Origin of the sequence: Bradyrhizobium sp. JYMT SZCCT0180, assembly GCF_018130165.1 — a bacterium.
Taxonomy (GTDB): Bacteria; Pseudomonadota; Alphaproteobacteria; order Rhizobiales; family Xanthobacteraceae; genus Bradyrhizobium.
In genome coordinates this window covers 1-56,849 of record NZ_JAFCLZ010000026.1, presented here as the reverse complement: position 1 = coordinate 56,849, position 56,849 = coordinate 1, and the positions used below count along the sequence as shown (strand labels likewise).

At 63.2% G+C, this 56,849-nt stretch carries 54 protein-coding genes (1 of these 54 running past the window's edge); 36 read left to right on the top strand and 18 right to left on the bottom strand.

From position 1 onward, the window contains the following. Positions 1–434, top strand: the 3' portion of a protein-coding gene (locus tag JQ641_RS31240) for a L,D-transpeptidase (protein ID WP_211999740.1). 328 nt of this gene lie to the left of the window's left edge; only the last 434 of its 762 coding nucleotides appear in the window; its start codon lies off the left edge, out of view; the stop codon is at positions 432–434. Positions 435–453: 19 nt separating this feature from the next. Continuing rightward, positions 454–1,092, top strand: a complete 639-nt coding sequence (locus JQ641_RS31235) for a DUF2865 domain-containing protein (RefSeq protein ID WP_211999738.1) — start codon at positions 454–456, stop codon at positions 1,090–1,092. A 137-nt stretch (positions 1,093–1,229) separates the two neighbouring features. Here JQ641_RS31235 and JQ641_RS31230 read toward each other — a convergent pair whose 3' ends face one another. After that, a complete protein-coding gene (locus JQ641_RS31230; protein WP_211999736.1) occupies positions 1,230–3,323 on the bottom strand; it encodes a methyl-accepting chemotaxis protein in 2,094 nt (697 codons plus the stop codon). Positions 3,324–3,515: 192 nt separating this feature from the next. On the opposite strand from JQ641_RS31230, the gene JQ641_RS31225 reads away from it, so the two are divergent. Beyond that, entirely contained in the window at positions 3,516–3,671 is a 156-nt protein-coding gene (locus JQ641_RS31225) for a Thivi_2564 family membrane protein (RefSeq protein ID WP_211999735.1), read from the top strand. 53 nt (positions 3,672–3,724) lie between these two features. Here the strand turns inward: JQ641_RS31225 and JQ641_RS31220 are convergent, their stop codons facing one another. Next, a complete protein-coding gene (locus JQ641_RS31220) occupies positions 3,725–3,925 on the bottom strand; it encodes a CsbD family protein (protein WP_211999734.1) in 201 nt (66 codons plus the stop codon). Between the two features lie 263 nt (positions 3,926–4,188). On the opposite strand from JQ641_RS31220, the gene JQ641_RS31215 reads away from it, so the two are divergent. Further along, complete coding sequence (locus JQ641_RS31215) at positions 4,189–5,877, top strand: methyl-accepting chemotaxis protein (RefSeq protein ID WP_211999733.1); 1,689 nt, start codon at positions 4,189–4,191, stop codon at positions 5,875–5,877. Positions 5,878–5,904: 27 nt separating this feature from the next. On the opposite strand, the gene JQ641_RS31210 is transcribed toward JQ641_RS31215, so the two are convergent. The 3 genes from JQ641_RS31210 to cysD all read right to left on the bottom strand — a co-directional run bounded on the left by JQ641_RS31210 (position 5,905) and on the right by cysD (position 10,938). After that, positions 5,905–8,067 (bottom strand): malate synthase G, encoded by a 2,163-nt coding sequence (locus JQ641_RS31210; RefSeq protein WP_211999732.1) that lies wholly within the window; start codon positions 8,065–8,067, stop codon positions 5,905–5,907. A 135-nt stretch (positions 8,068–8,202) separates the two neighbouring features. Further along, positions 8,203–10,119: an adenylyl-sulfate kinase gene (gene cysC, locus JQ641_RS31205; protein WP_211999730.1), complete on the bottom strand. Its 1,917-nt coding sequence runs from the start codon at positions 10,117–10,119 to the stop codon at positions 8,203–8,205. Positions 10,120–10,143: 24 nt separating this feature from the next. After that, a complete protein-coding gene (gene cysD, locus JQ641_RS31200; RefSeq protein WP_211999863.1) occupies positions 10,144–10,938 on the bottom strand; it encodes a sulfate adenylyltransferase subunit CysD in 795 nt (264 codons plus the stop codon). Between the two features lie 254 nt (positions 10,939–11,192). Between cysD and cysG the strand changes: the two genes are divergently transcribed. From cysG to JQ641_RS31140, 12 genes are all read left to right on the top strand, one after another. Further along, entirely contained in the window at positions 11,193–12,629 is a 1,437-nt protein-coding gene (gene cysG / locus JQ641_RS31195) for a siroheme synthase CysG (protein WP_211999728.1), read from the top strand. Then, on the top strand, positions 12,626–12,943 hold the full coding sequence (locus JQ641_RS31190) for a DUF2849 domain-containing protein (RefSeq protein WP_192737192.1): 318 nt from the start codon (positions 12,626–12,628) through the stop codon (positions 12,941–12,943). The genes cysG and JQ641_RS31190 overlap by 4 nt, the downstream gene beginning before the upstream one ends. 12 nt (positions 12,944–12,955) lie before the next feature. Then, positions 12,956–14,611, top strand: a complete 1,656-nt coding sequence (locus tag JQ641_RS31185; RefSeq protein ID WP_211999726.1) for a nitrite/sulfite reductase — start codon at positions 12,956–12,958, stop codon at positions 14,609–14,611. Beyond that, on the top strand, positions 14,598–15,113 hold the full coding sequence (locus JQ641_RS31180) for a DUF934 domain-containing protein (RefSeq protein ID WP_211999725.1): 516 nt from the start codon (positions 14,598–14,600) through the stop codon (positions 15,111–15,113). Before JQ641_RS31185 ends, JQ641_RS31180 begins: the two co-directional genes overlap by 14 nt. Next, positions 15,110–15,841, top strand: coding sequence for a phosphoadenylyl-sulfate reductase (locus JQ641_RS31175; protein WP_211999723.1), 732 nt, complete (start codon positions 15,110–15,112; stop codon positions 15,839–15,841). The genes JQ641_RS31180 and JQ641_RS31175 overlap by 4 nt, the downstream gene beginning before the upstream one ends. A gap of 110 nt (positions 15,842–15,951) precedes the next feature. Beyond that, complete coding sequence (locus JQ641_RS31170; protein ID WP_502755015.1) at positions 15,952–16,953, top strand: sulfate ABC transporter substrate-binding protein; 1,002 nt, start codon at positions 15,952–15,954, stop codon at positions 16,951–16,953. A 76-nt stretch (positions 16,954–17,029) separates the two neighbouring features. Next, a complete protein-coding gene (gene cysT / locus JQ641_RS31165; protein ID WP_283815237.1) occupies positions 17,030–17,836 on the top strand; it encodes a sulfate ABC transporter permease subunit CysT in 807 nt (268 codons plus the stop codon). A 7-nt stretch (positions 17,837–17,843) separates the two neighbouring features. After that, the gene (gene cysW / locus JQ641_RS31160; protein WP_211999718.1) at positions 17,844–18,806 is read left to right on the top strand and encodes a sulfate ABC transporter permease subunit CysW; all 963 of its coding nucleotides are present in this window, start codon (positions 17,844–17,846) and stop codon (positions 18,804–18,806) included. Further along, a complete protein-coding gene (locus tag JQ641_RS31155) occupies positions 18,796–19,845 on the top strand; it encodes a sulfate/molybdate ABC transporter ATP-binding protein (protein WP_211999717.1) in 1,050 nt (349 codons plus the stop codon). Before cysW ends, JQ641_RS31155 begins: the two co-directional genes overlap by 11 nt. A 182-nt stretch (positions 19,846–20,027) precedes the next feature. After that, complete coding sequence (locus tag JQ641_RS31150) at positions 20,028–20,525, top strand: CAP domain-containing protein (protein WP_192736918.1); 498 nt, start codon at positions 20,028–20,030, stop codon at positions 20,523–20,525. Positions 20,526–20,645: 120 nt separating this feature from the next. Further along, on the top strand, positions 20,646–21,824 hold the full coding sequence (locus JQ641_RS31145) for a DUF3734 domain-containing protein (protein ID WP_211999716.1): 1,179 nt from the start codon (positions 20,646–20,648) through the stop codon (positions 21,822–21,824). A gap of 5 nt (positions 21,825–21,829) precedes the next feature. After that, complete coding sequence (locus JQ641_RS31140; RefSeq protein WP_192736915.1) at positions 21,830–22,618, top strand: 3-hydroxybutyrate dehydrogenase; 789 nt, start codon at positions 21,830–21,832, stop codon at positions 22,616–22,618. Positions 22,619–22,948: 330 nt separating this feature from the next. Here JQ641_RS31140 and JQ641_RS31135 read toward each other — a convergent pair whose 3' ends face one another. Together JQ641_RS31135 and JQ641_RS31130 are read right to left on the bottom strand one after the other, a co-directional pair. Beyond that, positions 22,949–24,325, bottom strand: coding sequence for a flippase (locus JQ641_RS31135; protein WP_211999855.1), 1,377 nt, complete (start codon positions 24,323–24,325; stop codon positions 22,949–22,951). A gap of 241 nt (positions 24,326–24,566) precedes the next feature. Continuing rightward, on the bottom strand, positions 24,567–25,406 hold the full coding sequence (locus tag JQ641_RS31130; protein ID WP_211999715.1) for a protein-disulfide reductase DsbD domain-containing protein: 840 nt from the start codon (positions 25,404–25,406) through the stop codon (positions 24,567–24,569). 135 nt (positions 25,407–25,541) lie between these two features. On the opposite strand from JQ641_RS31130, the gene JQ641_RS31125 reads away from it, so the two are divergent. From JQ641_RS31125 to JQ641_RS31115, 3 genes are all read left to right on the top strand, one after another. Next, positions 25,542–26,204, top strand: coding sequence for a YqgE/AlgH family protein (locus JQ641_RS31125; protein WP_211999714.1), 663 nt, complete (start codon positions 25,542–25,544; stop codon positions 26,202–26,204). Positions 26,205–26,553: 349 nt separating this feature from the next. Further along, complete coding sequence (locus JQ641_RS31120; RefSeq protein WP_211999712.1) at positions 26,554–28,044, top strand: amidohydrolase family protein; 1,491 nt, start codon at positions 26,554–26,556, stop codon at positions 28,042–28,044. Positions 28,045–28,046: 2 nt separating this feature from the next. After that, complete coding sequence (locus tag JQ641_RS31115; protein ID WP_211999711.1) at positions 28,047–28,997, top strand: CobW family GTP-binding protein; 951 nt, start codon at positions 28,047–28,049, stop codon at positions 28,995–28,997. A gap of 89 nt (positions 28,998–29,086) precedes the next feature. Here JQ641_RS31115 and JQ641_RS31110 read toward each other — a convergent pair whose 3' ends face one another. Together JQ641_RS31110 and JQ641_RS31105 are read right to left on the bottom strand one after the other, a co-directional pair. Continuing rightward, complete coding sequence (locus tag JQ641_RS31110; protein WP_211999709.1) at positions 29,087–29,977, bottom strand: TauD/TfdA dioxygenase family protein; 891 nt, start codon at positions 29,975–29,977, stop codon at positions 29,087–29,089. 97 nt (positions 29,978–30,074) lie between these two features. Beyond that, on the bottom strand, positions 30,075–30,854 hold the full coding sequence (locus tag JQ641_RS31105; RefSeq protein ID WP_211999707.1) for an SDR family NAD(P)-dependent oxidoreductase: 780 nt from the start codon (positions 30,852–30,854) through the stop codon (positions 30,075–30,077). A gap of 156 nt (positions 30,855–31,010) precedes the next feature. On the opposite strand from JQ641_RS31105, the gene JQ641_RS31100 reads away from it, so the two are divergent. From JQ641_RS31100 to JQ641_RS31090, 3 genes are all read left to right on the top strand, one after another. Then, positions 31,011–31,529 carry a GNAT family N-acetyltransferase gene (locus JQ641_RS31100; RefSeq protein ID WP_349628649.1) on the top strand — a complete coding sequence of 173 codons (519 nt, stop codon included), beginning with the start codon at positions 31,011–31,013 and terminating at the stop codon, positions 31,527–31,529. A gap of 26 nt (positions 31,530–31,555) precedes the next feature. After that, positions 31,556–32,290, top strand: coding sequence for an SDR family NAD(P)-dependent oxidoreductase (locus JQ641_RS31095; protein ID WP_211999705.1), 735 nt, complete (start codon positions 31,556–31,558; stop codon positions 32,288–32,290). Between the two features lie 128 nt (positions 32,291–32,418). Further along, a complete protein-coding gene (locus tag JQ641_RS31090) occupies positions 32,419–32,817 on the top strand; it encodes a CsbD family protein (RefSeq protein WP_211999703.1) in 399 nt (132 codons plus the stop codon). Between the two features lie 183 nt (positions 32,818–33,000). Here the strand turns inward: JQ641_RS31090 and JQ641_RS31085 are convergent, their stop codons facing one another. Both JQ641_RS31085 and JQ641_RS31080 read right to left on the bottom strand, forming a co-directional pair. Next, complete coding sequence (locus JQ641_RS31085; RefSeq protein ID WP_211999701.1) at positions 33,001–34,692, bottom strand: SGNH/GDSL hydrolase family protein; 1,692 nt, start codon at positions 34,690–34,692, stop codon at positions 33,001–33,003. 157 nt (positions 34,693–34,849) lie between these two features. Next, positions 34,850–36,274 carry a lytic murein transglycosylase gene (locus tag JQ641_RS31080; protein WP_211999700.1) on the bottom strand — a complete coding sequence of 475 codons (1,425 nt, stop codon included), beginning with the start codon at positions 36,272–36,274 and terminating at the stop codon, positions 34,850–34,852. A gap of 226 nt (positions 36,275–36,500) precedes the next feature. On the opposite strand from JQ641_RS31080, the gene JQ641_RS31075 reads away from it, so the two are divergent. Next, complete coding sequence (locus tag JQ641_RS31075; RefSeq protein ID WP_211999698.1) at positions 36,501–37,379, top strand: UTP--glucose-1-phosphate uridylyltransferase; 879 nt, start codon at positions 36,501–36,503, stop codon at positions 37,377–37,379. Positions 37,380–37,513: 134 nt separating this feature from the next. Here the strand turns inward: JQ641_RS31075 and JQ641_RS31070 are convergent, their stop codons facing one another. Then, positions 37,514–39,022, bottom strand: a complete 1,509-nt coding sequence (locus JQ641_RS31070; protein ID WP_211999696.1) for a sensor domain-containing diguanylate cyclase — start codon at positions 39,020–39,022, stop codon at positions 37,514–37,516. Positions 39,023–39,209: 187 nt separating this feature from the next. On the opposite strand from JQ641_RS31070, the gene JQ641_RS31065 reads away from it, so the two are divergent. From JQ641_RS31065 to JQ641_RS31020, 10 genes are all read left to right on the top strand, one after another. Further along, the gene (locus JQ641_RS31065) at positions 39,210–39,548 is read left to right on the top strand and encodes a type II toxin-antitoxin system RelE/ParE family toxin (protein WP_211999695.1); all 339 of its coding nucleotides are present in this window, start codon (positions 39,210–39,212) and stop codon (positions 39,546–39,548) included. Then, positions 39,545–39,847 (top strand): helix-turn-helix domain-containing protein, encoded by a 303-nt coding sequence (locus tag JQ641_RS31060; RefSeq protein WP_211999694.1) that lies wholly within the window; start codon positions 39,545–39,547, stop codon positions 39,845–39,847. Before JQ641_RS31065 ends, JQ641_RS31060 begins: the two co-directional genes overlap by 4 nt. A 20-nt stretch (positions 39,848–39,867) precedes the next feature. Beyond that, positions 39,868–40,125 (top strand): DUF7662 domain-containing protein, encoded by a 258-nt coding sequence (locus JQ641_RS31055; RefSeq protein ID WP_192736901.1) that lies wholly within the window; start codon positions 39,868–39,870, stop codon positions 40,123–40,125. 1 nt (position 40,126) lies between these two features. Further along, a complete protein-coding gene (locus JQ641_RS31050; RefSeq protein ID WP_211999693.1) occupies positions 40,127–40,993 on the top strand; it encodes a helix-turn-helix domain-containing protein in 867 nt (288 codons plus the stop codon). A gap of 79 nt (positions 40,994–41,072) precedes the next feature. Further along, entirely contained in the window at positions 41,073–41,885 is an 813-nt protein-coding gene (locus JQ641_RS31045; RefSeq protein WP_211999692.1) for an amidohydrolase family protein, read from the top strand. Between the two features lie 12 nt (positions 41,886–41,897). Continuing rightward, on the top strand, positions 41,898–42,695 hold the full coding sequence (locus JQ641_RS31040; RefSeq protein ID WP_211999691.1) for an enoyl-CoA hydratase/isomerase family protein: 798 nt from the start codon (positions 41,898–41,900) through the stop codon (positions 42,693–42,695). 316 nt (positions 42,696–43,011) lie between these two features. Then, complete coding sequence (locus JQ641_RS31035) at positions 43,012–43,506, top strand: copper chaperone PCu(A)C (RefSeq protein ID WP_211999689.1); 495 nt, start codon at positions 43,012–43,014, stop codon at positions 43,504–43,506. A 113-nt stretch (positions 43,507–43,619) separates the two neighbouring features. Continuing rightward, positions 43,620–45,380 carry a PQQ-dependent dehydrogenase, methanol/ethanol family gene (locus tag JQ641_RS31030; protein WP_211999688.1) on the top strand — a complete coding sequence of 587 codons (1,761 nt, stop codon included), beginning with the start codon at positions 43,620–43,622 and terminating at the stop codon, positions 45,378–45,380. 93 nt (positions 45,381–45,473) lie between these two features. Next, positions 45,474–45,992, top strand: a complete 519-nt coding sequence (locus JQ641_RS31025; protein ID WP_211999851.1) for a c-type cytochrome — start codon at positions 45,474–45,476, stop codon at positions 45,990–45,992. After that, positions 45,992–46,639, top strand: coding sequence for a hypothetical protein (locus tag JQ641_RS31020; protein ID WP_249150871.1), 648 nt, complete (start codon positions 45,992–45,994; stop codon positions 46,637–46,639). Before JQ641_RS31025 ends, JQ641_RS31020 begins: the two co-directional genes overlap by 1 nt. A 46-nt stretch (positions 46,640–46,685) precedes the next feature. On the opposite strand, the gene JQ641_RS31015 is transcribed toward JQ641_RS31020, so the two are convergent. From JQ641_RS31015 to JQ641_RS31000, 4 genes are all read right to left on the bottom strand, one after another. Further along, positions 46,686–48,191 (bottom strand): L,D-transpeptidase family protein, encoded by a 1,506-nt coding sequence (locus JQ641_RS31015; protein WP_283815236.1) that lies wholly within the window; start codon positions 48,189–48,191, stop codon positions 46,686–46,688. Beyond that, positions 48,188–48,844 carry a L,D-transpeptidase gene (locus JQ641_RS31010; protein WP_211999686.1) on the bottom strand — a complete coding sequence of 219 codons (657 nt, stop codon included), beginning with the start codon at positions 48,842–48,844 and terminating at the stop codon, positions 48,188–48,190. Before JQ641_RS31010 ends, JQ641_RS31015 begins: the two co-directional genes overlap by 4 nt. Positions 48,845–49,078: 234 nt before the next feature. After that, positions 49,079–50,920: a tetratricopeptide repeat protein gene (locus JQ641_RS31005; protein WP_249150869.1), complete on the bottom strand. Its 1,842-nt coding sequence runs from the start codon at positions 50,918–50,920 to the stop codon at positions 49,079–49,081. A 1,289-nt stretch (positions 50,921–52,209) separates the two neighbouring features. Then, entirely contained in the window at positions 52,210–52,446 is a 237-nt protein-coding gene (locus tag JQ641_RS31000; protein WP_211999685.1) for a hypothetical protein, read from the bottom strand. Between the two features lie 230 nt (positions 52,447–52,676). On the opposite strand from JQ641_RS31000, the gene JQ641_RS30995 reads away from it, so the two are divergent. From JQ641_RS30995 to JQ641_RS30985, 3 genes are all read left to right on the top strand, one after another. Beyond that, positions 52,677–52,898, top strand: coding sequence for a hypothetical protein (locus JQ641_RS30995; protein ID WP_211999684.1), 222 nt, complete (start codon positions 52,677–52,679; stop codon positions 52,896–52,898). Between the two features lie 41 nt (positions 52,899–52,939). Next, positions 52,940–53,116, top strand: coding sequence for a hypothetical protein (locus JQ641_RS30990; RefSeq protein WP_211999683.1), 177 nt, complete (start codon positions 52,940–52,942; stop codon positions 53,114–53,116). Between the two features lie 306 nt (positions 53,117–53,422). Next, positions 53,423–53,851, top strand: a complete 429-nt coding sequence (locus JQ641_RS30985) for a universal stress protein (protein WP_211999682.1) — start codon at positions 53,423–53,425, stop codon at positions 53,849–53,851. Positions 53,852–53,885: 34 nt separating this feature from the next. Here the strand turns inward: JQ641_RS30985 and JQ641_RS30980 are convergent, their stop codons facing one another. Together JQ641_RS30980 and aspT are read right to left on the bottom strand one after the other, a co-directional pair. Further along, the gene (locus tag JQ641_RS30980; protein ID WP_211999681.1) at positions 53,886–54,569 is read right to left on the bottom strand and encodes a MarC family protein; all 684 of its coding nucleotides are present in this window, start codon (positions 54,567–54,569) and stop codon (positions 53,886–53,888) included. Positions 54,570–54,607: 38 nt separating this feature from the next. Continuing rightward, a complete protein-coding gene (gene aspT / locus JQ641_RS30975; RefSeq protein ID WP_211999679.1) occupies positions 54,608–56,302 on the bottom strand; it encodes an aspartate-alanine antiporter in 1,695 nt (564 codons plus the stop codon). Positions 56,303–56,849 lie beyond the last annotated feature (547 nt).

Genomic DNA, 56,849 nt, shown 5'->3' with positions numbered 1-56,849 from the left:
GTGTCGGCCGCGAAGGCTTTACCTGGTCCGGCGTACAGACCATCAGCCGCAAGGCGGAGTGGCCGGATTGGCATCCGCCGGCCGAGATGATCGCGCGCCAGCCCTATCTGCCGCGCTTCATGGCCGGAGGCCCCGGCAATCCGCTCGGCGCGCGGGCGATGTATCTCGGCTCCAGCCAGTACCGCATCCACGGCACCAACGATCCCTCGACGATCGGCAAGTTCGTTTCCTCAGGCTGCATCCGCCTGACCAATGAGGACGTCAGCGATCTCTTTGGCCGAGTCGATATCGGTACCAAGGTCGTGGTGTTGCCGAAGAGCGCGCCGCACATGGAGACGCGCACCACCATCAGCGTGCGGCCGGCGCGTCCGGCGCTGACGCCGCCGCCCTCGGGGCGGCAGGCAATGAATTTGACGGCGTCGCAGCTCAACTGAGCCGACGACCTGACGGGAGATGCGAATGCACGTGCGTAGAATGGCAATCCTGGGCGCGGCGGCCTTGGCGGGCGTTTCCGCGCTGGCGCCAACGGCGCAAGCCCAGGACTTCTTCTCGGCCCTGTTCGGCGGCATGGGCCGGGCGAGGGCTCCTTATATTCCGTTGCCGTTTGCGAATGACGACGGGTCGGTGCCGGTCCAGCGCGGCGAGACGCGTCGCTACGGCGGCGGCCAGGCGTTTTGCGTGCGTACCTGCGACGGGCGCTATTTCCCCGTGACGGCCTCCGACAATGCCAGCCGTGCGGCGTCCTGCGACAGCTTCTGCCCGGCCAGCGAGACCAAAGTGTTTTATGGCAGCAGCATCGACAACGCCGCCGCCGACAACGGAAAGCCCTATTCGGAACTGCCGAACGCGTTCCGCTATCGCAATGAACTCGTGGCCGGGTGCACCTGCAACGGCAAGGATCAGATCGGCCTCGCGCCGATCAAGATCGAGGCCGATCCGACCTTGCGCAAGGGCGACATCGTCGCCGGTGAAAACGGTTTGCTGGTGGCCGGCCGCAGCGCCGACAAACGCGGCGCCGAACTGAACTTCTCACCCGCCTCGGACAAGGTGCGCGCCAAGTATGAACGCGTGCCGGTGGTGGCGCGGGAGTGATTGACGGCGGTCAGGGACGCGGCTCTCACCTTCCGTTATGGCCGGGCTTGACCCGGCCATCCACGCTTTGGTGGCGAAGGAAGAGTAAGTCGTGGATGCCCGGGTCAAGCCCGGGCATGACGAGGTCGTGGAGGCGACTACGCCGCGCGGATCTTGCCGAGGAACTGAGTGACCTGAGTACCTAATTGCTTGCTCTGCGTTTCCAGCGTCTCGGAGGCGTGCTTGACGTCGTCGGCGGCGGCAGCTGCCGCATCGGCGTCGGTCTTCACGCCCGAGATGTTGTCGGAGACGTTCTTGGTGCCCTGGGCGGCGAATTGCGTGCTGCGCGTGATCTCCTGCGTCGCGGCGCCCTGTTCCTGCACGGCGGCCGCAATCGCGGTCGCGACCTCGTTGACCTCGCCGATGATGCCGCCGATGCCCTTGATGGCCTCGATGGCCTCATTCGCGACCTTCTGAATGTCGGAGATCTGCTCCGAGATTTCCTCGGTCGCCTTCGCGGTCTGGCTTGCCAGCGATTTGACTTCGGACGCCACCACCGCAAAGCCGCGGCCGGCTTCACCGGCGCGGGCGGCCTCGATGGTCGCATTCAGCGCCAACAGGTTGGTCTGCGCGGCGATCGAGTTGATCAGGCCTACGACTTCGCCGATCCGGCCTGCGGATGCGGCAAGGCCCTGCACGGTACCGTCGGTCTCACGCGCCTGGCTCACCGCGCGGCTGGCAATGCCGGCGGCGTGCGCGGCCTGCTGGCTGATGTCGTTGATCGAGGCGCTCAGTTCTTCCGACGCGGCCGCGACCGTCTCGACGCTCATCGAGGCTTCGCTGGAGGCCTTTTCGGCCACCTCAACCCGCGCGTTGGTCTGGCGGGAAACCGCTGATAGCCCGTCCGAGGTGGTCCGCATCTGGCCGGACGCGTCGCCCAGCTGGTTGAGCGATTGGCGCACCAGGCTCTCGAATTCGCCGACATAGCTTTCGATCGCCTGCTGCCGCGCGGTGGCGCCGGCATTGCGTTCGCGCTCCTGCGCCTCGATCCGGACCTTGTCTTCGGCCTGCTGCTTGAACGTCTCCAGCGCGCCGGCGAGCGCGCCGATTTCGTCCTTGCGCACCGCATAGCCGGTGTCGACCGTCAGGTCGCCGGCGGCGACCTTCAGCATGGCGTCGCGCATATTGTGCAGCGGCTTGATGACGCGGCGGGTGACCAGAATCAGCGCGCCGAACGTCAGCGCCAGCGCGCCGACCAGCAGCACCAGTTGCACCACCAGCGCACGCCGCGCCGAGGAATACTGCATCACGGTGTGGTCCCGGGCAGCGTCGAGCGCCGTTTCGGCGACCTTGACCGCGCTGCCGAGGCGCCCGACCGTAATCGGCGTCCACTGGTTTGCGGTCAATTCGGGCTTTTCGCCGGCGACCAGCGTCGTCATCAGGCGATCGCGCAAAGCGATGTAGTCCGGTTCGAAATAGGCGGTCTTGGTCGCGGCTATCGCGGCGGCAAGCGCCGGCGGCAACTGCATTCCCGAGGCGGACAATTCCAGCGCGTTCCAGGCGGCCTCGATGCCGCCGGAGTATTTCAGATATTTCAGGTGTGCTTCCGGCGCCGCTTTTCCCGCGGAGAGCCCGACGGAAACCAGCAGCGACGCCTCACCCGCGGTATTGCGGAGCAGCCAGGCGGTCTGTTTGATCGCCAGCAATTGGTCGATCATCGGGTCCTGATGGTTGACCACGGTGGAAAGCGCTGCGGACAATTTGTCCAGCGTCTCCAGCAGCGCGGTCGCGGTCTCCATGTATTCCTTGCCTTGCGTCGGACGGCGAGAGGCCTTCGGCTTGCTCACCTCGTCCCAGAACTCCCTCTGTTGCGTGCTCAGCTTCTTGAACAGGCGATCGAGCTCGGGGACCAGAGTGGAGGCTTGTGCGAATTCAATCGACGGGAGCAACGTCAGCGCGTTGTTCAAGGCGGGCATTTGCGTATCGCGGATGTTGCGCAGATACTTTTCGATATCGCTGTCCATCGGCGCATCGGCATTCAATAGCCGGTTGGTCGTGGATCGGTCGGTGCGCAGATTATGCATCGCCTTGAACATGTTGGCGGATGCGTCGGTGACCACCGAGATGCGGTTTGCCACCTGCAGGCGGCCCCAGGCATCCCAGGCGTTGAGCGAGAAACCCACCACGATGCAGAAGGCGGTCGCCAGGATAACGGTCTTCAGCAGCGCGGATACGGTCAGACGGTTCAACATGATGCTCCCCAAAGCCGCGGTCATTTGGGGGTAAAAGGGTAAATACTTTAGGCAGCGCCGGCGTCGTAGAACTACGGGGCATTGAAATGGTTGTAGTTTTTCTGTTTGCACGCGGGTTCCCTGTCCGGAACCCAATGTGACCTGACACGTTAACAAAATACCAACAGCGCTATTTCAGCCGAGGGGGCCCGCATGCTTGTCAGCGTACTCGTCACGTTTCTCGTCGTTATCCTCGTTCTCTATCTCATCAACCTGCTGCCGCTTGATGGCCGCGCCAAACAGATTGCGCGCGTCGTCGTGATCATCCTCGGCGTGATCTCGCTCTTGAAATACATCGCGGTGATCTAGCGCCGCCCAAACAAAAGCCCCGGCACTGCCGGGGCTTTTCATTTTGGAGGATTCTATTTCAGTGTCCCGAACCAGTCGTCCACGTCCTTGCGGATCTGGTCCTTGGCGAAGCCGTAGCGCTGCTGCAGCTTGCCTTCGAGTTGCTCGCGACGGCCTTCGATCACATTGAGATCGTCGTCGGTGAGCTTGCCCCATTTCTCCTTGGCGGCGCCCTTGAACTGTTTCCAGTTTCCTTCAACCCGGTTCCAATCCATCGTCATTCTCCCTGTGAGTTGAGATGAATTCTCAACGAGCGCACGATCCAAACGTTCCTGCGTGCGGCAAAGCGGCATCAGCCCTGCGACAGATCGCGCGCGCCGATCTCACGGATCCTTCGACGCCCAGTAAATTTTCCGGATCGGAGTACCGAAGACAAACTGAACGTTAACGCGAGTGGTGAACAGTCTTCGCGTTTCAAGCGAATTTAAGTTCGGCTCGCCAAGAGCGGAACCGAATCGATTTTGAGGAAACGTTGGCAATGAAGCTTCGTTTGACGATCACGCGCGCAATAGTCCTGTTCGGCCTTGTCACGGCCATCGGTCTCGGGGCCGTGGTGTTCACCGGTCTCTTCGCGCTCAGCGAGGTCAAGGTCGGCGGCCCCCTCTACAACAAGCTCAAGCTCGGCAACGATCTGATCGCCGACATCCTGCCGCCGCCGGAATATGTGATCGAATCCTATCTCGAAGCCACCCTTGCGCTGAATAACCCGGCTGAACTCGCCAACCGTCGCGATCGGCTGAAGCAATTGAAAAAAGAGTATGACGAGCGCCACGAGTTCTGGGTGAAGTCGGACCTCGAGCCTGTGGTCAAGGCGAAGTTCGTCGTGGATTCGCATCGCGAGGTGCAGCGCTTCTGGAACGCCATCGAGCAGGCGTTCCTGCCGGCCTTGGCCAAGGCAGATACCGCCGCCGCGGCCAAGGCGTATTCGGAGATCTCGGCCGCCTATCTGGCGCACCGCGCCCTGATCGACGAAATCGTCAAGAAGACCACGGACGACAACGCGGCCATTGAGAGTGCCGCGACCCAGCGTGTCGGCACGTTCAACGCTATCCTGTGGGGCATCTCGGGCCTGGTCTTCCTGATCATCGGCGGCGGCCTTGTCGGCGTCGGCCTCGGTGTGATCCGGCCGATGACCCGCATGACCGGCGTGATGGCACGGCTCGCCGGCGGCGGATTGGATATTGAAATACCGTCCCTCAAACGAACCGATGAGGTCGGTGCCATTGCCCGCGCCGTCCAGGTGTTCAGGGAAAACGCACTGCGCGTTCAGGCCATGGAATCCGAACAGGCCGATCTCAAGCTCAAGGCGGAGGAGGAACGCAAGCTGGCGATGAGCCAGGTCGCCGACGGCTTCGAGCAGGCGATCGGCAAGATCATCGAGGCCGTCTCATCGGCGTCTTCCGAGATCGAACTCGCCGCCGGCAGCCTGACCAGGACGGCCGAAACCAGCCACAAGCATACGGCAGAGGCGGCATCCGCTTCCGACCGTTCATCGGCCAATGCGCAATCGGCGGCCGCCGCTTCGGAGCAGATGGCTTCCTCGGTGACCGAAATCAGCCGCCAGGTGAAGCAATCGGAAGACATCACCCATGCGGCCGTGCGTCAGGCCGAGCAGACCAATGAGCGGATCGCGGAATTGTCGCAGGCGGCCGGCCGCATCGGCGAAGTCGTCAAGCTGATCGCGGCGGTGGCCGAGCAAACCAATCTGCTGGCGCTCAATGCGACCATCGAGGCGGCGCGCGCCGGCGAGGCGGGCCGCGGCTTTGCGGTGGTGGCTTCCGAGGTCAAGGCGCTTGCCGCGCAAACCGCCAAGGCGACCGAGGAAATCAGCGCCCAGATCACCCAGATGCAGTCGGCAACGGAGCAGTCGGTGTCCGCGATCAAGGCGATCGGCGGCACGATCGGGCAGATCTCAGAAATTTCAACGGCGATCGCCGCGGCTGTCGAACAGCAGGGCACCGCGACGCAGGAGATTGCGCGCAACGTCCAGCAAGCGGCCGAGGGTGCCATCGAGGTCGGCGGCTGCCTCGCCGATGTCAGCCGTGGTTCGGCCGACACCCAGGCGGCGGCCGAACAGGTTCATGGTTCCGCCCGTTCGCTCTCGCAGGAAGGCCATTCCCTCAAGCTCGAGGTCGGAAAATTCCTGCAGACGATACGCGCGGCCTGATATCCGAACGGAATTCAGGCCGGCCGGTCAGCCGGCCGCCTTGGCTTCGCGGCGGCGGGCGGTGAGGATGTATTCGGTGTACCCGTTCGGCTGCTCGCGGCCCTTGAACACCAGGTCGCACGCCGCCTTGAAGGCGATGCCGTCGAAGCCGGGCGCCATCGGCTTGTAGAGCGCATCGCCCTTGTTCTGGCCGTCGACGACGACCGCCATGCGCTTCAGGGATTCCATCACCTGGTCCTTGGTGATGACGCCTTGATGCAACCAGTTGGCCAGATGTTGCGCCGAGATGCGCAAGGTGGCGCGGTCTTCCATCAGGCCGACGCCGTGGATGTCAGGCACCTTCGAGCAGCCGACGCCCTGGTCGATCCAGCGCACGACATAGCCCAGAATGCCCTGGCAGTTGTTGTCGATCTCCTGCTTCACGTCGTCGGGCGCCCAGTTCGACTGCGACACCGGAATGGTGAGGATGTCGGAGAGCTTTGCGCGCTGGCCGCCTGTGGTGAGCTCCTGCTGGCGCGCCTGCACGTTGATCTGGTGATAATGCAGCGCGTGCAGCGTGGCGGCGGTCGGTGACGGCACCCAGGCGGTGGTGGCGCCGGCCGAGGGGTGGCCGATCTTCTGCGTCAGCATGTCGGCCATCTTGTCGGGGGCTGCCCACATGCCCTTGCCGATCTGGGCATGCCCGGGCAGGCCGTCGATCAGGCCCATGTCGACGTTCCAGTCTTCATAGGCCTTAATCCAGGGCTGCGCCTTCATGTCGTTCTTGCGGATCATCGGACCCGCTTCCATCGAGGTGTGGATCTCATCGCCGGTGCGGTCGAGGAAGCCGGTGTTGATGAAGCAGATCCGCTTCGAGGCGTTCTGGATGCAGGCCTTGAGGTTGACCGTGGTGCGGCGCTCCTCGTCCATGATGCCGACCTTCATGGTGTTCTCCGGCAGCGACAGCAGCTTCTCGACCTCGCCGAACAGCTCACAGGTCAGCGCGACCTCGTCGGGGCCGTGCATCTTCGGCTTGACGATGTAGACCGAACCGGTGCGGCTGTTCTTGGTCTTTGAGCCGCCCTTGAGATCGTGGATCGCCAGCAGGCCGGCGACCGCGGCGTCGAGCAGGCCTTCCGGAATTTCCTCGCCCTTGGAGTCCAGCACGGCGTCGGTGAACATGTGATGGCCGACATTGCGCATCAATAGCAGGCTGCGGCCGTGCAGCGTCAGGTCCTTGCCGTCCGGCGTCTTGTAAACGCGGTCGGGGTTGAGCGAACGCTTGAGCGTCTTGCCGCCCTTGTCGAAATCCGCCGACAGCGTGCCGTCCATCAGGCCGAGCGTGTTGCGATAGACCAGCACCTTGTCCTCGGCGTCGACGGCGGCGACGCTGTCTTCCATGTCGAGGATGGTCGAGACCGCCGATTCCAGGATCATGTCGGCGACCCCTGCCGGATCGTCCTTGCCGATGGTGCTGCTGCGATCGATTTTGATTTCGACATGCATGCCGTTGTTGACCAGCAGGATCGCGGTCGGCGCGTCAGGGGCGCCCAAATAGCCGGCGAACTGTTCGGGTGACTTGAGCGCGGTGGCGTTGCCGCTCTTCAGTTTGACCGCGAGCTGGCCCGCGATCACGCTGTAGGAGGTTACGTCGGTGTGGCTGCCGGTCGCGAGCGGCGCGGCGGCGTCGAGGAACGCCTTGGCCTTGGCGATCACCTTGTCGCCGCGCGCCTTGTTGTAGCCGCGGCCAGCCTCGCTCGGATCGTGCGGGATCGCATCGGTGCCGTAGAAGGCGTCATACAGGCTGCCCCAGCGGGCATTCGCCGCGTTGAGCGCATAGCGGGCGTTGGTCAGGGGGACGACGAGCTGCGGCCCGCAGATCTCGCCGATTTCCTCGTCGACATTTGCGGTCTCGACCTTGTGGGTCGCGGGCTCCGGCAAGAGATAGCCGATCTCCTTGAGGAAAGCGGTATAGGCGTTCATGTCGAACGCCTTTCCCTTGTTGGCGCGGTGCCAGCCGTCGATCTTGGCCTGCAGCGCGTCGCGGACGGCGAGCAGCTCGCGGTTTTTCGGTCCCAGTTTGGCGATGATGGCGGCAAGCCCGGCCCAGAATGCGTCGGGGGAAATCCCGGTCTTGGGGGTCGCCTCCTTGGCGATGAAATCGAACAGTTCAGGGGCGATCTTCAATCCGTGGGCATCGACACGATTCATGATGGGCTTTCTCGGGGTAGAAACGGCGAACAGGAAGGCGTTTTCAGTATGAAAACAGCAAAAAGCGCGCCAAAAGGGGCGGCGTCGGCCGCCCTTTTAGCCCTAAAGCCGGGTCGATGAGAAGGCCCCAAAAGCCTAGATATTGGCCGCCAGATCGACCAGTTCGTCGAACAAAACGCCGGTCTCAGCCAGCATCCGTTCGATCGCGTCGGTGGCGTCGGCCACTGTCCGGGTTGAGGTGTCGAGCCTCAACTCGCATTCGAGCGGGGCCTGATAGTCGTTGGTGATCCCGGTGAACGAGGGGAGCGTACCGGCGCGGGCCTTGGCATAGTGGCCTTTGGGATCGCGGCTCTCGCACACCTCGGCAGGAGCGGCGACGTGGATTTCGCGGAAGGCGGTATCGGCGATGCGGCGCGCCACTGCGCGATCCGCAATCGCGGGCGAAACCGCGGCGACGATGGCGATGTGACCGTTGCGCGCCAGATGGGTGGCGACTTCCGCGAGGCGGCGAATGTTTTCGCTACGATCCTGTGGTGAAAAGCCCAGATCGTTGTTGAGGCCGGCGCGCAGGGTGTCGCCGTCAAGCAGGATCGGTGAACCGCTGCGAGAGAACAGCCGTCGCTCCAGCGCGCGGGCCAGCGTCGATTTGCCCGAGCCGGGCAAGCCCGTCAGCCAGATCACCGCGCCGTTATGGTGATAGCGCGCCGAACGCTCTTCGGGGCGCAGCGCTGACTCAACGGGAACGATGTCGATTGGGACGGCGCGTTGTCCGGCATCGACCGACAGCACGAGGCCGCCGCCGGCAATGCGGCCGTTGACCTCGATCACCAGCCGTCCGGTGCGCGGATTATCCTGATAGGGGTCGGCCGCAACCGGCTGCGCCAGCGAAATGTCGATTTCGCCAACGTGATTGCGCGCGATCGACTTGGTCTCCTCATTGGAGAGTTCGCCGGGATCGACCGCCTTCTCGATCGCGACCACCTGAGCGCGGCTTTCGCGGGTGCCGAGGCGGATCAGGATCTGCTCGCCCTTGGCGAGCGGCTTGTCGTGCAGCCAGAAAATCCGGGCGCGAATCCGCCGCGTATCGCGCGGGGTCGCGCCGGCATGGGCGATCACGTCGCCGCGTTCGATGAACAATTCGCGGTCGAGCGTGATACCGACCGACCTGCCGGCGCCGTGGCTGCCGTTGACAGGGGTTACCGGCCAGCTCTCGACGGTCTTGATCTTCGCGATCTTGCCGGCGGGCATGATGACGATCTCGTCGCCGGCGCTGAGACTGCCGGATTCGATGCGGCCGGCGACGATGCGGCGGTCGTCGAATTTGTAGATCGCCTGCACCGGCAGCCGCAGCGCGAGCTGCTCCAGCGGCCGTGCCGGTTCGAGCGCATCGAGCGCCTCGACGACGCTCGGCCCCTGGTACCAGGAGATCCGCGGCGTGCGTTCGGCAACGCCGTCGCCGTCGCGCGCGGAAATCGGGATCACCGCCGACGGGGTCACGCCGAGGCCGATCAGATGCGAAGAAATCTCGTCGCTGATCTCCTTGAAACGTTCCGCGCTGAAATCGACGCGGTCCATCTTGTTGACGACGACGGCAACCTGCTTGATGCCGAGCAGATGCAGCAGATAGCCGTGTCGCCGGGTCTGGTCGCGCACGCCTTCCAGCGCGTCGATGATCAGCACCGCGCCGTCGGCCTGCGAGGCGCCGGTGATCATGTTGCGCAGGAATTCGGCGTGGCCGGGCGCGTCGATCAGCACCACGTCGCGCGAGCGGGTGCGGAAACGGATCTGCGTGGTGTCGATGGTGATGCCCTGGTCGCGCTCGGTTTGCAGCGCATCCAGCAGAAACGACCATTCGAACGGCATGCCGCGCCGCGCGCTGACGGCTTTCAGCATTTCCAGCTTGCCCTCGGGCAGGCTGCCGGTTTCATGCAGCAGGCGGCCGACCAGGGTGGATTTGCCGTGGTCGACATGGCCGACGATGACGATGCGAATCTGCGGCCGCGTCGTGCCGTTGGGTGTCGCCAATACGCTTGAGGGGAGGATCATGTTCATCGCAGCACTCACACCTAATGTCCATCAGAGATAACCGGCGACACGCAGCCGCTCGAATGCATCTTCGGTTTCGTGATCGAGCGCGCGGCCCGCACGTTCCGGCACCTTGGTGCCGTCGAGTTCGGTCAGGATTTCATCGATGCTGGAAGCGGTCGACGCCACCGGATTGGTGATGTCCTGATCGCCCAGCGAGCGATAACGCTTGCCGTCCTTCGACAGATACAGCGGGATGATCGGAATGTTCTCGCGCTTGGTGTAGGCCCAGATGTCGGCCTCGGTCCAATGCAGGATCGGGTGGATGCGCAAATGCGCGCCTTGCGGCGGCGAGGCGTTGAAATGGTCCCAGAATTCCGGGGGCTGGTCGCGGACGTCCCAGCCGCCTTCAATACCGCGCGGCGAGAACACGCGCTCCTTGGCGCGGGTGGCTTCCTCGTCGCGGCGAATGCCGGCGATCAATCCGTCAAAACCGTATTTGGTCAGCGCCCATTTGAGGCCTTCGGTCTTGCGGGCGGCGGAACGCGCGGCCGGCGGCAGTGTCGGATCGACGGCGTCGATCGGCGGGCAGGGCTCGATCTTGAGATCGAGTTCCCATTCCTTGCCGAAGCGATCGCGGAACGCATACATCTCGGCAAATTTCTTGCCGGTGTCGACATGCAAGGCCGGGAACGGCACGCGGCCGAAGAACGCCTTGCGCGCCAGCCAGATCATGACGTTGGAATCTTTGCCCAGCGACCACAGCAGCGCCAGCTTCTTCAACCGCGCGAAGGCTTCGCGCAGGATGTAGATGCTCTGCGCCTCGAGCTCGTCGAGGTGGTCCATCGAGGGCGGCGGCAGCTGCCCATGGGCCAGAATTTTGGGCGCGGATGAGGCCTGGTTGAAGGCCGCGGGCTGCAACCCGTGTCCGCCGGATTCCTTGTTGAGAAGATGCATCTCTTGGCCTTGGACTTGAGAGTGGAAAAATTCTAAAGTTGCACCGCAATAGAGAAGAAATAATTTTCTCTTTGCAGGCCTTGATCGAGAGATAAATAGAAAATAATTTCAGTCAACCCCCAAGTTGGGGAAGCGAGTATCTGATGCGCTATCTGCCTGTGTTTCTGGATCTGCAAAGCGGCAAGGTGCTGCTCGTTGGAGCGGGCGATCTCGCGCGCGCCAAATTGCGGTTGCTCGCCGCCGCCGGCGCGCAGGTTCGCTGGTTCGCGACCGACGGCGATCAGGACCTCTCCGGCCTTGCCGCTGAGGACGTGGCGCGGATCGAGCCTGATGCCGGTGATCCGCTCACCGCCGATCTGACTGATGTGATCGCGATCCTCTGCGCCGGTGCCGGCGACATTGGCGTGGCGATGTCGGTACGCGCCAAGGCGGTCGGACTGCCCGTCAATGTGATGGACGACCTCGTCCATTCGACTTTCATCTTTCCCGCCATCGTCGATCGCGGCGACGTCGTCGTTGCCGTCGGCACCGGCGGCACTTCCCCTGTCGTGGCGCGCCGCGTGCGCGAGCGCATCGAAGCTGTCCTGCCGGCGCGGATCGGCGATCTCGCCGGTTTCATCGGCGGCTTTCGCAAAGCGATGCATGCGCGGATCCCCGAATTTTCGTTGCGCCGGCGTTTCTGGGAACGCGTGATCGACGGACCGATCGGCGCGCTTGTTCTGGCCGGGCGCAAGGACGAAGCCGAGAAGGAACTGCAGGCGATCGCGGACCCTTCCGCTTTCGCCGGTGCCAATGATCAGGGCAAGGCCGACGGCCGGGTGACGCTGGTCGGCGCCGGGCCGGGCGATCCGGACCTGCTCACCATCAAGGCGCTGCGCGCGCTGCAGGACGCCGATGTCGTTTTTTATGACGAACTGGTATCGCCGGAAATTCTCGATCGCGTACGCCGCGATGCTTCGCGCATTCCGGTCGGCCGCCGCGTCGGCAAGCCCGGTATCGGCCAGGATGCGATCAACAAATTGTTGATCGAGGCAGCGAGATCAGGCCAGCGCGCGGTGCGGCTGAAGGGCGGCGACCCCTTCATCTTCGGCCGCGGCGGCGAGGAAATCGAAGTGTTGCGCGCGGCCGGTGTCGCCTATTCGGTGGTGCCGGGCATCACCGCCGGATTGGGCGCCGCGGCGCAGTTTGAAGCGCCGCTGACCTATCGCCACGAGGCGCTGCGCATCACGTTCCTGACCGCGCACAAGGCGCGGGACGCCGAGACAGTCGACTGGTCGGTGCTGACAGACAAGAAGATGACCATCGTGGTCTACATGGGCATGACCGCGGCACCCGCGATCCGTGCGGGCCTGCTCGCCGCCGGACGCTTGCCGCAAACGCCGGTCGGCGTGTTCGCGCGGGTGACGCGGCCGGACGCCCAAGCGGTGGTCGGCACGCTCGAACATTTGCCGGCGCTGGTCGAACAAATCGACGGCGGTCCCGCCGTCCTCATCATCGGTGACGTGGTCGCGCATTCCGCACCATGGCGCCAATCAGATCTCGATCAAGTGATCTCCGAATTGAGGGATGCTGCAGAATGACTTCTCCGTTACAACAAAAGATCAAGATCACGGGACCTTCGATGGTCACCGCCAACCGCACCTGGGATGGCGTTGTGATCTATCGCACCGCGCAACAAGGCTGGTCGGCGAACCTGTCGGACGCCGCGATCGTGCGCACCTCGGATGAGGCGCGAACACTGCTTGGTGAAGCCACCGCCGATGACGTCGGCGCGATCGGCCCCTATATCGCGCCGGTCGAGCTCAAGGACGGCGGCGAGATCAAGCCCGGCAATCTCCGCGAACATATCCGGTCGGAAGGCCTCACCATCGATCTGCTTCCGGTTCCGGCGTAAGGCACATCCATCATGTACGCATATGACGAACTTGATCGCACGCTGATCAACGAACGCGTGTCTGAATTCCGCGACCAGGTGAAGCGCCGCCTTTCCGGCGAACTCACCGAGGACGAATTCAAGATGCTGCGCCTGCAGAACGGCGTCTATCTGCAACTGCACGCCTACATGTTCCGCGTCGCGATCCCCTACGGCACGCTGTCGTCCAAGCAGTTGCGCGCGCTGGCCCGCGTCGGACGCCGCTACGACCGCGGCTATGGCCATTTCACCACAAGGCAGAACATCCAGTTCAACTGGATCAAGCTCGCCGAACTGCCGGACGCGCTCGCGGACCTTGCCGAGGTCGGCATCCATGCGATGCAGACGTCCGGCAACAACATGCGCAACGTCACCTCGGACCAGTGGGCCGGCGTCGCGCCGGGCGAGGTCGAGGATCCCCGCATCTGGTCGGAGATCCTGCGCCAGCACACCACGCTGCATCCGGAATTCTCGTTCCTGCCGCGCAAATTCAAGATCGCGATCACGGCATCCGAGCACGACCGTGCCGCGATCAAGGTGCACGACATCGGGCTGCGCCTGTACAAGAACGCGGAAGGCGAAACCGGCTTTGAGGTGCTGGTCGGCGGCGGTCTTGGCCGCACACCGTTCATCGGCAAGACCATCAAGCCGTTCGTGCACGGCCGCGACATCCTGAGCTATGTCGAGGCGATCCTGCGCGTCTACAACCAGTACGGCCGCCGCGACAACATCTACAAGGCCCGCATCAAGATCCTGGTGCACGAGCTCGGCATCGAGAAGTTCGCGCGCGAGGTCGACGAGGAATGGAAGCAGATGGGCGACGTCGGATTGACGCTCGACCATTCCGTCATCGAGGAGGTGCGTTCGCGCTTCTCCTATCCGGCCTATGAAAAGCTGCCGCACATGCCGGACGAGCTGAAACAGGCCGCGCATGATCCGCTGTTCGAACGCTGGCGCAGGAATTCCGTGTTCCCGCACAAGGTCCAGGGCTATTCGATCGTGACGCTGTCGCTGAAGCCGGTGGGCGCACCGCCCGGCGACGCCACCTCCGACCAGATGGACGCGGTCGCCGATCTCGCCGACCGCTATTCCTTCGGCGAAATCCGTGTCGGCCACGAACAGAATCTGTGCCTGCCGCATGTCGCCAAGCGCGACCTGCCGCAGCTATGGAAGGCGCTCGACCGCATCGGGCTCGCGACGCCGAACGTCAATCTGGTCACCGACATCATCGCCTGCCCCGGGCTGGACTATTGCTCGCTGGCCAATGCGCGCTCGATCCCGATCGCGCAGGAGCTGACCCGACGCTTTGCCAATCACGACACCGCCGAGCTGATCGGCCGGCTGCACATCAACATCTCCGGCTGCATCAACGCCTGCGGCCATCACCACGTCGGTCACATCGGCATTCTCGGCGTCGAGAAGAACGGCGAGGAGTTTTACCAGATCACCATCGGTGGTCGCGCCGACGAGGGCGCGCAGATGGGTACGCTGATCGGCCCGGCGATTCCCTATGCGGAAGTCGCCGACGTGATCGAGGATATCGTCGAAGCCTATCTCGCACTGCGCGACCGTCCCGAGGAGTTGTTCGTGGATGCGGTGAAGCGCCTGGGTGTCGAGCCATTCAAGGAGCGGGTCTATGCCACTCGTTAAGCAGGGTAGAATTGCCACCGATCTGTTCGTCCATGTTGCCGACGGCGCCGAGTTGCCCGGCGATGGCGCGATCTTCGTTCCGGCGGCGCGGTTCCTCGAGGATCCGGAAGCCTTTCTGAAGCGCGCCGGCAAGGTCGGCGTGATCTGGCCGAACAACCGCGATCTCGACGATCTCGTGCCGTATCTCGGCCGGCTGGCCGCGGTGGCGCTGGTGTTTCCCTCGTTTCGCGACGGCCGCGCCTACAGCCAGGCGCGCCTGCTGCGCGAACGGCACGGCTTCGACGGCGAACTGCGCGCCACCGGCCAGGTGCTGCGCGATCAGTTCGTGTTCATGCTGCGCGCCGGCTTCGACACGTTCGAAGTGAAAAAGGACAGCGACGCCGAGGCGTTTGCCTCTACCGCAAAAAGCTATTCGGTGTTCTACCAGCCGACCGGCGATGGCCGCCTCACCGCGCTGCATCGGCGGATGCTGCTGCGTCATTCGGAGAGTGCCGGCCAGTGAACGCGCTCGTACCCCAGGCCGTGATAGAGAAAACTTTGGACCTGTCGCCGGCGCAGGCGCTCGATCGCGCGCTCCGCAGCGCGTCATCAGCGGAAGTCATTGAAGCGGCGTTGAAGGCCGTCGGCCGCGAGAAGCTGGCGGTGGTCTCGTCGTTCGGCACGGAATCGGCGGCCTTGCTCAAGGTGATGGCAGACGTCGATCCGGCGATTCCGGTGATCTTCCTCGACACCGGCTGGCTGTTTGAGGAGACGCTGGCCTATCGCGACACGTTGATCGCAACGCTCGGCCTGCGCGACGTCCGCTCGATCAAGCCGCTGGAAGAAACCTTGTCGCGCGAGGATCCGGACCGCGAATTGTGGTTCTCCGATCCCGACGCCTGCTGCCGTATCCGTAAAGTCGAGCCGCTGGCGCGGGCGTTGGCGCCGTTCTCGGCCTGGATCAACGGCCGCAAGCGCTTCCAGGGCGGCCTGCGCGCCGAGATGGCAGTCGTCGAAGACGACGGCGCCAGGCTGAAATTCAACCCGTTCGCCAATGTCGCGCGCGAAGAGATCGAGGCGATCTATAAGCTCGCAAATCTGCCGCCGCATCCGCTGCTGGCGTCGGGCTACCTGTCGGTCGGATGCATGCCGTGCAGCAGCCGGACCTCGCCTGACGAGGACGCGCGTGCCGGTCGCTGGCGCGGAAGAGCCAAGACAGAATGCGGCATCCACACGATCAAGACTTCATAGGACAATGACGCTGCACCGCCGCAAACAATGAAAAGCGGTTTCGTTGACTAAAGGCCACTTCACCGCGAGTTATGTCCCGCGTGTTCCGGTGATATCGTTCACCAGGCCGAATGGAGATTGAGATGTTCCGTCGTATTCTGCCCCTCGTCGCGGGACTGCTCTGGGCAGGTTCTGCGCTCGCCGCCGATGTAACGCTGCTCAACGTGTCGTACGATCCGACGCGCGAGCTCTATGCCGATTTCAACAAGGCGTTCATTGCCGCTTACAGCAAGGAAACAGGCAAGACCGTCGAGATCAAGCAGTCGCACGGCGGCTCCGGTTCGCAGGCGCGTTCTGTGATCGACGGATTGCAGGCGGACGTGGTCACGCTGGCGCTGGCCTATGATATCGATGCGATCGCCGGCAAGGGCCTGGTGTCGCCGGATTGGCAGAAACGTCTGCCGCTCAACGCCTCGCCCTACACGTCGACGATCGTGTTTCTGGTGCGCAAGGGCAATCCCAAGGCCATCAAGGATTGGGACGATTTGATTAAACCTGGCGTCAGCGTCATCACGCCGAACCCGAAAACATCAGGCGGTGCGCGCTGGAATTATCTGGCGGCATGGGGCTATGCCGAGAAAAAGTTCGGTTCGTCCGACAAGGCCAGAAAATTCGTCGGCGATCTCTTCAAGAACGTGCCGGTGCTCGATACCGGCGCGCGGGGCTCCACCGTGACCTTCGTCGAGCGCGGTGTCGGCGACGTGCTGCTGGCATGGGAGAACGAGGCGTTCCTGGCGCAGCGCGAGTTCGGCAAGGACAAGTTCGAGATCGTCTCGCCGCCGCTGTCGATCCTGGCCGAGCCGCCGGTCTCCGTGGTCGACAAGGTGGCCGACAAGAAGGGCACCCGCGCGGCGGCTGAAGCCTACCTGAAATACTGGTATACCAAGGAAGGTCAGGAAATCGCCGCACGCAACTCCTACCGTCCGCGCGATTCGGAAATCGCCAAGGAATACGAAAAATCTTTCGCCAAGGTCGAACTTTTCACGATCGACGACGTTTTCGGTGGTTGGGCCAAGGCGCAGAAGGAACATTTCGCAGAAGGCGGTATCTTCGACCAGATCTACAAGAACTGAGTTCTAGAACGGATCTGGGCGATTTACCGAGCAATCAGGGGGACTTGTGAGCATAGCGGTGGCACGGCGGAGCAGCTTGCCGGGGTTTGGTCTCACCATGGGACTGACCCTGACATGGCTCTCCATTATTATCCTGTTGCCGCTGGCCGGCCTGTTCCTCAAGACGTTCGAGCTCAGCCTTGATCAGTTCTGGGGCATCGTCACCAGCCGCCGCACGCTCAATGCGCTGAAGATTTCGTTCGGGCTTTCGTTTCTCGCCGCCCTGGTTAATCTGGTGATGGGGACCATCATCGTCTGGGCGCTGGTGCGTTATCGCTTTCCCGGCCGCCGGCTGTTCGACGCCATCGTCGACATCCCCTTTGCGCTGCCGACCGCGGTTGCCGGCGTCGCGCTCACGCAACTGTTCGCGCAAAAAGGCTGGCTCGGAGCCCCGCTGGCCGAACTCGGCATCAAGGTCGCGTTCACGCCGATCGGGATCTTCATCGCGATGGTGTTCATCGGCATCCCCTTCGTGGTGCGGACGGTGCAGCCGGTCCTGCAGGATCTCGACGTCGAGATCGAGGAAGCGGCGGCGAGCCTCGGGGCCAACCGCTGGCACACGGTGTTCAGGGTGATCCTGCCCAGTTTGATTCCGGCGCTGTTGACCGGTTTTGCGCTGGCGTTCGCGCGCGCGGTCGGCGAGTACGGCTCCGTCATCTTCATTGCCGGCAACCTGCCGAACGTGTCGGAAATCGCGCCTCTCCTGATCGTGATCCGGCTGTCCGAGTTCCGCTACGCCGATGCGACCGCGATTGCGGTTGTCATGCTGCTGGCGTCGTTCCTGATCATCTTCGCGGTCAATCGCCTGCAGCGCTGGGCCCAGACCCGTCTTCCGGCGCATTGAGGGACCGATGTCGACGCAATCGAGTGTGGTGACGTCAGCGACCGAGTTGCGGGCCTATGCCCCGACGGCGGACCTCACCGTTTCCCCGCCGCCCTCCCGCATCGAGCGCGCGCGCCCGCGCACCGGCACATCGCCGGACAATCTGCGCACCGAGCCGGGGCCGATCCGTTTCATCATCATCGCCCTCGCGGTCACCTTCCTGTCGGTGTTCGTCGTGCTGCCGCTGGTCGTGGTGTTCGCAAGCGCCTTTTCCAAAGGCATCGGCGCCTATCTGACGGCGCTGGGCGAGCCGGAGGCGCTGGCGGCGATCAAGCTGACGCTGCTGGTGGCGGCGATCTCCGTCACCCTCAATCTGGTGTTCGGCATCATCGCGGCATGGGCCATCGCCAAGTTCGATTTCACCGGCAAAACCTTCCTGATCACGCTGATCGATCTGCCTTTCTCGGTCAGCCCCGTGATCTCGGGTCTCGTTTTCGTGCTGCTGTTCGGTGCGCAGGGCTTTTTCGGGACATGGCTGCAGGCAAATGACATTCACATCCTGTTCGCCGTCCCCGGCATCGCACTGGCGACCATCTTCGTAACCTTCCCCTTCGTGGCGCGGGCGCTGATCCCGCTGATGCAGGAGCAGGGCACCCAGGAGGAAGAGGCGGCGATTTCGCTCGGTGCGTCAGGCCTGCAGACCTTCTTCCGCGTCACCCTGCCCAATATCAAATGGGGCCTGCTGTACGGCGTCTTGCTGTGCAACGCGCGCGCCATGGGCGAGTTCGGTGCGGTGTCTGTCGTGTCCGGCCATATCCGCGGCGAGACCAACACCATGCCGCTGCTGGTCGAAATCCTCTATAATGAATATCAATTCGTGGCGTCGTTCGCGATTGCGTCGCTGCTGGCGATGCTGGCGTTGATCACGCTGGTCGTGAAGACCGTTCTCGAGCGACGTCTGGACGAAGGACAAGAGCCAAGTGACCATTGAAGTCAAAAACATCGTCAAGAAGTTCGGCAGCTTCGCAGCGCTCGACAATGTCGACCTGAAGGTCGACCAGGGCGAATTGCTGGCGCTGCTCGGCCCCTCCGGCTCGGGCAAGACCACGCTGCTGCGGATCATCGCCGGGCTCGACTGGCCGGATGCCGGCGAGGTGTTGATCGACGGCGAGAACGCGCTGGCGCGCGGCGCGAGCGAGCGCCATGTCGGTTTCGTGTTCCAGCATTACGCGCTGTTCCGCCACATGACGGTGTTCGAAAACGTCGCCTTTGGCCTCAGGGTGCAGCCCCGCGCCATTCGCAAGGACGAGGCCACCATCCGCGCCCGCGTCAAGGAATTGCTGGATCTGGTGCAACTCGACTGGCTGTCCGACCGCTACCCCAGCCAGTTGTCCGGCGGCCAGCGCCAGCGCATTGCGCTCGCGCGGGCACTGGCGATCGAGCCGCGCATCCTGCTGCTCGACGAGCCCTTTGGCGCGCTCGACGCCAAGGTGCGCAAGGAATTGCGGCAATGGCTGCGCTCGCTGCACAATGAGATCCACGTCACCTCGATCTTCGTCACCCACGACCAGGAAGAGGCGCTCGAAGTCGCCAACCGCGTGGTGGTGATGGACAAGGGCCGTATCGAGCAGATCGGCTCACCCGGCGAGGTCTATGACAACCCGGCCACCGCCTTCGTCCACGGCTTCATCGGCGAATCCATCGTGCTGCCGGTCGATGTCAGCGGCGGCTCGGTGCGGCTCGGCGGCCGGCCGCTCAATATCGCCGCCAACGGCGCGGCTTCCGGGGCCTCGAAACTGTTCGTCCGGCGTCATGACATGCAGATCGGGCCGGCCGGCTCCGGATCGCTGGAGGGCGCCGTGCGCCACGTCCGTTCGTTTGGTCCGATCCAGCGGGCCGAGGTGGCGTTGTCAGGCGGCGAGGGCAAGACCATCATCGAGATCGACGCCCCCCGCGACCGGGAACTCCAGGCCGGCGAAATCGTCAGCTTGCAGCCCCGCCGCTACCGTATTTTTGCGGCCCACGATTAGTGCAGTCATTCCGGGGCGGTTCGAAGAACCGAACCTCAGGTGCGCAATTGCGCACCGGGGAATCTCGAGATTCCGGGTGCGATGCTCCGCATCGCCCCGGAATGGCCGCAAAATTAGCCCCGCGTTCACCATTCAGCCACGGTTGGTATGCAACAACTGCGTGACATCACGGGGGTTGATTCATGCGCGCCGCGGCCGCGATAGCTGGACTTTTGTTGCTGGGCGGCTGCATGGCCGACACCGCCAGGGCGCCGGACCAGCCGACCATGTATCTCAGCATGGCCAATGGCGGCGCCACGCTCGATCCGCAGGCCGCGGCCTCGATGATTTCGCTCTACCGCCAGAACAACGGCCTTGCCGCCGTGGCTGTCGACCCGGACCTGATGAAGCTCGCCGAAGCGCAATCGCAGGCGATGGCCAAGCGCAACAAGCTCGATCATGACGTCAAGGGCCCGCTGGAAAAGCGCCTCGGCGCATCCGGATATCCGGCCAAACTCGCGGTTGAAAACGTGTCGGCCGGCTATCACACGCTGGCGGAAGCGTTTTCGGGCTGGCGTGACTCGCCGCCGCACAAGGCCAACATGCTCAAGAACGGTGTCACAAAATTGGGCATCGCGGCGATTTATGCCCCCAACACCAAATACAAGGTGTTCTGGACGCTCATTCTGGCGTCAACCTAAACCCGATAAATTAGGCGTGATCTTTGCTTAGGTCTCGCCAGAGCTTAGGTCTGGCTGATTGACGCCGTCGCGAACTGCCGCCACGGTATCAAGATCATTGCCCTCTGGTTGACGGTCACGATGGATACATCCAACCCCGCGCCCGCAACGAAGCCCGTGGATGCGCAACGCGTGCTGGTGCTGCAAGGCGGCGGCGCGCTCGGCTCCTACCAGGCCGGCGCCTTTCAGGCGCTGTGCCGATCCGGCTTCGAGCCGGAATGGGTGGCGGGCATCTCGATCGGCGCGATCAATGCCGCGATCATTGCCGGCAACGACCCTGCGACACGCGTCGATCGCCTGAAGGAATTCTGGGACATGGTGTCGTCCCCGGTGTCGTGGAGTCCGATCACGCCGGGTGACCGCGCGCGGTCGCTGTTCAACGAAACCAGCGCCGCCTTGATCGCGACCTTCGGCGTGCCCGGATTTTTCACGCCGCGGCTTCCGCCGGCGCCGCTGTGGCCGCAGGGCAGCGCGCAATCGCTGAGCTATTACGATACCGCACCGCTGAAGAAGACGCTGGAACGTCTCGTCGACTTCGATCGCATCAACGATCTGAAGATGCGGCTTTCCGTCGGCGCCGTCGGCGTCACCTCGGGCAATTTCAAATATTTCGACAATGTGGAATTCAAGAAGCTCGGCAAGAAGATCGGGCCGGAGCACATCATGGCGTCCGGCGCGCTGCCGCCGGGTTTTCCCTCCATCCTCATCGAAGGTGAGCATTACTGGGACGGCGGCATCGCCTCCAATACACCGCTCGATTTCGTGCTGGACGAGGAAACCAACCGCGATCTTTTGATCTTCCAGGTCGACCTGTTCAGCGCGCGCGGCGATCTGCCGGCCACGCTGCTGGAGGCCGCCGAGCGTGAAAAAGACATCCGCTTTTCCAGCCGTACCCGGATGAACACCGACAAGAACAAGCAGGTGCACAACACACGCAAGGCGCTCCGTGAGTTGGTCGCCAAATTGCCCGAGGACCTCAAGAACGATCCGACGGTGGCGGTACTGTGCAATGCGGTCAAGGAAAACACCGTCACGGTCGTGCACCTGATCTACCGCAGCAAGAACTACGAATCCTCGTCCAAGGATTACGATTTCTCGCATGTCGGGGTGGTCGAACACTGGAATGCGGGCGCCCGCGACGTGCATTTGTCGATGCGTCACAAAGAATGGCTAGAACGGCCGCAGTCCGGGGAGACCATGGTGACCTACGATCTCACGAGGGACGTTTCCAGCGCCCCCGAAAGCAAGAAACAGGAGTGACCAGAATGGGTATTTTGAAAGGCAAGACCGCCGTCGTGACCGGCTCGACCAGCGGCATCGGATTGGCTTACGCGCGCGCTTTCGCCGCCGCCGGCGCCAATGTCGTCATCAACGGCTTTGGTGCACCGGCCGATATCGAGAAAGAGCGTTCCGGCATCGAGACCGATTACAAGGTCAAGGCCCTTTACTCGTCCGCCGACATGACCAAGCCCGCCGAGATCGCCGAAATGATCGCGCTCGGCGAGAAGACCTTTGGTTCGGTCGATATCCTGGTCAACAATGCCGGCATCCAGTTCGTGTCGCCGATCGAGGAATTCCCGATCGAAAAGTGGGATGCGATCATCGCGATCAACCTGTCGTCGGCATTTCATGCCATCCGCGCCGCGGTGCCCGGCATGAAGAAGCGCGGCTGGGGCCGCATCATCAACACCGCGTCCGCCCATTCGCTGGTGGCCTCGCCGTTCAAGTCGGCCTATGTGTCGGCCAAGCACGGCATCGCCGGCCTCACCAAGACGGTGGCGCTGGAGGTTGCGACCCACAAGATCACCTGCAACTGCATCTCGCCAGGCTATGTCTGGACGCCGTTGGTCGAGCACCAGATCCCCGAGACGATGAAGGCGCGCAACCTTACCAAGGAGCAGGTCATCCGCGACGTGCTGCTGGACGCCCAGCCGACCAAGGAATTCGTGACCTCCGAGCAGGTCGCCGCCCTGGCGCTGTTCCTGTGCGGCGACGACGCTGCCCAAATCACCGGCGCCAACCTCTCGATCGACGGCGGCTGGACCGCGGAGTGATCTGTCATGCCTCGCGAAGGCGGGGCATCCAGTACGCCGTGGCTTATCGATTGAAACTGACTTCTCTGGAATACTGGACCACCCGCCTTCGCGGGTGGTGACAGCAGAATTGCTTTAAGTCGATCGAAATTTGGCGAAAGCTGCGCGTATCTCTGCGGCGGTCGCAGTTTCCCCAGCGTCGATGGATGCCATGGCGGCATCGATGATCCGCAACTCGTCGGGGGTGGCAACATAATCGTTGCCCCGTCGCCTAGTCTCGTTCGATTTCTCCGTCGCCATCGTAGAACGATAACACGCGAGGGTTCGTACTCCAATCGCTACGACAGATTGCTAAGCTCCGCGCTTCCCGAACGCCAGCACGTGCAGGCCGAGCCGCTGCCGGACGATCCAGAACAGCAGCACGGTCTCGAACGCGAGCGAGATCGTGGTTGCGGCCGCGGCGCCGTGGCCGCCGTAGCGCGGCACCAGCAGCAGGCACAGCACCACGTTCATGACGAAGGCGAGCGCATAGGCCAGCGCGCAGATGTGCTGGTGGCCGAGCATGTTGAGCAGCCGCTCGACCGGGCCGATTGCGGAGCGCACCACGAGGCCGACAGCGGCGATGAACATGATGTCGTAGCCGACCACGAATTGCGGCCCGAACAGCCACAATAGCGGCTTGCCCAGCGCCAGCAGCGCGATGGTGGCCGCTAGCGAGGGCCAGAACGTCCATTGGATCGCGTGCGCCACATAGGCCGACAGCCGCGCCTTGTCGCCGAGTGCGTGATACTCCGCAAAACGATGCGCTGTTGTTGCCGACATCGCGTAGTGGATGAAGGAAACCAGCGCGAGCGTCTTCACGACCGCGAAATAGACGCCGACTTCTTCCGATGAGCGAAATTGCTGCAGCATCAGCACATCGGTGTAGGAGAGCAGCAGATAGAAGCTTTCGACCAGCAGGATCGGTAGCGAGACCGCAAGCCAGCCGCGGAAATCATAGGCCTTGGCGCCGGCCTCAACGTGGCCGGCGAGCCTTCGGTTCAGCACCACCATCTGACCGATCATCGCGAGCCAGACCGCGGCGGCGCTGGCCAGCATGGCGACCGTGGCGCCGAGATTGAAGCCGAGCGCAAAGGCGCCGGCGGTGAGGCCGATGATCAGCGACTGGCGCACGATGAATTGCGGCATCAGGCCGAGCCGCATCCAGTCATGCGAACGCGCGATGCCGTCCTGGGTGTTGGCGACGACGAAGGCCGGCAGCGTCAGGCAGCCGATATAGAGCGGGACAACCGTGTTGGGCTCGATCCATGGCGACAATGTTTTCACCACGCCCGCCAGCGCCAGCGAGACCAGCGACGACACCGCAAACGTCATCCAGCGGCTGCCGGAGAGGAAGCCGCGCAGCAGCGCGTGCTGGCCGCTGGTGCGGTATTCCGGAATGATCTTTTGCGCCGACGCCGAGATGCCGAAATCCATCATGCTGCCGAGCAGCAGCACCCAGGTCCAGACATAGACATAAACGCCGTAATCCGAACCGCCCATCCAGCGCGCCAGCAGGATCTGCGAGAAATAGGCCAATGCCGCACTGATCACGCGGATGATGAAGATCGTGCCGGCCAGCCGCTTTGTCAGGGAAGCTTCGCCCGAACCACCGAAGAGACCGCGAAGCAGCGATCGCAGGCGCGCGATCGGGCCGGCAGGCGAAGCGGAGGTGGATTCGGTGTCCATCACGGCCACAGCAAGGCATCCTCGAAAGGCCGCGAGGCGGCGGCGATGCTCCGATGTATCAACGATTCGTTAAGATTCGGTTGGGTGATCGGCACCTACGGCGTCGTCCCGGCGAAGGCCGGGACCCATAACCACAGGGCGTAGTAATCTAAAACGGTGTCCACCACCTGCGTCTTAAGCACCCGCCGCGGCGTATGGGTCCCGGCCTTCGCCGGGACGACAGTTAGCGCCGGGGCGACGGCTACTGCAAATTCACATTGAACTCATAGGCGCGGTCGCCGCCGACCAGCGTCAGTTTCAGCGCGGCGCCGTCGGCGCTCGCGCCCGGCGGCAGGCCGTCGAGCTCGAAGGCAAAACGCTTCACGCCGGGCGGGCCGCCCTCGATCAGCTTCGGAATCGGCAACGCCCAGTCCGGCGTCGGACCCTCGACGAACAGGCTGACATCCTTGCCGCCGGGCGCGGTGACGTCGACAAGCACGTTGGCCTTGCCCTCGCGCTTGACGTCGCGAATGGTGAGGGGATTGGGATCGCCGACATTGGCCGGCTTCGGCACCGCGTTGAGCGCATCGGACAGATTGCCGTCCTCGGTGCTCGCCACGCTGGCAAAGGCCAGCTCCGCCTTGGCGTCGACCGGGATGCAGAGCTTGTCGCACACCGCGTAGTTGATGTCGGCGCGCAGCGTCACCGGCTTGTCGGTATTCTTGGCGACGATCCGCAGCGGCAGCACGACCTGCTGCTTGTAACCGAGCGAGAAGCCGCCCGCGCCGTCAGCGAACTTCATCGGCGCCGGCCACAAAACCGTCACCGCCTCGACATTGTCGGACTTGGAGAAATCGAAGCGGGGCGGAACGCCGGAATCGCCGGGCGTTCGCCAATAGGTTTTCCACCCCGGCTGTAGCTGGATGGCGATACCGCCGAGCAGCACCGCGCCGCTGCGCGATCCCGCCACCAGCCGGATCGCGGAATGGGTGTCGCGCTGCCAGGGCGAGGCATCCTCGGCGCGAACCTCGACGGCCGTGCATGCGACAGCCAGAGTGGCGGCAATGCCGAGCGCGGCCCGCATGGGAACAATGACGGTCATGAGATGTCTTTACAGGCAAGCTTGGCCGCAAACCATTGAATTGCTTGTGATCCGCGGTCGAATACAACGCACGGCTTGATTGACAGAACCGCCACCCGATATCAGGATATGAATCAGCAAGAGAGGCCTTTGCGGATGAGCCCTGAAGGCAAGACACCGAAGACGGCACCAAAGCCTGCTCGCCGCAAAGTCGGCGGCATTGGCCACAATTCGCCCAATGAGGGCTACCTGGACGGCCAGCTGCTGATTGCCATGCCGGTCATGGGCGACCCGCGCTTCGAACGCTCGGTCATCTACATGTGCGCCCATTCGTCCGAGGGGGCGATGGGTATCATCGTCAACCGTCCGGCCGGCAGCATCGATTTCCCGGGGCTGCTGGTGCAGCTCGATATCATCAAGACATCGGACCAGATCACGCTGCCGGAAAACGCCGAGACCATGAAGGTGCTCAAGGGAGGTCCGGTCGACACCGGCCGCGGCTTCGTGCTGCATTCCAGCGATTTCTTCATCAAGGATGCCACGCTCAATATCGACGACGGTATCTGCCTGACTGCGACCGTCGATATCCTGAAAGCGATCGCCAAGGGCTCGGGACCCAAGCACGCGATCCTCGCGCTGGGCTATGCCGGCTGGGCGCCGGGGCAGCTCGAGGACGAAATCCAGCACAATGGCTGGCTGCATTGCGCCGCCGACGCGGACCTGATCTTCGGCGACGACGTCGACGAAAAATATCAGCGTGCGCTGCGCAAGATCGGGATCGATCTGGCGATGCTGTCGAACGAAGCCGGGCACGCGTAGCACCGCGGTCACCGCACCCTCAGCGTCGTCCCTGCGAACGCAGGGAGCCACCGGCGGCCATTGCTTTGCGCGCCGGTCATTACCTCTCGTCTCCAACCATACAGGCCGCGGAGTATGGGTCCCTGCTCCCGTGCGCAATTGCGCACTAGGCAGGGACGACGATAGATTATTAGCGGCTACTCCTTCGCCTGTTGCGCCACTCGCGGATGCGTGCCCTTCGCCGGCAGAGGTTGTTGCCTGTCCGAAAATCTGCCTCTATGGGGGCGCGACGGCCCTTGTTCGCCAGTCTGCGCGCCTTCGAGGCTGAGCCGGCTTCGCAGGGAGGTCTTCAGTACGCGGGAGTGACGAGATGGCTGGTTTGGTAATAGCGGGTGGCCGGGTGGTGGATCCGGCCAGCGGGATGGATGCCATCGGCGATGTGGCGGTGCTCGACGGCAAGATCGCCGCCGTCGGCACCGGGCTTGGCAGCGCCGAGCGCACGATCGACGCAACGGGACTGGTGATCGCCCCCGGCTTCATCGATTTGCACGCGCACGGCCAGTCGATCCCGGCCGACCGCATGCAGGCCTTCGACGGCGTCACGACGTCGCTCGACCTTGAGGCCGGAGTCTTGCCGGTTGCATCCTGGTATCGACGCCAGGCCGAAAAGGGCCGCGTGCTGAACTACGGCGCCGCGGTCAACTGGGCGTTCGCGCGCATTGGCGCGATGACCGGCTCCAACGCGGAAAGCTCGCTGGAGGCGTTCGGCAATGCGATGCGCGACCGCCGCTGGATCGACAACGTGGCCAGCGATACCGAAGTGGCGGGGATCCTCGAGCGCATCGCAGGCGGGCTGAGCGAGGGTGGCATCGGCATCGGCATCCTCAACGCCTATGCCCCGGGCGCCGGCGTGCAGGAGCTGACCGCCGTGTGCCAGCTGGCGGCGGCGCGCGCGGTGCCGACCTTCACCCACGTCGCCTACATGTCGCGCATCGATCCGGAGAGCGCCGCGGAAGCCTATATCCGTCTGATCGGCTATGCCGGCGCCACCGGCGCGCACATGCACATCTGCCATTTCAATTCTTCCAGCAAGACCGACATCGAGCGCTGCGTCGCGCTGATCGCCAAGGCGCAGGCGCAGGGGCTTCCCATCACGGTCGAAGCCTATCCCTACGGTACCGGTTCGACGGTGCTGGCGGCGGCGTTCTTCAGCGACCCCGAATTCGAGGCGCGCAACGGCCTCGGCTATGATTCGGTCCAGCGGGTGACCGACGGGCATCGCTTCCGCGACCGGCAGGAGCTGATGGCGGCACAGGCCGCCGAGCCTTCCACGCTGGTTCTGTGGCACGTTCTGGACATCGACAATAACGCGCATCATCGCGACCTCCTCGACATGGCGGTGCTCTATCCCGGCGGCGCGATCGCCTCCGACGCCATGCCCTGGACGCTGACGGACGGCCGCCCCTACACCGGCGACGCCTGGCCGCTGCCCGACGACGCGACCTCGCATCCGCGCTCGGCGGGTTGCTTCACGCGCTTCATCCGCGAGTGGGTGCGCGAGCGCCGCAAAGTGTCGCTGCTCGAAGGCATCCGGAAATGCGCGCTGATCCCGGCGGAAATTCTAAGCGCCTCTACACCGGCGATGCGCGCGAAAGGCAGGCTGCAGGCGGGTGCGGATGCCGACATCGTCGTGTTCGATTACGAAGCGCTGAGCGACCGGGCGACGTTCACGGCGATGAACCGTCCCTCGGAAGGCGTGCGGCATCTGGTTGTCAGCGGCTATCCGCTGATCTCGGATGGCGTGCTCGATGTGGCGGCGCGGCCGGGCCAGCCGGTGCGCCGTCCCGTCACCGGGGGCTAAGCGTGCCGGTCCCGGTCGTGCTCGTGGCCGGCTTCCTCGGGGCGGGCAAGACCACGGTCGTGAACCATCTGCTGGCACATGCCGGGGGCAGGCGGATTGCCGCCGTCGTCAACGATTTCGGCGCGATCAATATCGATGCGGAGCTGATCACCGGCGCCGCCGACGGCGTGGTGAGTCTCAGCAATGGCTGCATTTGCTGCACGCTGGAAGGCGATCTGTTGCGCACGCTGGCCGGCTTGCTGCGGCGTGATCCGCGGCCGGAATTCATCGTGATCGAAACCAGCGGGGTCGCCGATCCCCAGGACATCGTGCGCAACCTGATGGATCCGGTGATCTGGCGCGAGGCGCCGCTCGAAACGGTGCTGTGCGTCGTGGACGCTACGACTTCGCTCGCCAGGTTCGACGACGCCCTGCTGCGGTCCCAGATACGGGCGGCCGATGTGATCGCGCTGAGCAAGGTGGACCTCGTGGACGCGGCCAGCCACACGCCGGTCCGCGATGCGATCCGTGCGATACGTCCGGCTGCGGTGCTGGTCGATGCGCCGCACGGCGAGGTTCCGATGGCGCTCCTTTTTCCTTCGGATCCGGATCGAGCGCCGGCGCCACGCGAGCCGGGGCAGCGACGGCCAAGGGCGGATCGCTTCGAGGCGCTGAGCTGGACGTCGGAACGGCCGCTGACGTTGTCCCGATTGCAGGCAGCGATCAATCGGCTCGCGCCGAAGCTGGCGCGGGCGAAGGGGCTGTTTGAGGCCGTCGAGCAGCCCGGAAAAGCGATGTTGCTTCAGTTCGCCGGTGGACGCGCGACGCTGGCCCCTGGCGGGACGCTCGCCGCAGGAGTGCCGCGGACGCGCATTGTGTTCATTGCCGAGATCGGCGTGCTCTCGCGCAACGAGATCGATGCCATCATGGAAGGGTGCGTTGCAGACGGGCGCGCGCCTAACCGCGACACGTAGGGTGGGCAAAGCGAAGCGTGCCCACCAATCGACACTCCGCTCTGGATGGTGGGCACGCTTTGCTTTGCCCACCCTACGGTTCTTGACTGCTACTCCGCCGCCTGTTGCGCCACTGTCGGCGCTGTCCCCGCCACCGTGGCGCGGCGCATGTCGCGGGGCTGCGACTGGTCGTAGCGGCGCACGCGATGCATGGTCTGGCGATTGTCCCACATCACGAGGTCATGCAGCGTCCATTTATGGACGTGGACGAATTCGCTCTGCGTGGCGTGCTCGTTGAGGTCGCGCAGCAAGACCCGCGCTTCCGGCATCGTCATCCCTTTGATGGCGCCGGCATGCGACGACAGGTACAGCGATTTGCGGCCGTGTACCGGATGGGTGCGCACCAGCCGCTGCAGCACCGGCTTGAACAATACCTTTTCTTCATCGGTGTAATCGAGGAAGCCGAGCGAGCCGCGCGAGTACATCAGCGAATGCTCGCAGATCATGTCCTCGATCTCGGCCTTGGTCTCGTCATCGAGCGCATCATAGGCCGCGCGCATGTCGGCGAATTCGGTGTTGCCGCCCTTGGGGTTCACCACCCGCGCCGACAGCAGCGAGAATTTCGCCGGGATCGGGCGGAACGATGAGTCGGAATGCCACAGGCAATTGCCGAGGTTGAACAGGTTCACGCGGCTGTCGCGCGGCAGCGGCTTGCCGTCCTTGCCGAGGTTGGAGACGTCGTTGAGCCCGGTCTGAGCCAGCCGCGAATCCTCCGGCTTGACGACACTGCCGCCGCGCGGATTTTCCCGCTCGCCGAAGTTCAGCGCGAACGCCATCTGCTGCTCGTCGGTAACGTCCTGGCCGCGAAACAGCAGCACGGCGTATTTGTCCATGCCGGCTTCGATGTCTTGGGCCTCCTGCGGCGTCAGCGGCTTGCGCAGATCGACGCCGGAAACCTCGCCGAAAAAATGCTTCCCCAGCTGCCGGATCGTGACCGTCATGGCGTTTCTCCGTAAAGCGGCGGGCGGTTTGTCCCGCTTCGTTTTGTAAAAAACTACTCCGTGATGGGCTCAAGTCAACGTTTCGGCTGCATGCCCGCTACGCGTTTCGCGCCATCAGGCCGCCATCCACCGGAATAACCACGCCGGTCAGGTATGATGCGGCCGGCAGGCACAGGCTCAACGTCATGTGGGCGACTTCCTCGGGATCGCCGTAGCGGCCGAGTGCGGTGCGGCGTTTGGCGAAGATGGTCTTGTGCTCCTCCGCAATCCGCTCGGTGATTCCGGTCCGGATCGGTCCCGGGCAGATGCAGTTCACCGTAATGCCCTCGCGGCCGAGTTCCACAGCGAGCGCGCGGGTCAGGCCGGTGACGCCGGCCTTGGCGGCGGCGTACGGGCTGTTGGTGGCGGTGGCGCCGAGCGCTTCGGTGGAGGCGATGTTGACGATCCGCGGGCATTTTGATTGGCGCAAATGCGGCAGCGCGGCACGGATGATGCGCGGATGCGCCGTCAGCATCACCGCCAGCGCCTTGGTCCAGGCCTCGTCATAGCCGTCCGCGTCGATCGGAGCGCGCAGCGACAGGCCGGCATTGTTGATCAGGATGTCGAGGCCGCCGAAATGCGCCGCGATCCCGCCGACGACCTTGATGATGTCATCGGCCTTGGCGACGTCGAGCGTCCAGGCCTTGGCGCTGCCGCCTCTTTCCTTGATTTCATCGGCAACGGCCTGCGTGGCCTCGGCGTTGATGTCAGTGACGGCAACATTGGCGCCTTCGGCGGCGAACACCAGCGCGGTGGCGCGGCCCATGCCGCTGGCGGCGCCGGTGACGAGAACGGTCAGGCCCTTGACCGAACGGCTGAGCTCTCTGAAGTCTGACATGGTGTTACCCGCGGGTGTTGTGCATGGCGTTGCAGGATTGACAAGGCTGGCACCGATCCGCAGACAGGTCAAACCAGAGCGTTTTCCAGCGAAGTGGACTCCGGTTCGCGTGAAGAAAACGCGTCAAAACAAGATTCTGCAGTAACAGGGTGCAACGTGGCCAATATTCCCGATCTGCAAATTCGCCGCCTGGAGATTTCGGACGCTGCGCTCTTCAGGGATATCCGGCTGGAGGCGCTTGTGAAAAACCCTGAAGCCTTCGGCAGCACGTTCGAGCGCGAAAACGCGCAGCCGCTCTCGTGGTTTGAGGAGAGGCTCGGCGCTGCGGACATCTTTGGTGCGTTCCTCGATGGGGCGCTCGCCGGAATGGCCGGATATTCCGCGCGGGAAACTTCGAAGCAGGCGCACAAGGGGCTGCTTTGGACCATGTATGTCCGAAACACTGCGCGAAATTTGGGGCTTGGAAGAAAGCTTGTTGCAGCAGTGCTCGATCACGCGCGTGGCCGCGTCGAGATGGTTCAACTGACCGTCGTCAGCGAGAACGAAGCGGCGCACCGGCTTTATCGCGCGATGGGGTTTGTCGAATACGGCTATGAGAAGCGGGCCCTCAAACACGACGGGCGATATTACGACGAGATCCTCATGGTCAACGTCCTCGACCAAGGCCTAAGCTAGGACATAACCAGAAAAGGATGCAGGCGATGAACGAACTCGATTTCAGCGGCAAGCAGGTGCTGGTGGTCGGCGGCTCCAGCGGGATCGGCAACGGCATCGCGCAGGCGTTCCGCGCCAAGGGCGCGCGCGTCGCGGTGTGCGGCACCCGCGCCAAGGCGGCGGATTACTTCGCCGGTGAAGGATCGGATCTTCAAGGCCTCGAATATGCGCAGCTCGACGTCAGCAACGCGCAGGCGATCGAGCAATTCAAGCCTTCGTTCGACAGCCTCGACGTGCTGGTGCTGGCGCAGGGCGCGGTGATCTACCGGCGCGGCGAATTCGAAATGGATGGCTTTCGCAAGGTGCTCGAGGTCAACCTGATGAGCCTGATGGCGTGCGCGACGAAATTTCACGCGATGCTGAGCGCCAGCAAGGGATCGCTGATCATCGTGAGTTCGACCGCGGCCTATCATTCGACCATGGGCAATCCCGCCTACAACGCCTCGAAGACCGGCGCGGTCGGCTTGACGCGCACGCTCGGCGAGGCATGGGCCGAGAACGGCATCCGCGTCAACGGCATCGCGCCGGGCCTGGTCGACACCAAGATGACCAATGCGACGACATCAAATCCGAAGCGGCTTGAAGGCGCGCTTGAACGGATTCCGCTGAAGCGTCTCGGCACGCCTGCCGACATGGCCGGCGCCGCCTTGTTCCTGGCGTCGCCGCTGGCGTCCTACGTCATCGGGCAGACCATCGTGGTCGATGGCGGGCTCATCCTCTAAATAGCGTTTTCGAGCGAAGTGGGTACCGGTTCGCGTGAAGAAAACGCGTCAAACTATAGACGTCTGGAAGACATCGGAACTTGCCAGCGTCTCGTCGGTTACTTCCTCTGAAACAGGGAGTGATCGTGATGGACAAGGATCGAATTGCAGGTTCGGCCAAGGATTTCGCGGGCAAGGTCGAAGGCGCCGTCGGTAGTATGACGGGCGATGCCAAAACGCAGGCCGAAGGCCGCGCGCGCGAGGCCGCAGGTACCGTGCAGAATTTGTACGGCCAGGCCAAGGACGCCGCGCGCGACGCCACCGATGCGGCGGCCAACTACGCCAAGGATGCTGTGGACACCGTCAAGGACGCCTACGGCAACAGCGGCGACACCATCCGCGACGGCCAGAAGGCGATGGCGAAAACCGTGCAGGACAATCCGCTCGGCGCACTGCTGGTCGCCGGCGGGATCGGTTTCGCACTGGCGCTGTTGATGACCCGACAGCCCCGCCGCCCGCCGCCATCGCGCTGGCGGTATTACGGCTAGTTTCAGCATCAGGGGCCCTATGGTTCGAGACGCGCGGCTTTGCCGCGCTCCTCACCATGAGGGTTCAACACCTGATCCTGAAGAGCTCATTTCAAAAGCCCGACTCTCTCGCCCTCATGGTGAGGAGCGCGTCTTCGCGCGTCTGGAACCATGAAGCCACAGAGCACGGCGTGCAGAACAAAACTATCGTGTGAACGCGCCTGCGGGGGCTTCCGCCGCTCGTCCGACGTTACCCGGCGGGCGCGGCACGCCCGGGGCGATGGGTCCAGGCGCGCGCGGCGGCGCTGGTGCAATCTGGCGCGGCGGCGGCGCACCGAAGCCGCCGAAGAAATCGCGCAATGCCGGCTGTTCGGTCTGCGCGGGACGGAATTGCCGCTTCGGTGCAAGGGGTTTCGGCGGCGCGGCGGGCGCGGCTGCCGGGACCGTACCATCAGGTGAGGTAGCAGCGACCGGCGATTCACCCTTGGCTTGGTCCTTGCCGGGTTCCTTGGCCTGTTCGCGGCCGATCTCGCGGCGCGGCCAGGCGAAATCATCGGCGCGGCCGGCCGGCGCCGCCAGCGGTTCGCCCTTCACCAGCGTTCTCGCGGCAAGCGCATCGACCGCGGCGGGACGCGTGCCCGGTCCGCCGAGCAATTGATCGGTACCGACGGAGGAGGCGATCAGCGGCAAAATAGGTCCGGCCAGCGGCCGCGGCGCCGGTTGGCCCGGCACGGCATTGGCGTCGGGCGTCGCCGGTTCGACCGGCAGCGCGATCGGTCCCGAGCGGGAGGCCAGCAGGCGGCTGACTTCACGCTCGACATAATGCGCGAGCTTGCGCGCGCCGGGCTTGGTGAAATACACGCCGTCATAGGAACGCAGTTGGCGGATCTGGCCTTCGAAGTCGGGACCCTTCTGCAAGAAGCGGCCGGCCTCGTCGACAAAGCCATCCCAGATATCGACATAGGTGATGCCGGCCTTGGCCGATGCGTCGCGATAGAGCGCATTGAGGAACAGCGAGTCGGACGTGCCCTTGACGCCGCGCACAGCGGGTAGCCCGACCCACAGCACCGGCACGCCCTTGGATTTCAGGATGCCGATCATCTCTTCGATTTTCTTGGCGTAGAGCTCCACCCAGCGCTCGTCGCGGAATTCGTAGAGCCCGCCCGCCGAGCGCGAACTCTTCTCCGGTGCTGCGACCTGCGGCGCATCGCTGTCGGCGTCGTCGGCCGCTTCGGCATCGGCCGGCTTGTCATCCGGCTTGGCAGCGGTCTCCGCCGTGCCATCCGGTTTCGCGCCGGGTTTGGTGTCGGCCGGCTTGGCGGTCTTCTTGTCGTCTTTCTTCGATTTATCAACCGCCAGCTCGCGGATCGCGACGCGGTCGTTGAGGCCGAGCATGACGACGATGGCGTCCGGCTTCTCGTTGGCGAGGATGCTGCGCGCGGCGGCAGCCCAATCTGACGGCTCGCCCTTGGGCTGATACTTGATCAGGCCGGATACGGTCCGATGCTTGCGGATCACGCCCATGTCGGGCTGTTCGGAGTAGGCGTCTTCCAGGCCGTAGGCGAGCCAGTCCGCCATGGCGTCGCCGAGCACCAGCACGTTCCGTTCGGCCGCGGCGTCGCGCTTGGCGGGCGCCGGCGCCCTGGAGAAATCCTGGCGCGGCGCTTGTTGCGGGGCCTGCTGCTGGAACGGCGTAAAGAAGTCGCCGCCAAACCAGCCGCCGTTGTTGCGCGGCGCCTGCCGCTGCTGCTGCGGCGGACCACCGAAGCCACCGAAATTGAAGAACTGCGCGGACGCCGGTCCCGCGATCCCGATCAACAGCGCGATCGCCACCGCCACCGCCGTCAGCGGACCGGTTTCGGTGAACACGCGGAAAAAGGACTTTGGCTTTTGCATCCGGCTCGGTCGCAATGGGTTGTGAAGGCGCGGTTATAATAGCTGAATCAGGCCGCAAGCGGGCATATTCCTTGCCATAAATCGGGCAACGGCCACACCCGTCAAGGGCGGCACGAAAATGTGCTGTACAGGGTTACTTTTGGAGCCGAATCCCGTTTCAGCGCCCCCTAAGCCGCTCCAGCACGTCGGAGGAGGCGAAACCGTCCGCAGGGGCCCCGATCGAGGCCTGAAAGCCGCGCAGCGCCTCGCGGGTCATGCCGCCGAACTGGCCGTCCGGGGTGCCCCGGTAGAAGCCGCGCTGGGCCAGCAGCTGCTGCAGCTCCAGCCGCTCGGCCCGCGACAGCACCCGTTCCTGCCGCGGCCAGGGCTGCACGAACGGCGCGCCACCGCGCAGGCGGTCGGCGAAATGCCCGATCGCCAGCGCATAGGCCTCGGCCGGGTTGTATTTCATGATCACCCGGAAATTCTGCAGCATCAGGAAGCCCGGCGCGTCAGCGCCGGCCGGCGCTAGCAGATAGGCCTTCTCGGTCGGATTCGGGAACGGCTTGCCGCCGGCGCGCGTAAGGCCCTGCTGTTCCCACTGCGCAACCGTCATCGCCTTGGCCTTGTCGGCCAGCATGAAGTTGAAACCCTTGGGCAGCACGACCTCGTAGCCCCAGGTCTGGCCGGACTGCCAGCCGTCTTTCCTGAGGTTGTTGGCCGTCGAGGCGATCAGGTCGGCCGGATTGTCGACGACATCGCGGCGGCCGTCGCCGTCGGCATCGACGGCGTAGCGCTTGAAGGCGGTCGGCATGAACTGCGTCGGCCCGAACGCGCCCGCCCACGAGCCGCGCATCTGTTCGGGACGCAGATCGCCGCGGTTCAGGATCTCCAGCGCGGTCAAAAACTCGTCCTTGAAATAGCCCTGGCGGCGGCCGATGCAGGCCAGCGTCGCGGTCGAATTGAGCACGTTGCGATCGCCCATCTGCGTCGAGTAGTTCGATTCGATGCCCCAGATCGACGCGATGGCGTAGCGGTCGACGCCATAGGCTTTTTCCACCGCGTCGAATTGCGGTTTGTACCTGGCGAGGATCTCGCGGCCCTTGGCGAGCCGGTTTTCATTCACGAGGATGTCGAGATAGTCCCAGATCGCCTTGGTGAATTCGGGCTGCGAATCCATCAGGTCCATGATCCGCAGGTCGGGCGAAAGGTCCGCGGTGAAGCGCTCGAAATTCGCTTGCGTCACGTGACGCCGTGCGGCATCGGGCCACATCGCGGCGACGCAATTTGGAAAATTCGCGGCCGCCTGCCGGATTGCAGCTGCGGTCATCAGAGGATGGCCCGAACCGCCGTCTTCGCCGCTCCAGGGCGGCGGTGCGGATGGTGCTGATGGCGCGGATGGTGCGCCTTCCGGGGCAGGCGCTGCCTGAGCCTGCGGCGAGGTGGCTGATTTCTGGCCGAAGATGTTGCCGAGGAAGTTCGAGACGCCGTTGTTGCCGGATGATTGGGCAAAAGCCTGGGTGCAAAAAACAGCATGCAGCAGCGTCACCGCAATGATGATCGCGGCGGTCCGGTAGGTCACCGCGGTTCCCGTCCAACGCATGTCGTCTCCGCCCTTCAACATCCCCGTTTCACAAGGCCCTGTCACGGTTTCCAACAGCTTAACAAAGGCCGGAATTTGTTGCTTCCCCTTTTCCGCCGCAAGGGGGCGCAAAGCGGGAAGCGGACTTTGTTGCACCACACATCCGCCTTTGTTCCCGGCTGCAAACGGGCTACCAACGTGCCATCAGACGCATACTCCTCACGCTTAAGGGACTTCCGATATTCCCATGAAAATCCGCAAAGCCGTCTTCCCGGTCGCCGGTCTCGGCACCCGCGTCCTGCCCGCCACCAAGGCGATGCCGAAGGAAATGCTGACCATCGTCGACAAGCCGCTCATCCAGTACGTCTATGACGAGGCCAAGGAAGCCGGCATCGAGCATTTCATTTTCGTCACCGGGCGCAACAAGGGCGTGATCGAGGACCATTTCGACCGCATGTTCGAGCTCGACACCACGCTGGCCGCGCGCGGCAACAAGAAGGCCGAGCAGGACATCCTGGCGCGCGACCAGCCCGCCGCCGGCGCCACCAGTTTCACCCGGCAGCAGGCGCCGCTGGGTCTTGGCCATGCGGTCTGGTGTGCGCGCGACATCGTCGGCGACGAACCGTTCGCGGTGGTGCTGCCGGACGAACTGGTGCTGAACACGCCGGGCTGCCTCGCGCAGATGATCGAGGCCGCAAACAAGCTCGGTGAGAAATCCAATGTGCTCGCGGTCGAGGCGGTGCCCGAAGAAATGACCCATCAATACGGCATCTGCGGCGTCGGCAAGCGCACCGGCAAGATGTTCGAGGTCGACGGCATGGTGGAGAAGCCGGCCAAGGGCACCGCGCCGTCAAACCTGTCGATCACCGGGCGCTACATCCTGCAGCCGGAGATCTTCAAGATTCTCGAGACCCAGGAACGCGGCGCCGGCGGCGAGATCCAGCTCACCGATGCGATGCGAGCGCTCGCCAACACGCAAAAATTCTACGGCCTGGAGTTCGAGGGCGAGCGGCACGATTGCGGCTCCAAGCCCGGCTTCCTGCGCGCCAACATCGCCTACGGCATGGCTCGCGCCGACCTGCGCGCCGACCTGCGCGCGGAGATGAAGAAGTATTTGGAGAAATAAGCGAGGGAGCGCTGGTGGTCGTCATCATCCGCGAAAGCGGATGATCCAGTATTCCGTGACGCTGGCGACTGATCCGAAACAGCACGGCGTACTGGATGCCCGCCTTCGCGGGCATGACACCGGTACTGATCAGCTCAAGCCACCATCGCCAAATGCGGAACGTTGGCGACCACGGTCTGGTTGCGGCCATTGGCCTTGGCGGCATAGAGCGCCTTGTCGGCGGCCGCGATCAGGTCAGGCCAGTCCAGCCCCGCCGATGGCATCATGCTGGCGACGCCGATGCTGACGGTCGTGACTTCCGGCTCCTCCGACCAATGCGCGACCTTGTGCCGGATGTTTTCGGCGACTGCGTGCGCCTCGGTGACCGAGAACCCCGGCAATAGCACCGCGAATTCCTCGCCGCCGAACCGTGCCCCGCAATCGCCGGCGCGCCTGACCGAATCCGAAATACAAATCGCAATGCCGACCAGCACCTGGTCGCCGGCCTGGTGGCCATAATTGTCGTTGTAGGCTTTGAAGTGATCGGCATCGATCATCAATAGCGCGACCGGCGTCCTGCTGCGCACCGCGCGCCGCCATTCCATGTCGATCTCGAGATCGAACTTGCGCCGGTTCTTCAGGCCGGTGAGCGCGTCGGTGGTGGCGAGTTCCTCGAGCTTGTCCTCGGCCTGGGCGCGGCGGCTGATTTCGCGCCCGAGGAAGAAGGTGGTGCCGAGCACGAACAGGATCAGCGCGGTCATGATGGCGCCGATCCGGATCACTTCCCGTTGCCAAACGTGGAAGATGGCTTCGAGCGGTTTTCCGACCACGACATAGAGCGGACCGCCGCTGTCGCGCCGGACATAGAGCCGGGGTGTCGCATCGACGGGGCCTTGCCCGGCATAGGACCCGGTGGGCTTCAGATTGTTCGCGCTCCAGGTTCGCACCGTCGCCAGGTTCTTGCCGATGACGTCGAGGTTGAACGGCTTGCGCATGATGATGGTGCGGTCGCGGCGCAGCACGGTGATCGTGTCGTCGGCACTGAGGTTCAATCGGTCGAACAACTCGTGGAAGTAACTGAACCGGATCGAGCCCGCGGCCACACCGAGAAAGCGGCCTTCGGCGTCGGCGATGCGCCGGCTCAGCACGATCGAATAGGCGCCGCGATGCAGCATCGGGCGGCTGACGAACAGGCCCTCGTCCGGATTGCCGCGATGGACCGCAAAATATTCCTCATCGGCGCGGTTCTCCGGCCGCGGGTCGAGCGAGGAAGCATCGATCCACAATCGCCCTGACGCGTCGAATACCTGGATTGCGCCGAAATGCTTGGCGGAGGCGGCGCGGTCGAACAGGATCAGATGGCGGATTTCCTTGCTGACGTCCTTGAGCTCCGGCATCACCAGATTGCTGGCGACCGCACGCAGCGACAGGTCGTAGAGCTCGATGTTGCGTCCGATGTCGGCGTCGATGCCGGCAGCGAGGTTTTCGAGCATCTGGCGGGCCAGCTCTTCCTCGCCGCGCCGCATGTCGAGCATGACGTTGGCGCAGATCGCGGAGAAGCCGATCACGGTGGCCACGGAGGAGGCGATCAGCAACTTGGCTGACAGCCGCCAGGGCCGATGGGCCCGTTTTTTGGCCAAGTCTATGCGCCGTCCGAACAACATCGTCCGCTCCCCGGCCTCCTGAATGCACCGGAAACCTTGTCGCGGCCTTAAATGGCGACAACGATGCGCCGATCGGTTAACGCTTGGTTGCCGGGATCGGCAGCATTGCGCAAAACGACGGGGACGAGCGATCTGAACTTAAGAGGTTCCTTGACCATACTACGGCATTGCCGTAGTATGGTCTCCAATGCAAACCGTCGTGGAAACGCCGTCTTATCTGGCCGACGCGGAGCGGTTGTTTTCCCCTAGCGAGCGCATGGCCATCGTGGATCGCCTGGCCTCCGATCCCACATGCGGTGTGGTCATTCCCGGGAGCGGCGGCATTCGCAAGGTCCGGTTCGGCTTCGGCGCTCGCGGCAAGAGCGGCGGCGCACGGATCATTTATCTGTTTAGTGGGAGTAGTCTGCCTGTGTTTGTTCTGGCGGTGTTCGCCAAGAACGAGAAGGCCAACCTTTCGCAGGCGGAGCGAAATGCGCTAGCCAGCATGGTCGGCGACCTGATCGAAGACTACAGGAGGGAAAAATGACGAGATCTGCGTTCGACAAGATCAAGGCCGGGCTTGGCGAGGCCAAGGCCTACATCGATGGATCGGAAAGCAAGCGTGGCTACGGAATCCATGTTCCGGCGCGTGTCAACGTGAAGAAAATCCGCACCCGGCTCGGCCTCTCCCAGGAGAGTTTTGCGCAGACCTACGGCTTCGCGCTGTCGGCTGTGCGCGACTGGGAACAGGGCCGCCGCCAGCCCGAACGCAGTGCACGCATCCTGCTCAAGGTTGTCGAAAAAGAACCCGATGCCGTAACGCGAGCCTTGGCAAAGACTGCTTGACCCTCTGACCGAGTACATCCGTGAACGACTACGACCTGCTGCGGGACTACCTGAAGAAACAGAAGCTGCCCGAATTCGTGCTGACCTTCGAACAGATCGAGGAGATCATCGATGCCGCCCTGCCGCGCGCGGCGCACCGGGCCTCGTGGTGGGAAACCGAGCGCAGCCCGCAGGAGAAGATGCCGCAGCGCGAAGCCTGCCTCGAGGCCGGTTACATCGCGACAAGGCAGGCGGACGGCAAGAGCGTGAAGTTCAAGAAGATGAAGGTGAGGAGATAGGTTGGCCACGCGGACCATCCGGATGTCAGAAGATGGCGAACATCTGTTCGCGCGCCCCTCTTTTTACGCCGAGTTCGCGCCGCTGCAGGACCACAGCAAGTTTGTAGATTCAATCTACGTCCTGAAGGACCGGGGGCGGTTGACGGCAGACCGCCTGACGTTTGCCTCTCCGCTCAGGGAACTCGCCTTCAGCTTTCGAGAAAGCGTCCCGGGATCGGGACATAGCGGCAAAGTGGTCGTGAACGAACCGAGCTTTGGTCATCGGAAGAAGGGCAGGGCGTTTTCCGGCTGGATCATCGGCATCAAGTTCAAGCCGAATTGGTCGGGTCCGTTGCGCACGGAAGACCCGACGATTGTCGCCTGCCAGGAGACCCTGGCGCGCGTCATCAGTACAAGTCGATCGTGTCTCGACATCCTGAATTCCCTGGACCAGGTCGTGCTTGCGCTTTCGCAACACGCGCAGCACGGCTCACTCATCAGTAGCGATTACTTTGAGACGTCACGCGACCGGGTTGGCAATCTTGCAAACCACGTAGGCGGCTCGGTCAGGACGCTTCACCGGAGGATGAGAACAGCGACCGGTTTTCCGCCGAAGCGCTTCATGGCAATGCAGCGGTTCCGCCGCTCAGTCTACGAAATTGCGACCCGAGGTGCCGGGCTGTCAGCGATCGCCTTTAATCTCGGATTTTCCGACCAGGCTCACCTGACCAGGGAGTTTCGGCGGCACGCCGGTGTTACGCCCGGTGCATTCAAGCAGGCCTGGCGCGGGCGTCACGCGCGGGCTGTCCGATTTCTTCAAGACGTCGGTCCGTCCAGCCGTCTAAGGATCGCAGTATGGCCCCTTGAGGCCACAACTAAAGCTGGTTGAGCCGGTTCGCGTTCGCCATTGGGCGGCACGCGCATTCGGGCGCAACAGGCTCGATCCTCGTCGGCGCGGACACTACAACATGATCATCGATGCCTGGATGCAGCACCCGAATGCGGACTGGATCGCAAATCCGATGTTCGAATCGTTGCGTCGCTGGAGACCCGGCAAATGGTCGGAAACGGCCCCTCCCATCGAGCACACGCTTGCCGAGATGGATCGTGCAGGCGTTTCCGTCGGCATGCTCTGCGCGTGGCATGGTCCAAACGGCCCGATGATCAGCAACGACGAGGTCGCGCAATACTGCCGGGCATATCCTGATCGCTTCATCGGTATCGCGTCCGTCGATCTTTTTCGTCCCATGGAAGCGGTGCGGGAGTTGAGGCTTCGGGTGAAAAGGGACGGTTTCAAGGGGCTGCGGGTTTTGCCCTGGGTGTGGGGTCTGCCGCCAGACGACCGTCGCTATTATCCCTTGTTTGCCGAGTGCTGCGAGCTCGACATCCCGTTCTGCACGCAAGTCGGACACGCAGGACCGTTACGCGAATCCGAGCCCGGGCGACCCATCCCCTATCTCGACAGGGTTGCGCTCGAATTTCCGGAGCTTCGCATTCTCGGTGGCCATATTGGCGTGCCGTGGCTCAATGAGATGCTCTCCCTCGTCATGAAATACCCGAACGTTTTCATCGACACATCGGCTTACAAGGTGAGCCGGTATCCAGCTGAGCTCGTCGAATATATGCGCGGCAACAAGAGGCATCGGGTTCTCTTCGGGTCTAACCACCCCTTCTGGCCCGCGGGCGAGTGTATCGCCGGACTGGATAGTCTGAGCCTTGGTGTCGACGCTCAGTCGGCATTCCTGGCGGACAACGCACGGCGCTTGTTCAAGCTCACCTGAGAGGATTGCCCGATGCCCTGGACCATCGAACGCCAGCACCCGCATGTCGCCGTGGTGACCATGAACACCAACAAGGTCAACGCACAAAATCCGGCTTTCTTCGCCGATCTCCATTCAGCATTCGACCGTCTCGAGACCGAATTCGGCGATTGCGCCGTGGTCTTGACCGGATCGGGTGCGGTTTTCACGGCCGGGCTCGACTTTGATCACCACTTTCCGCTATTCGCGCGCCGCTCGCTCAAGGAGATCGACGCCTGGTTCGACGCTTACCGGGCTACGAACCTGCGTCTGTTCACCTACCCACGGCCGACGGTGGCGGCAATCAACGGTCATGCCTACGCCGGTGGGCTGATTACTGCGCTTGATTGCGATCACCGCATAGCGGGCGAAGGTCCGCTGCAATTCTCATTGAACGAGGTGCCTATCGGCATCCCGATGCCGGCCGTCTACTGCGAGATCATCAAACACGCCGTCGGTCCGCGCGCGGCATTCGAGTTGACGCTGTTCGGTCAAATCCATGATCTCGCGGCCGCGACTCGATTGGGCATTGTTCAGCAGACGGTCGCGCCGGATCAGGTGCGGGATGCGGCCATCGCCTGGGCGGCGCTGGTGCCACCGGACTGCTATACTGCTTATGCCTTTTCGAAGCGCGCGCTTCAGGCGACCACCATGGCAGCAATCGACAATGCCGCACGCCTTGATCGAGATTGGCTGTCGCGCGGCATGTCCGATCCCGGAAGCATCCGTGCTCACGCGCGACGCTACAAGGAATTGAAGGGCAAGGATATCACCTGGCCATTGCCTGTCTAAGGGTGGCGACCACGACCGCGTAGGCCGCGTCAGCGCAGCGAGCCGGCGGGCAAAGCTCAACGAGCGAAGCGGCTCGGGTTTGGCAGAGACGCCAGCGATGGATCGCCACGGTGTACTGTATGCCACGGCGCTCGGCTCGCTGCCTCAAGCCGCTCTGACATCAACACCGGCGCGCCGCATACCCGGGGAGAGCGGGTTGCCGGAATCATTTTCCACACGCGGCCCTATCGCCGCCCCAATTTAGGAAGAATTGGAATACCCAAGGGCGTAATCTAAAACGCAAGAAACAAGAAAAGATCGTGGGAGGATGGCGCCGATGAATCGGACAGCCTGTTCCTTTAGGCATCCCTTGCCTGCAAGTCCCCGCTGGCCGCTGCTGGCGCTTGGACTTGCTGCCGGGCTTGGGTTGGAACTTGCGCTGACGCCCGGCTTCGCCGCTGCCGGTGATGCGCTGCAGGTGACCAACGCTTCGGTGCCCGCGTCCGACGAGATCGGCATCAATCTTCCGCTGCTGATGACGATCAAAAACGATGCGGCCGAAGCCGACGCGCTGCTCCGTGTCCGTTGTCCGTTTGCAAACTTTTCCGAGAAACACACCGTCGATCGCGGCGAAGGCGCGCCCGCGAAGCGCGAGATCAAGTCGATACCTATACCGCAAGGCAAGACGATCGAACTCAAGCCGGACGGTTATCACGTCATGCTGCTGCAGACGCGGCAGAAGCTCGTCCCCGGCGAGGCCTTCACCTGCACCATCGTTTTCCAGAAGGCCGGCACCAAGGAAACGGAGGTGCAAATTTCGCGAACGCCCTGATCGCGAAGAACTGCCGACAAGTACTGCCAACAAGAATGCCAACATGAACTGCCAACAACAACCCTCCAACAAGGAAGGCAATAATCATGGCGCGATCTTCAGGTCACACGAAAATGTCAACGCGAGCCTGTTTGCTTGCCGTTGCATTGGCAGCCGCAAGCGCTGCGGGCACACTGCCTGTCTCCGCCGCGGACGAGGTCAATCAGGAACGGCTGCTCAACGTCGACAAGGAAGCCGGCAACTGGCTTCATCATCATCAGAATTATGCGGCTCACCGGTTCTCCACGCTGAAGGAGATCAACCGCGATACCGTAAAGAACCTGAAGGTCGCCTGGACCATGCACCTTGGCGGCATCGAGCCCGGCGGCATCTGGAGCCATGGCGGCCTGGAAGGCACGCCGATTGCCGAGAACGGCTTTCTTTACGTCACCGATGGATGGGGCTCGGTCTACAAGATCGATGCGCATGGCGGCAAAGGCGCGCTGGTCTGGAAGATGGATCCCAAGACCGACCGTGACTGGGCGGGTGCCGTCGCCTGTTGCGGCGTCGATAATCGCGGCGTCGCGTTGTGGGGCGATCTCGTGATTTCTCACACGCTGGACGGCCGGCTGATCGCAACCAAGAAGGACTCCGGCCAGGTCGCCTGGCAGCGCTCCGTGGCCGACCCGGACAAGGGCGAGGTCATCACCGGCGCGCCGCTGATCGTCAAGAACATGGCGATCACGGGCGTGGCCGGCGCGGAATACGGTATCCGCGGCTGGATCGCCGCCACCGATCTTTCGACCCAGAAGGAAGTCTGGCGCACCTATACGATCCCCGGCAAGGGCGAGCCCGGCAGCGAAACCTGGAAGGACAACAACAACGCGATGGCCGCCGGCGGCGGCTCGACCTGGGTAACCGGCACCTACGATCCCGCGACCGACACCATCATCTGGGGCGTCGGCAATCCCGGACCGGATTGGGATAACGCGTACCGGCCGGGCGACAATCTCTACACCGACAGTTCGCTGGCGCTCGACGCCAATACCGGCAAGATCAAGTGGCACTATCAGCACACGCCGAACGATCCCTACGACTATGACAGCGTGGCGGAAAACGTGCTGGTCGATATCCCCGGGCCGAACGGTACGCGCAAGCTGGCGCTCGAAGCGGACCGCAACGGCTTCGCCTATGCGATCGATCGAACCAACGGCAAATTCGTTTGGGGCCTGCCGTTCGTCAACAAGGTCACGTGGACCAAGGGGCTCGACCCGGAGAGCGGCAAGCCGATCGAGTATGACCCGAACAAGTCGGTGCAGACCTATGTCGCGTCGGTGACGCCGAGCCGCACCAATATGGAAACCGACATCTGCCCCGGCAACATGGGCGGCAAGAACTGGCCGCCGACGGCCTACAATCCGGACCTCAAGCTCTGGTACATCCCGGTGATCGAAAGCTGCAACCGCATCAAGGTTGAGGTGATGACGCCGGACAAGCTGAAGCCCCGGGAGTTCTGGACCGGCGGCGGTCCGAGCCAGCCGTTCCGGATCACCGGCAGCGTCACGGCGATCGACGTCACGACCGGCAAGATCGCCGGCAAACTGGAAACGCCGTTCCCGAATCTCGGAGGAATGCTGGCGACGTCTGATCTCGTCTTCACCGGCCAGCCATCCGGCGAGGTGATGGCGCTCGATGCCAAGTCGTTGCAGAAGCTCTGGGAGTTCAACACCGGCGGCGGCGTCAACGCACCGCCGATGACGTTCTCGGTCGACGGCAAACAATATCTTGCCATCCTGGTCGGCCTCGGCGGCGCCTGGGACAAATGGTTCATCGATTCGACGCCCGAGCTGAAGAAGATACAGCCGGGATCGATGCTCTACGTCTTCGCGCTCTGACATTCCCCGAAGGAGGGCCTGCTTCTGGCGGGCCCTCCCGCCTCCCCGACAAGAGACACCATGATGATGTCAAACAAACTGCCGGCGGCGGGCATGCTGCTCGTGAGCGTCGTCGCGCTGAATTTTTCTGCCTATGCTCAGTCGGCGCAGGTTTCGGATCCGACCAGCGCCGGCAAGGCGGTGTTCGGCCGCGCCAACTGCATGGGCTGCCACAAATGGCACGGCAATGGCGGCGGCGGTTACGGCGGCGATGCGCTGTCGCTGCGCAAGACCGAGCTGACGCGCGAACAGATCATCGAAACTGTCGGCTGCGGGCGGCCGGGCACCGGAATGCCGTTCTTCGTACGCGGCGCCTACGATGAGGTGAAATGCTTTGACATGAACCGCGGGGATGCGGGGGCGCAGATGCCGCCCGAGGGCGGAACGTTCCTGCGGCCGAAGGATATCGAAGCCGTCGCCGATTACGTGATCGCCCACATCAAGGGAGCGGGCGAGCCCACTTACGCCGAATGCGTCGCCTTCTTTTCGAGCTCGTCGCGGGTCTGCGACGTCTACAAGGCCGAGGCGCAGAAGCCGGATCATGCCACCGCCAACACGGGGAAGAGCCAGTGATGAACAGATTGAAGCTATCGGGTGTTGTTGCTGCGGGCCTGCTGGTCTGGCAGGCGGTCGCACTGGCGCACTCTCCGGCACATACGGAAGAATTCGGCGGCAACGACCTGCGTGACATCCGCCTCGGAATGGCCGCGGGCGAACTGCCGGAAACCGGCTATGTCGATTTTTCTTGCGCAGATGATCTAAAGCGAACGCTGGCCGGCTGGAACAACTGGCGCGATTGTCCTGCCGACGCGAAGGCGATGCGCGCGATCCGGTTCGGCTATGATCCCTTCACCAGCCGCGATGGCACGATGGTGGCGGGGCATCCGGCGATCCTGACCCTGCTGATCGACGACTCCGGCCATGTCGCCGGCTTGCAGATCGAGACCGATCCGAAGGCGCGGCTCTATATCCGGAAGAAGGCGTTCCTGCTCGGGATCCAGGCCAAGTCACGCTACGGCCAGGAAGGGTGGACCTGCAGTGAAGGTCAGCCCGGTGCGGGAGACCAGCCGGTCGGCGGCGTCTACCTGAAGGAGCGCTGCACCAAGACGGTCAGCGGCCGTTCGCTCACGGTCGAACGCAACCTGTTCCGCCGGCCCGATCAGGACATCAAGAATTTCGTCGACGAAACCCGGATCAGCATCGTGCGGGCCAGGGATTAGGGAGCAAACGATCAGGGAGCAAACTTCGGCCGCGCAAAGAGCGGTCTCACCAGGAAGAAAAGCTGTTTCCGAACGGCGAGCCCCAAAACGGCGAGCTGCGTGGGCGCGCGTAGCGAAAATCGGTCCCCGGACTGCGTCGCCGTTTCTTGATGCCGCCTTGGGGCTCGCCGCTCAACAGCACTACGAAATCCGTGCCCTTGCCGGTTTCCGTGCTCAACGGCTCGTCCGTGACGATCAGGGAAGATCGCGGCGTCATGTTGCCGATGCGATCCAATGCGTCCTGCGGAATGCTGATGCGGTCGAGCGCAGCCTTTGCGGTGCCGGGGTCCGTCGGCACCGGCTCAGCGTCGCGACCACGCTTCGCGCGCGCCCGGTCATCCGGCTCAAGCGTGGCGCCGGGCGGTCGACCGCCGCCCATTGAGACGGCGCTCCATCGCAACCTGGTATCGTCGCCCGAGCGCTCGACGGCGGTGAAGACATGCGTGCCGATGGGACGATCGGGATCCGCGATCGTCACCGCACTTTCATGGATGGGCTTGAATGCCTGACGGACATATAGCCGCTGGGTCTTGCGGCTGATCAACACCGATATCGGCTGCTGTTCGCGTTCGGCCTGGCGGGCCGCCTCGGCCGCCGCGGCCCGCGCCGTCTCCGCCGCGGCGGCAGCTTCACGCGCGGACGTGACCGCATCGAGCCTCGATTGCAGCTCCGCGCTGGCGGCGTCCGATTGCAGCTGCAGCTCCGCGACCTTGACGGCGGCCTTTGCCTTGTCCTCCTCAGCCTGCTCCTTTGCCTCCGCGGAGCCGGGAGCCCCAAGTCTGGTCTCGGCAGCCGCCAATTGCACCTCGGCTCTGCGCTTCAGATTTTCCGCCACGCGAACCGGCTCTCTGGCGCGCGAGGCCTCTCGCAACGCCGTCTCCGTGGCGAGCCTCGCCTGGGCCGCCTTCCTCGACGCCTCCTGTGCCTCTGCGGTGCGGGCGGCGGCCATGGCGCCGGCGCCCGGTTTGGCTTGGAACAGCAGCGGATGGGCAAGCTCAACGGGCGTTACATCGGTTGGCGCCACGATCACACGCATGCCCATTTTTGTCGCGTCGAACAGGCGTTCGGCGAATTCGAATGGCAGCCGGATACAGCCATGGGACGCCGGCCGCCCCGGCAGGACACCGCCATGGAGTGCGATGCCCGACCAGGTGATGCGTTGCATGTGCGGCATAAAGGCATCGTCATACAGGTTCGAGTAATGCTCCTCGACTTTCTGGATGACGCTGAAGATTCCGGCGGGCGTCTCGCGTCCCTTCGAGCCGCTCGACACCGGCGCCCGCAGGATCCATCCCTTGGCGTCGTAGACGGTGATCCGCTGGTCGCGGAGCGAAACGATGGCGATGAGCGGCTCGCTGGCACTGCGCGTCTCGATGGACTCGATCAGGCGTTCGCCGCTTTTGGCACACGCATCGTCCCCTGCCGCGATCAGCACGGCCAGACCCGCAACGGCAAGCAACACGGGCCGCGGCCGCGTCCGCCTGTGCTTCGGATTCACACAACGAGAGGTCATGAGCGTCCCGCGACGGGGCCCATCCACGCTGTCCGCCCGGGCGGCAGGACGACGACGATCGCGCCTGCCTGCACCCGACTCACGAGATCGATGACATCCTCGTTGGTCATGCGGATGCAGCCGGACGAGATGGCATGGCCGATATATTCCGGCTGGTTGGTGCCGTGGATACGGTACAGGGTGTCCTTGTTGCCCTCGTAGAGGTAGATAGCCCGCGCGCCGAGGGGATTAGCTGGACCGCCGGGAACGCGCTTGGGGTAGGGGCCGAGCCTGGCCTGGATCTCCGCCGTCGGGATCCAGTCCGGCCATTCAGCCACACGGCCAACCGTTGCGACGCCGGACCAGGCCTGCGCCTCCTCTCCCACCGTCACGCCATAGCGGATCGCCTTGCCGCCCGGCAGAACGTAATACAAATAGCGCGCGCTGCTATCGACCAGGATCGTGCCCGGCTGCTCCTTGCGCATGTAATCGACAATATGCCGGCGATAGGTCTCGGGAATACTGGCCTGCGCATATGGCGTGTGGGCCAGCAGCTGCCGGTCCCTCGGGGTCAAACCGGCATTCGACGACGGCGCGAGCGTCGATTGCATGCAGCCGCCGAGCCCAAAGCCGAGCAACCCTAAAAGCAACAACGCCAGCCCGGACCTCGGCATGGCCTGTCCTCCAAAGCGTTACGTTGACCATCTGCTTCTCAAAAAGTGCAGAAATCAAGGCGTCGCTGGAAAGTAACCGCGCAATAACGAGAGCAGGTGCCTGTCCATGGAATCGCGCTCAGAAAAAGTACGATAACGACCTGCGTGCAAGAACAGTTCGCGTTGGTGGTTATGGGTCCCGCGAAGGCCGGGACACCTCATGCGATCATCTCATCGGCACGAGAGAGGTGCGCCTCAGAGATTCGAAATCTGCAACAGCTTGCGATCGCCGATCCAGGTTCTGGCAAGATCGGCCTCGGCCTTGCGGGCTGCGGGGCCGTTGCCGCGTGACTTGTGCAGTTCCGCCAGCCCGAAATACGACCAGCCATTGGCGGGCGCCCGGCTGAGCGCGCGCTGGAATTGCCGCTCCGCCTCGGCGTAACGGCCGGCCTGCAGCAGGGCAGCGGCAAGCGACTGCCGGATCGGATAATACCAATAGGGCGGCTCGGTGTAGGCCAACGCGTCCTGCAATGCCGCCGCCCGTTCGAACCGGATGATGGCGGTGCGGTAGTCGCCCCTGGCCTGGGCTACGCGTGCGAGGATCACCGTGCGTGCGATGCGGAGCACCTCCTGCGCCGGGATGCCTGAATCCTTCAGCAGCTTGAAGTCCGCGGTGCGCTCGATCGTCTCGATGGCGCTTGCTGCGGCAGTAGCGCCCGCGAAGTCGCGGTTCGCCACCAGCGCGACGCCGCGCACGTAGAGCCACATCGCCTTGACATAGGGGATCGCATCGCCGGGATCTTGCAGCGCCAAAATGGTCTCCGGCGTGCTGAACTGCGCGTGCGCGAAGTATGGCGCCGCCTTGACCGGCTGCACCATCGCAATGCCCTTGGCCGCCTCGCTGGGAATGAGCTGGCCGAGCTTCTCCGCAGCCGCAATCACGGTCGGGCCGTCGCCGGCCATCTGCGCCGACGCCATCACGAAGTGCACGTTGTGCGGATAATAGCCGAGCCTGTAGACGCCCATCGGTGCGTTGGTCTCGGTCAGGTATTTTTCGTCGACCTTGACCGCGGTCTTGTTGTCTTCCAGCGCGTCCAGATAGCGGCCGACCCGATAATAGATGTGGCTCGGCATGTGCACGAGATGGCCTGCGCCGGGAACCGCGCCGCGCAGTTTGTCGGCATAGGGCTCGGCGCGCTTGGGCCGGTCCGACGCCTCGACGGCATGAATGTAAAGGTGAATAGCGCCGGCATGATTGGGATTACGCGCCAGCACGCGCTCCAGCGTCGGCACGATCGGCACGCTTTGTGGCTTGGCGTCGCGGCCGCCCGGCTTCCAATAATCCCAGGGGCTGAGATCCATCACCGCCTCGGCATAGAGCGTGGCAATCTCGTCGTCCTCGGCAAACTGTTTTGCTGCCTTCGCCATTTCGGCCGCGTAGGCCGCGTCGAGTGGCGCGCGAGCGGCCTTGGGATCGCTGCCGTAGCGCACCGCGATGGCGCTGATCAGCGCCTGCTCGCGCGGGCTCGCTTTGCCGGCCAGCGCTTTCGCCTTCTGCGCGGCGGCATAGGCGGGCGCGGCCGCGTCCTCCGGCATCGGGAGGTTGATGTTGGGACCGAGCACCAGCGCCTCCCCCCAGAAACACATGGCGCAGTCGGGGTCGAGTTTCTGCGCCATGCGAAACGCGCGTCGCGCCTCATCGTGATTGAAGGCGTAGGCGAGACGCAGGCCCTGATCGAAATAAGCCTGCGCGCGCTCGTTCGCGGTCGTGATCTTCCAGGTGGTGGAGCCGATGCCGGTCCACAGCGGCGGCTCGATGTCCGCGAATGCCGGCGCGGGGCTGGCTGCGCTCATCTCGGCGCGCGGCACTTCCGTCTGCACCAGGCGGAACATCATGTTCGGCCGGGTGGTTCCTGTCGGCGGCCCGCAGGTCGGAATATCGGCGTCGGCGATCGGCAGTGATGCATCCACGGCGGTTGCGCGTGCGTCCGCGAGAATAAGGCCGCTCCCGGCGAGCAGCGTCGCCAGTGCCGTGCCGCCCAGTGCGGCAAGACTTGCGGAAACCAGCAGGCTTTGCGATCGCGTGAATGTCGCCATGGTGGGCTCCAAAATCGGCGGAGAGAAAAAATCTGCCGGATCCGCGACTTCGTCGGAACCGGGTCCAAAGAGGCCCTGAAACGAATTTTCAGACGTTCCCGTCCATTCCGCAAGACGACTTGCAATATCTGCAGCTGCGACATGTTAGCGTCGGCGGAAGGCTCGCCGTAATGGGTCAGTAGTGCTGCTCTTGTCCACTTCAGGGCCAGAAGGCGACAACTGGATGCCGCGACGTGCCGACGGCTCACAGAGGTAGGCGCGGCTCAAGCGAGCCGCGTCTCCACGTAGCAGAGCTACTGGCAAGGATACATCCTGCCGTCGTCGAGTTTTGTCATGGTGCCAGGCCGGCACGTAAAGCCGTTGCGGGTCGCGTAGTCCTGCACGGGGTACCCGTAGGCCGCGTAAGCACCACCTGCACCCCGGTAGTAAGGACCGCCGGAGTAATAGCCCGTTCCTCCGTAGTAAGGCGCGGCAGCGACGGCAGCAGCCGTGCCGACGACGGCGGCGCCTGCAAGGCCAGCGCCGACTGCCCCGGCCCCATACCCGTACGCAGCTCGCCGCGCCTGTCGGCGCGCAACACCGGCGACGCTCACAGGGGTCAGCGGGCGGCCGACCCTTGCCTGGGCGCTCTCGATTGACAGTGAGATGCCGTCTTGCTCAGACCAACCGAAGGAGAACAATGCCGCACACGTGAAGGCGGAACCTACAAGGACAGCCCTTGTTACATGTTTCATGGGTTACTCCATTGCGCAAAAGAGCCCCCACGACGGCACGTACTTGCTGGCCTGCGTCGCTTCTTTGACCCAGATCAAGCTCGGCCCGCTCTATTGGCAGCGATGATTGAAGTCGGCCATCTGCAACGTCAGGCGCTGGTAGCGATCCTCGCCGCGCGAGCACCGCGGAACAAGCTCGAGAAGGCAGCCAGGAAGCTGCCTTCTGCAGTCCGCTAGGTGAGCACCAGAGCCATCAGGCCTGAGCACAGCAGGACGATACCTGCAGCGGTCACAGCAAGAAACGCGTATGAGGCAAATTCGTCGCGCATAGTGCACCTGTGAAACTGTCGTGCCGTCGAACTTTCAGCAACGGCTGATGCACAAGTTACCTGGAAATCGTGTTGGGCCGATTTCGAGCTGGCGACAAAATGACTTCAGGACAGTTTCGTGGGTCGTTACCGATGAAGTTTAACGACGCAAGCGCGATCAGGGTGGATGGGCGTCGCTTTTTGCGACATGGAGCGCGTACTCTGTATCAGCTGGCCCTTCGACCCACGTTTCATGGCTGGCGGCCGGTTAAACCATTGACTTCACGGTGATCCAAATTGCGAACAGTACGACGAGAAGAATTAGCCCGGCGACAGCGACAAGTTCAGGGTCTAGATCGATGTCCCCGTTTGGAAGTCGCCTGACACCGTACCACGGCAGTTTTTGGCCGGAGAATTTGAGGCGTTTACCAAAGAGCAGATAGAGCGCGCCGAACCCGACGAGCCCCGAAACGATTTCCAGAATTATTTCCCACACTTGCGCCATGCAAACGATCTAGGTTGCGGATTTCGACTTTAAAGCTCCTGCGAGAGGCGCGACGCCAGAATGTTTGCCGCTTTGTAGTCGGCACCGACCGTGAGAACCACCGCTGGCTAACGGGCATCATCACTGAGGCTCGACTTCTTCGCGATCGGGGTCCCCGCCACTCGGAACACTGAGGTCTAAGATTTCGAAGTTGTGAGCGGCTACCGAAAATACTCATGGTAGGTTGGCGCATGACGTCCATGGAACCACGGCTGTCAACCGGTGGCGATGCAACCGCTGCAGCGCCACTCATCATCAATGGCTTGACCGTCCGCCCGCGAGAGAAGGTCAACCTGTGGCGCTACGGAATTCTCTTCCTGCCGGATTTTGCGATGCTCCTCGTCATCGCCGGTGTCGGCATGCGCCGGCTGTTGCGTTATCTTGACGCCAAGGAAAGCCCATCCACTAACTAAGGCAGGCGGAGAACTTCGCTCGTGAGATCCTTGGGTATCGCATGTCGTTGAAGACCGCCGATAACATCCTGAGCGTCTTCGAGATCGTCTTCTATGTTTTGACGTTTGCCGTTTGGGCGACCATGGGTTTTCCAGCATTCAACACAGTCGCGGTGTGCGTACTGTTGTTCATCGTCGCTGCCATCGCCTGTCGTTGGATTGTGTCTCGCCAGCCCTGACGTCCTCAGCCTCGAAGTCTGCGTCGGAATGTCTCAAGAGTGCCACAGCGGGCCAGTTGGCTGTTAAAGCCGACGTAGGCGATTGGGCGCTCAACGGACGTGGGAAGTTGCCCTCGCTCCTCGGACGGGCTAAGCGCAGCTTTCTCTATTCCAGCCTTGGTTCTCCGTGCATCCAGTACTGCGGATGCGTAGCTGCATCGCGGCACCGTGGGCCGATAGATTGATCTATCGCAAGACTGTATCCGAAGCGCGGCCCAGCTTGCATTCGGAAGGCAACGCCATGTCCAGGAAAGTGGGAGGTGAAGCATGTACCGGCATATTCTCATTCCGACGGATGGGTCGAATCTAGCGCAGCGTGGCGTGGCGCATGGGTTGGCGTTGGCCAAATCCCTGGGAGCGAAGGTGTCCGTAATCTTCGTTGTGGAACCGTTTTCAGAAATGACAGGGCGATTCCAGGAAGCAGTCGCAAGATATGCTGAGCTGCGCAAGGAACAGGCCGCGAGCACGTTGGATGGCGCGGCAAAGTCGGCCAGGGAGGCTGGTGTTGCCTGCGAGACGATTCAAGTGGAGAACGGGCAACCCCATCAGGCCATCATCGCAGCAGCCGAGGACAAAGGCTGCGATCTCATTGTAATGTCATCGCATGGGCGCAGCGGACTTCCCATGCTTCTAATCGGAAGTGTGACAAACAAGGTGCTGGCGCAAGCGAAAACCCCCGTACTGGTATGTCAGTGAATGTGCAGGCCGCGGTCTCAGGACCGTCGTTTGGTCAAGCCGGCGTAACTCCGCTGGCTACCGATTTCGCAACCTCGACAACACCGTTGACGATGATTTGCACGCCAATGCAGAGCAGGAGAAACGCGGACAATCTCGTCACCACGCTGGTGCCCTCTTCCCCGAAGAGCCGTGCCATGGCGCTCGACTTGCGGTACGCATGATAGATCGTACCCGTCACCGCGCAGGCGACGACGAACGACACGATGTACGATGGGAACATGCCGTTCAGGTCCGCGGGCCTGGCGGTACCAATTGCTATTGCTGTTGCGATCGTTCCCGGCCCGGTCGTCAGCGGAATGGTTAGTGGAAAGAACGCCATCCTTTGAATTGTCGAGAAGTTGGCACTCGAAGCCGCATGAGCTCCTGTTGCAGCCGGTGCGGCGTGAAGCATCGACCATCCGGTCGCCGCAACTACGAGACCGCCGGCGATCCGCAACGCCGGGATCGTGATGCCGAAGAAGTTGAGTATCTGACTTCCAAGGAAAAGAGACACCAGCAACACGCAGAACGCATAGGCCGCAACCCGCAGCGCGACGCGCGCGCGCTCACTTTCGGACAGTCCCATTGTCCTGTCGAGGAAGATGAAAGACAGCCCATAGGGGTTGATAATGGCAAACAAGGCGCTGAAACCGAACAGGAAGTCGCCAATCCATCTGGATGTCACGAACTCGGTCATGATGTTTTGATCATGCAGCTGCACCTCGGAGCGGCCATCTAGCCGGCGACGACGAGAACGATTATCGAGCCCCACATCGTCAGTAAGATGTTGGCGACCGGATAAGCCGTCGCATATCCAAGCACTGCCACGGGGCTTCCGGAGCGTTCCTGCACCGCGGCCATCGCTGCCGTCACGGTCTGCGCTCCGGCGAGTGCCCCGAGAAGCAGGATCGGGTTCATGCGCAGCACCAGATGGCCAAAGAGCAGACCGATGAACTGCGGCAATAGCGTTACGATGACGCCGCCGAGGAACAGCCCCAGACCGGTTTCTCGAAGTGCCGAGAAGAACGTCGGCCCGGCCTGTATCCCGGTCAGCCCGACAAATGCCGCCAGACCCAGCGAGGTCATCAATCCAATGGCGCCGTCAGGAATCCGCCCGAACAGGGGATGCCGCGTGCGGAGAAAACCAACCAGCAGCCCGGCGAGCAGCACTCCAACGCTCGTGCTTAGGCTTATTTTGACGTTCCCCACCGGAAAGGTCACGAGGACACCGACCAGTCCGCCCAGAAATATCGCGGCTCCAAGCACCACGAAGTCAATGCTTGCACTTGGTGCGATGGTGGCGCCGATCCTCGAGGAGGCGGATTGTACGAGTGCGTCGGGGCCAACGATGCGAAGGATGTCGCCACGCTCGAGAGTGACGTTGGCTGCAACGGGAATCTCCTCGCCGCCGCGCTTTATCGACCGCAGGTAGACGCCGCGCGTCCATTCCTGCTTTGAAATGTCGCCAAGGGTGGACCCTGCGAAGTTCGCATTGATTACGAGAACGTCGGCACTTGCGACCGGAACATCCAGAAGCTCTCTGTCCTCACACTCATCAGCGAGCGGGCCGATCAACTCGACGATGGCCTGACGTGGTCCGGACAGAGCGACCATGTCGCCTGCTTCGAGCGTCACGTCGGGTGCCGCGTCGATGATGTGCTGCCCGCGACGAATGCGGTGAATGAAAAGACGCTGGTTCGGCACCAATGTTTCGGCCACTGCCGCCGACATCCCGGCCAAACGCATCCCTTCAGCCAATCGATACGCGCGCAGTTCAAACTTCCGCCAGGCCGACGCGAGGTCCGGCTTGGCAGCCGTCATACCCAGGGAATCTTCGAGCTTTCGTGCTTCGATTTTGAGGTCGATCTTCAAGAGTGCCGGGGCAATTGTTGTGCAGAACAGGATCACACCGGCGTAACCGAAAATGTAGCAGACAGCATCCGCGACAGCCATGTGAGCTATCAGTCGGGCGCGATCAGCTTCAGGCAATCCCAGCCCATTGATCGCATCTGTCGCCGTTCCCATGGCAGCGCTCTGCGTGAGCCCGCCCGATAACAGCCCCGCCGCGAAGCCGGCATCGAAACCGAAAGCCTTGGCGACCAAGATTGATGTTGCTAGCCCTGTCAAGCTTACGCATAGCGCCAGCAACAGCGGCCTCGCGCCGTTCCGCTTCAAGGCAAGTACGAATTGCGGCCCAACGGAGTAGCCAACTCCAAACAGGAACAGGAGGAAGAGAAAGGACTTGGTCATGCCCGAGACCGGGATGGGGGCGAAATGTCCTGCCAGTAGCCCGGCGAACAGAGCACCCGTGACCGGACCGAGGGTGAGCGTCCCGATCCTGAAGCTTCCGATCCAGTACCCAGCCGCAATGACCAGGAACAGCGCAAGCTCGGGGTAGCGAACCAGGAACTGCTCCAACCAGACAAGCACTGTGTCCCCCTAAGCGGTTTCTCGGCAAGATCAAGAAACGAAAAGGGGGTGGGCGCTGGACGTCCTGTTGATCTAGATCAAATGTCTTGCGGGTCGGAGCGGCGAGGGGGCCACGGAGCCAGTTGCGCAGCGGCTGCGGCCGTAACATCCAGCCCGACGGGCAAATCAGTTCGGATTTACGGAAATGATGTCAAGTAGGAAATTTCTGTAAATCAAAAATAATTCTGTTGTCGGCCGACCCAAATCAGTGCGCATCTATCGACATCCCGTCCCACTCAGAGGGCGTCGGCCGTCGTCACGGACGTTGGACGGGTTGCGGTGGACGCTGGTTTACGCCTCGACGACGGCGTGGACTAAGCGTACGGCAAAACCGTGTGGTCCTGGCGCCCGTTGCAGGCGTCAAGCTGCCGGCTAGGCGCAAGCTGAACCGGTGGCGACGGAGTCAACCCAGAACTCGTCTCCGGGGAGAGCACGGCATAAGCCGTAAAGCCATTGCGCAGGGAAGGCCGGGTGTTCTCCGCTGCCCTGTATGCTCGTGTGCACTTTG

Coding starts and splice junctions, on each gene's coding strand:
- JQ641_RS31180 (WP_211999725.1), top strand. CDS start 14,598: ATGCCACTCGTTAAGCAGGGTAGAATTGCCACCGATCTGTTCGTCCAT.
- JQ641_RS30990 (WP_211999683.1), top strand. CDS start 52,940: ATGTCGTTGAAGACCGCCGATAACATCCTGAGCGTCTTCGAGATCGTC.
- cysW (WP_211999718.1), top strand. CDS start 17,844: ATGTCGACGCAATCGAGTGTGGTGACGTCAGCGACCGAGTTGCGGGCC.
- JQ641_RS31070 (WP_211999696.1), bottom strand. CDS start 39,022: ATGTTGTTCGGACGGCGCATAGACTTGGCCAAAAAACGGGCCCATCGG.
- JQ641_RS31090 (WP_211999703.1), top strand. CDS start 32,419: ATGGACAAGGATCGAATTGCAGGTTCGGCCAAGGATTTCGCGGGCAAG.
- JQ641_RS31035 (WP_211999689.1), top strand. CDS start 43,012: ATGAATCGGACAGCCTGTTCCTTTAGGCATCCCTTGCCTGCAAGTCCC.
- JQ641_RS31210 (WP_211999732.1), bottom strand. CDS start 8,067: ATGAATCGTGTCGATGCCCACGGATTGAAGATCGCCCCTGAACTGTTC.
- JQ641_RS31230 (WP_211999736.1), bottom strand. CDS start 3,323: ATGTTGAACCGTCTGACCGTATCCGCGCTGCTGAAGACCGTTATCCTG.
- JQ641_RS31185 (WP_211999726.1), top strand. CDS start 12,956: ATGTACGCATATGACGAACTTGATCGCACGCTGATCAACGAACGCGTG.
- JQ641_RS31125 (WP_211999714.1), top strand. CDS start 25,542: ATGAGCCCTGAAGGCAAGACACCGAAGACGGCACCAAAGCCTGCTCGC.
- JQ641_RS31005 (WP_249150869.1), bottom strand. CDS start 50,920: ATGGCGACATTCACGCGATCGCAAAGCCTGCTGGTTTCCGCAAGTCTT.
- JQ641_RS31025 (WP_211999851.1), top strand. CDS start 45,474: ATGCTGCTCGTGAGCGTCGTCGCGCTGAATTTTTCTGCCTATGCTCAG.
- JQ641_RS30985 (WP_211999682.1), top strand. CDS start 53,423: ATGTACCGGCATATTCTCATTCCGACGGATGGGTCGAATCTAGCGCAG.
- JQ641_RS31000 (WP_211999685.1), bottom strand. CDS start 52,446: ATGGCGCAAGTGTGGGAAATAATTCTGGAAATCGTTTCGGGGCTCGTC.
- JQ641_RS31215 (WP_211999733.1), top strand. CDS start 4,189: ATGAAGCTTCGTTTGACGATCACGCGCGCAATAGTCCTGTTCGGCCTT.
- JQ641_RS31140 (WP_192736915.1), top strand. CDS start 21,830: ATGGGTATTTTGAAAGGCAAGACCGCCGTCGTGACCGGCTCGACCAGC.
- JQ641_RS31080 (WP_211999700.1), bottom strand. CDS start 36,274: ATGCGTTGGACGGGAACCGCGGTGACCTACCGGACCGCCGCGATCATC.
- JQ641_RS31145 (WP_211999716.1), top strand. CDS start 20,646: ATGGATACATCCAACCCCGCGCCCGCAACGAAGCCCGTGGATGCGCAA.
- JQ641_RS31010 (WP_211999686.1), bottom strand. CDS start 48,844: ATGCCGAGGTCCGGGCTGGCGTTGTTGCTTTTAGGGTTGCTCGGCTTT.
- JQ641_RS31015 (WP_283815236.1), bottom strand. CDS start 48,191: ATGACCTCTCGTTGTGTGAATCCGAAGCACAGGCGGACGCGGCCGCGG.
- JQ641_RS31135 (WP_211999855.1), bottom strand. CDS start 24,325: ATGGACACCGAATCCACCTCCGCTTCGCCTGCCGGCCCGATCGCGCGC.
- cysG (WP_211999728.1), top strand. CDS start 11,193: ATGCGCTATCTGCCTGTGTTTCTGGATCTGCAAAGCGGCAAGGTGCTG.
- JQ641_RS31060 (WP_211999694.1), top strand. CDS start 39,545: ATGACGAGATCTGCGTTCGACAAGATCAAGGCCGGGCTTGGCGAGGCC.
- JQ641_RS31020 (WP_249150871.1), top strand. CDS start 45,992: ATGAACAGATTGAAGCTATCGGGTGTTGTTGCTGCGGGCCTGCTGGTC.
- JQ641_RS31030 (WP_211999688.1), top strand. CDS start 43,620: ATGTCAACGCGAGCCTGTTTGCTTGCCGTTGCATTGGCAGCCGCAAGC.
- JQ641_RS31065 (WP_211999695.1), top strand. CDS start 39,210: ATGCAAACCGTCGTGGAAACGCCGTCTTATCTGGCCGACGCGGAGCGG.
- JQ641_RS31235 (WP_211999738.1), top strand. CDS start 454: ATGCGAATGCACGTGCGTAGAATGGCAATCCTGGGCGCGGCGGCCTTG.
- JQ641_RS31225 (WP_211999735.1), top strand. CDS start 3,516: ATGCTTGTCAGCGTACTCGTCACGTTTCTCGTCGTTATCCTCGTTCTC.
- JQ641_RS31190 (WP_192737192.1), top strand. CDS start 12,626: ATGACTTCTCCGTTACAACAAAAGATCAAGATCACGGGACCTTCGATG.
- JQ641_RS31170 (WP_502755015.1), top strand. CDS start 15,952: ATGGAGATTGAGATGTTCCGTCGTATTCTGCCCCTCGTCGCGGGACTG.
- JQ641_RS31095 (WP_211999705.1), top strand. CDS start 31,556: ATGAACGAACTCGATTTCAGCGGCAAGCAGGTGCTGGTGGTCGGCGGC.
- JQ641_RS31085 (WP_211999701.1), bottom strand. CDS start 34,692: ATGCAAAAGCCAAAGTCCTTTTTCCGCGTGTTCACCGAAACCGGTCCG.
- cysD (WP_211999863.1), bottom strand. CDS start 10,938: ATGGACCACCTCGACGAGCTCGAGGCGCAGAGCATCTACATCCTGCGC.
- JQ641_RS31075 (WP_211999698.1), top strand. CDS start 36,501: ATGAAAATCCGCAAAGCCGTCTTCCCGGTCGCCGGTCTCGGCACCCGC.
- JQ641_RS31105 (WP_211999707.1), bottom strand. CDS start 30,854: ATGTCAGACTTCAGAGAGCTCAGCCGTTCGGTCAAGGGCCTGACCGTT.
- JQ641_RS30995 (WP_211999684.1), top strand. CDS start 52,677: ATGACGTCCATGGAACCACGGCTGTCAACCGGTGGCGATGCAACCGCT.
- JQ641_RS31110 (WP_211999709.1), bottom strand. CDS start 29,977: ATGACGGTCACGATCCGGCAGCTGGGGAAGCATTTTTTCGGCGAGGTT.
- JQ641_RS31130 (WP_211999715.1), bottom strand. CDS start 25,406: ATGACCGTCATTGTTCCCATGCGGGCCGCGCTCGGCATTGCCGCCACT.
- JQ641_RS31150 (WP_192736918.1), top strand. CDS start 20,028: ATGCGCGCCGCGGCCGCGATAGCTGGACTTTTGTTGCTGGGCGGCTGC.
- JQ641_RS30980 (WP_211999681.1), bottom strand. CDS start 54,569: ATGACCGAGTTCGTGACATCCAGATGGATTGGCGACTTCCTGTTCGGT.
- cysC (WP_211999730.1), bottom strand. CDS start 10,119: ATGAACATGATCCTCCCCTCAAGCGTATTGGCGACACCCAACGGCACG.
- JQ641_RS31120 (WP_211999712.1), top strand. CDS start 26,554: ATGGCTGGTTTGGTAATAGCGGGTGGCCGGGTGGTGGATCCGGCCAGC.
- JQ641_RS31040 (WP_211999691.1), top strand. CDS start 41,898: ATGCCCTGGACCATCGAACGCCAGCACCCGCATGTCGCCGTGGTGACC.
- JQ641_RS31220 (WP_211999734.1), bottom strand. CDS start 3,925: ATGGATTGGAACCGGGTTGAAGGAAACTGGAAACAGTTCAAGGGCGCC.
- JQ641_RS31045 (WP_211999692.1), top strand. CDS start 41,073: ATGATCATCGATGCCTGGATGCAGCACCCGAATGCGGACTGGATCGCA.